Source organism: Nostoc sp. NOS(2021), from assembly GCF_017115025.1.
In the GTDB taxonomy this organism is placed as follows: Bacteria; Cyanobacteriota; Cyanobacteriia; order Cyanobacteriales; family Nostocaceae; genus Nostoc.
Genome location: NZ_JABXKM010000073.1, coordinates 1 through 46,636, shown reverse-complemented (window position 1 = coordinate 46,636; position 46,636 = coordinate 1). Strand labels below are relative to the sequence as shown.

General features: G+C 42.4%; 44 protein-coding genes and 1 pseudogene. 23 read left to right on the top strand and 22 right to left on the bottom strand.

Annotation, left to right across the window (positions count from 1 at the left end; genetic code table 11):
• Nucleotides 1-730: 730 nt before the first annotated feature.
• The 4 genes from nblS to purD form a co-directional block, all read right to left on the bottom strand.
• Nucleotides 731-2,677 (bottom strand): two-component system sensor histidine kinase NblS, encoded by a 1,947-nt coding sequence (gene nblS / locus HWQ41_RS08955; RefSeq protein ID WP_292761632.1) that lies wholly within the window; start codon nucleotides 2,675-2,677, stop codon nucleotides 731-733.
• Nucleotides 2,678-2,897: 220 nt separating this feature from the next.
• Nucleotides 2,898-3,242 carry a XisI protein gene (locus tag HWQ41_RS08950; RefSeq protein ID WP_292761631.1) on the bottom strand — a complete coding sequence of 115 codons (345 nt, stop codon included), beginning with the start codon at nucleotides 3,240-3,242 and terminating at the stop codon, nucleotides 2,898-2,900.
• Entirely contained in the window at nucleotides 3,230-3,436 is a 207-nt protein-coding gene (locus HWQ41_RS08945) for an element excision factor XisH family protein (protein WP_292761629.1), read from the bottom strand. Before HWQ41_RS08945 ends, HWQ41_RS08950 begins: the two co-directional genes overlap by 13 nt.
• Before the next feature lie 11 nt (nucleotides 3,437-3,447).
• The gene (purD, locus tag HWQ41_RS08940; RefSeq protein ID WP_292761638.1) at nucleotides 3,448-4,749 is read right to left on the bottom strand and encodes a phosphoribosylamine--glycine ligase; all 1,302 of its coding nucleotides are present in this window, start codon (nucleotides 4,747-4,749) and stop codon (nucleotides 3,448-3,450) included.
• Nucleotides 4,750-5,369: 620 nt separating this feature from the next.
• On the opposite strand from purD, the gene HWQ41_RS08935 reads away from it, so the two are divergent.
• The 5 genes from HWQ41_RS08935 to HWQ41_RS08915 all read left to right on the top strand — a co-directional run bounded on the left by HWQ41_RS08935 (nucleotide 5,370) and on the right by HWQ41_RS08915 (nucleotide 10,855).
• Entirely contained in the window at nucleotides 5,370-6,323 is a 954-nt protein-coding gene (locus tag HWQ41_RS08935) for an NAD-dependent epimerase/dehydratase family protein (protein WP_292761628.1), read from the top strand.
• A gap of 488 nt (nucleotides 6,324-6,811) precedes the next feature.
• On the top strand, nucleotides 6,812-8,242 hold the full coding sequence (gene lpdA, locus HWQ41_RS08930; RefSeq protein ID WP_292761626.1) for a dihydrolipoyl dehydrogenase: 1,431 nt from the start codon (nucleotides 6,812-6,814) through the stop codon (nucleotides 8,240-8,242).
• Between the two features lie 97 nt (nucleotides 8,243-8,339).
• A complete protein-coding gene (gene trpC, locus HWQ41_RS08925; protein WP_292761624.1) occupies nucleotides 8,340-9,230 on the top strand; it encodes an indole-3-glycerol phosphate synthase TrpC in 891 nt (296 codons plus the stop codon).
• 243 nt (nucleotides 9,231-9,473) lie between these two features.
• Nucleotides 9,474-9,725 carry a DUF5340 domain-containing protein gene (locus HWQ41_RS08920; RefSeq protein WP_292761636.1) on the top strand — a complete coding sequence of 84 codons (252 nt, stop codon included), beginning with the start codon at nucleotides 9,474-9,476 and terminating at the stop codon, nucleotides 9,723-9,725.
• Between the two features lie 461 nt (nucleotides 9,726-10,186).
• On the top strand, nucleotides 10,187-10,855 hold the full coding sequence (locus HWQ41_RS08915; protein ID WP_292761623.1) for a carbonic anhydrase: 669 nt from the start codon (nucleotides 10,187-10,189) through the stop codon (nucleotides 10,853-10,855).
• A gap of 739 nt (nucleotides 10,856-11,594) precedes the next feature.
• Here the strand turns inward: HWQ41_RS08915 and HWQ41_RS08910 are convergent.
• The 3 genes from HWQ41_RS08910 to HWQ41_RS08900 all read right to left on the bottom strand — a co-directional run bounded on the left by HWQ41_RS08910 (nucleotide 11,595) and on the right by HWQ41_RS08900 (nucleotide 12,436).
• A complete protein-coding gene (locus HWQ41_RS08910; protein WP_292761621.1) occupies nucleotides 11,595-11,753 on the bottom strand; it encodes a YqaE/Pmp3 family membrane protein in 159 nt (52 codons plus the stop codon).
• A gap of 141 nt (nucleotides 11,754-11,894) precedes the next feature.
• Nucleotides 11,895-12,242 carry a translation initiation factor gene (locus tag HWQ41_RS08905; RefSeq protein ID WP_292761619.1) on the bottom strand — a complete coding sequence of 116 codons (348 nt, stop codon included), beginning with the start codon at nucleotides 12,240-12,242 and terminating at the stop codon, nucleotides 11,895-11,897.
• A gap of 23 nt (nucleotides 12,243-12,265) precedes the next feature.
• Entirely contained in the window at nucleotides 12,266-12,436 is a 171-nt protein-coding gene (locus HWQ41_RS08900) for a hypothetical protein (RefSeq protein WP_292761618.1), read from the bottom strand.
• 402 nt (nucleotides 12,437-12,838) lie between these two features.
• Here HWQ41_RS08900 and trpB point away from each other — a divergent pair, with 402 nt between their 5' ends.
• The 4 genes from trpB (at nucleotide 12,839) to HWQ41_RS08880 (ending at nucleotide 17,196) form a co-directional block, all read left to right on the top strand.
• Nucleotides 12,839-14,074 carry a tryptophan synthase subunit beta gene (trpB, locus tag HWQ41_RS08895; RefSeq protein WP_292761616.1) on the top strand — a complete coding sequence of 412 codons (1,236 nt, stop codon included), beginning with the start codon at nucleotides 12,839-12,841 and terminating at the stop codon, nucleotides 14,072-14,074.
• 877 nt (nucleotides 14,075-14,951) lie between these two features.
• Nucleotides 14,952-15,479, top strand: a complete 528-nt coding sequence (locus tag HWQ41_RS08890; RefSeq protein ID WP_292761615.1) for a CAP domain-containing protein — start codon at nucleotides 14,952-14,954, stop codon at nucleotides 15,477-15,479.
• Nucleotides 15,480-15,928: 449 nt separating this feature from the next.
• Nucleotides 15,929-16,477 (top strand): CAP domain-containing protein, encoded by a 549-nt coding sequence (locus HWQ41_RS08885; RefSeq protein ID WP_292761614.1) that lies wholly within the window; start codon nucleotides 15,929-15,931, stop codon nucleotides 16,475-16,477.
• Between the two features lie 89 nt (nucleotides 16,478-16,566).
• Nucleotides 16,567-17,196 carry a ribonuclease H-like domain-containing protein gene (locus HWQ41_RS08880; protein WP_292761612.1) on the top strand — a complete coding sequence of 210 codons (630 nt, stop codon included), beginning with the start codon at nucleotides 16,567-16,569 and terminating at the stop codon, nucleotides 17,194-17,196.
• Nucleotides 17,197-17,710: 514 nt separating this feature from the next.
• Here the strand turns inward: HWQ41_RS08880 and HWQ41_RS08875 are convergent.
• The 4 genes from HWQ41_RS08875 to HWQ41_RS08860 are packed head-to-tail and all read right to left on the bottom strand — an operon-like array spanning nucleotide 17,711 to nucleotide 21,201.
• Nucleotides 17,711-18,115 (bottom strand): NIL domain-containing protein, encoded by a 405-nt coding sequence (locus HWQ41_RS08875; RefSeq protein WP_292761611.1) that lies wholly within the window; start codon nucleotides 18,113-18,115, stop codon nucleotides 17,711-17,713.
• Between the two features lie 60 nt (nucleotides 18,116-18,175).
• On the bottom strand, nucleotides 18,176-18,883 hold the full coding sequence (locus HWQ41_RS08870; protein WP_292761610.1) for an actin-binding WH2 domain-containing protein: 708 nt from the start codon (nucleotides 18,881-18,883) through the stop codon (nucleotides 18,176-18,178).
• 42 nt (nucleotides 18,884-18,925) lie between these two features.
• Nucleotides 18,926-19,630 (bottom strand): actin-binding WH2 domain-containing protein, encoded by a 705-nt coding sequence (locus HWQ41_RS08865; RefSeq protein ID WP_292761608.1) that lies wholly within the window; start codon nucleotides 19,628-19,630, stop codon nucleotides 18,926-18,928.
• 23 nt (nucleotides 19,631-19,653) lie between these two features.
• Entirely contained in the window at nucleotides 19,654-21,201 is a 1,548-nt protein-coding gene (locus HWQ41_RS08860; protein ID WP_292761606.1) for an FAD-binding oxidoreductase, read from the bottom strand.
• A gap of 86 nt (nucleotides 21,202-21,287) precedes the next feature.
• Between HWQ41_RS08860 and HWQ41_RS08855 the strand changes: the two genes are divergently transcribed.
• Complete coding sequence (locus tag HWQ41_RS08855) at nucleotides 21,288-21,857, top strand: Uma2 family endonuclease (protein ID WP_292761604.1); 570 nt, start codon at nucleotides 21,288-21,290, stop codon at nucleotides 21,855-21,857.
• Nucleotides 21,858-22,036: 179 nt separating this feature from the next.
• On the opposite strand, the gene HWQ41_RS08850 is transcribed toward HWQ41_RS08855, so the two are convergent.
• From HWQ41_RS08850 to HWQ41_RS08830, 5 genes are all read right to left on the bottom strand, one after another.
• Nucleotides 22,037-24,127: a pentapeptide repeat-containing protein gene (locus tag HWQ41_RS08850; RefSeq protein WP_292761601.1), complete on the bottom strand. Its 2,091-nt coding sequence runs from the start codon at nucleotides 24,125-24,127 to the stop codon at nucleotides 22,037-22,039.
• A gap of 75 nt (nucleotides 24,128-24,202) precedes the next feature.
• Nucleotides 24,203-24,469 carry a hypothetical protein gene (locus HWQ41_RS08845; protein ID WP_292761600.1) on the bottom strand — a complete coding sequence of 89 codons (267 nt, stop codon included), beginning with the start codon at nucleotides 24,467-24,469 and terminating at the stop codon, nucleotides 24,203-24,205.
• 431 nt (nucleotides 24,470-24,900) lie between these two features.
• On the bottom strand, nucleotides 24,901-25,125 hold the full coding sequence (locus HWQ41_RS08840) for a hypothetical protein (RefSeq protein WP_292761597.1): 225 nt from the start codon (nucleotides 25,123-25,125) through the stop codon (nucleotides 24,901-24,903).
• Nucleotides 25,126-25,430: 305 nt separating this feature from the next.
• Nucleotides 25,431-28,778, bottom strand: coding sequence for an efflux RND transporter permease subunit (locus HWQ41_RS08835; protein ID WP_292761595.1), 3,348 nt, complete (start codon nucleotides 28,776-28,778; stop codon nucleotides 25,431-25,433).
• Between the two features lie 248 nt (nucleotides 28,779-29,026).
• Complete coding sequence (locus tag HWQ41_RS08830; protein WP_292761593.1) at nucleotides 29,027-30,679, bottom strand: mechanosensitive ion channel family protein; 1,653 nt, start codon at nucleotides 30,677-30,679, stop codon at nucleotides 29,027-29,029.
• 492 nt (nucleotides 30,680-31,171) lie between these two features.
• On the opposite strand from HWQ41_RS08830, the gene ahcY reads away from it, so the two are divergent.
• The 5 genes and pseudogenes from ahcY (at nucleotide 31,172) to HWQ41_RS08805 (ending at nucleotide 34,063) form a co-directional block, all read left to right on the top strand.
• On the top strand, nucleotides 31,172-32,449 hold the full coding sequence (ahcY, locus tag HWQ41_RS08825) for an adenosylhomocysteinase (RefSeq protein ID WP_292761591.1): 1,278 nt from the start codon (nucleotides 31,172-31,174) through the stop codon (nucleotides 32,447-32,449).
• Between the two features lie 127 nt (nucleotides 32,450-32,576).
• Nucleotides 32,577-32,993 (top strand): annotated as a pseudogene (locus HWQ41_RS08820) (XisH family protein).
• Nucleotides 32,981-33,310: a XisI protein gene (locus tag HWQ41_RS08815; protein ID WP_292761589.1), complete on the top strand. Its 330-nt coding sequence runs from the start codon at nucleotides 32,981-32,983 to the stop codon at nucleotides 33,308-33,310. The pseudogene HWQ41_RS08820 and the gene HWQ41_RS08815 overlap by 13 nt, the downstream one beginning before the upstream one ends.
• 13 nt (nucleotides 33,311-33,323) lie before the next feature.
• Nucleotides 33,324-33,743: a XisH family protein gene (locus HWQ41_RS08810; RefSeq protein WP_292761588.1), complete on the top strand. Its 420-nt coding sequence runs from the start codon at nucleotides 33,324-33,326 to the stop codon at nucleotides 33,741-33,743.
• Nucleotides 33,731-34,063, top strand: a complete 333-nt coding sequence (locus tag HWQ41_RS08805; protein ID WP_292761586.1) for a XisI protein — start codon at nucleotides 33,731-33,733, stop codon at nucleotides 34,061-34,063. Before HWQ41_RS08810 ends, HWQ41_RS08805 begins: the two co-directional genes overlap by 13 nt.
• A 182-nt stretch (nucleotides 34,064-34,245) precedes the next feature.
• Here the strand turns inward: HWQ41_RS08805 and HWQ41_RS08800 are convergent, their stop codons facing one another.
• Nucleotides 34,246-35,241: a hypothetical protein gene (locus tag HWQ41_RS08800; RefSeq protein WP_292761584.1), complete on the bottom strand. Its 996-nt coding sequence runs from the start codon at nucleotides 35,239-35,241 to the stop codon at nucleotides 34,246-34,248.
• A gap of 140 nt (nucleotides 35,242-35,381) precedes the next feature.
• Here HWQ41_RS08800 and HWQ41_RS08795 point away from each other — a divergent pair, with 140 nt between their 5' ends.
• Nucleotides 35,382-35,717, top strand: a complete 336-nt coding sequence (locus HWQ41_RS08795; RefSeq protein ID WP_292761582.1) for a XisI protein — start codon at nucleotides 35,382-35,384, stop codon at nucleotides 35,715-35,717.
• 120 nt (nucleotides 35,718-35,837) lie between these two features.
• Here the strand turns inward: HWQ41_RS08795 and HWQ41_RS08790 are convergent, their stop codons facing one another.
• The 5 genes from HWQ41_RS08790 to HWQ41_RS08770 form a co-directional block, all read right to left on the bottom strand.
• A complete protein-coding gene (locus HWQ41_RS08790; RefSeq protein WP_292761580.1) occupies nucleotides 35,838-37,085 on the bottom strand; it encodes a bifunctional sterol desaturase/short chain dehydrogenase in 1,248 nt (415 codons plus the stop codon).
• A gap of 109 nt (nucleotides 37,086-37,194) precedes the next feature.
• Nucleotides 37,195-38,145, bottom strand: coding sequence for a fatty acid desaturase (locus tag HWQ41_RS08785; RefSeq protein ID WP_292761579.1), 951 nt, complete (start codon nucleotides 38,143-38,145; stop codon nucleotides 37,195-37,197).
• A gap of 122 nt (nucleotides 38,146-38,267) precedes the next feature.
• Complete coding sequence (locus tag HWQ41_RS08780; protein WP_292761578.1) at nucleotides 38,268-38,891, bottom strand: Uma2 family endonuclease; 624 nt, start codon at nucleotides 38,889-38,891, stop codon at nucleotides 38,268-38,270.
• A gap of 409 nt (nucleotides 38,892-39,300) precedes the next feature.
• A complete protein-coding gene (gene aroF, locus HWQ41_RS08775) occupies nucleotides 39,301-40,173 on the bottom strand; it encodes a 3-deoxy-7-phosphoheptulonate synthase (protein ID WP_292761577.1) in 873 nt (290 codons plus the stop codon).
• Between the two features lie 534 nt (nucleotides 40,174-40,707).
• Nucleotides 40,708-40,935: a hypothetical protein gene (locus HWQ41_RS08770; RefSeq protein WP_292761576.1), complete on the bottom strand. Its 228-nt coding sequence runs from the start codon at nucleotides 40,933-40,935 to the stop codon at nucleotides 40,708-40,710.
• Between the two features lie 299 nt (nucleotides 40,936-41,234).
• Between HWQ41_RS08770 and HWQ41_RS08765 the strand changes: the two genes are divergently transcribed.
• The 7 genes from HWQ41_RS08765 (at nucleotide 41,235) to HWQ41_RS08735 (ending at nucleotide 46,527) form a co-directional block, all read left to right on the top strand.
• Nucleotides 41,235-41,729: a hypothetical protein gene (locus HWQ41_RS08765; RefSeq protein ID WP_292761574.1), complete on the top strand. Its 495-nt coding sequence runs from the start codon at nucleotides 41,235-41,237 to the stop codon at nucleotides 41,727-41,729.
• Nucleotides 41,730-41,820: 91 nt separating this feature from the next.
• On the top strand, nucleotides 41,821-42,468 hold the full coding sequence (locus tag HWQ41_RS08760) for a pentapeptide repeat-containing protein (RefSeq protein WP_292761573.1): 648 nt from the start codon (nucleotides 41,821-41,823) through the stop codon (nucleotides 42,466-42,468).
• Between the two features lie 177 nt (nucleotides 42,469-42,645).
• A complete protein-coding gene (locus HWQ41_RS08755; RefSeq protein ID WP_292761571.1) occupies nucleotides 42,646-42,816 on the top strand; it encodes a hypothetical protein in 171 nt (56 codons plus the stop codon).
• Nucleotides 42,817-42,899: 83 nt separating this feature from the next.
• A complete protein-coding gene (locus tag HWQ41_RS08750) occupies nucleotides 42,900-43,754 on the top strand; it encodes a DUF72 domain-containing protein (protein ID WP_292761570.1) in 855 nt (284 codons plus the stop codon).
• 213 nt (nucleotides 43,755-43,967) lie between these two features.
• A complete protein-coding gene (locus tag HWQ41_RS08745; protein ID WP_292761634.1) occupies nucleotides 43,968-44,408 on the top strand; it encodes a hypothetical protein in 441 nt (146 codons plus the stop codon).
• Nucleotides 44,409-44,728: 320 nt separating this feature from the next.
• Nucleotides 44,729-45,691, top strand: coding sequence for a protochlorophyllide reductase (locus tag HWQ41_RS08740; protein ID WP_292761569.1), 963 nt, complete (start codon nucleotides 44,729-44,731; stop codon nucleotides 45,689-45,691).
• Between the two features lie 371 nt (nucleotides 45,692-46,062).
• Nucleotides 46,063-46,527, top strand: coding sequence for a DUF29 domain-containing protein (locus HWQ41_RS08735; protein ID WP_292761568.1), 465 nt, complete (start codon nucleotides 46,063-46,065; stop codon nucleotides 46,525-46,527).
• The last annotated feature ends 109 nt before the right edge of the window (nucleotides 46,528-46,636 follow it).

The window sequence follows — 46,636 nt, the reverse complement described above, 5'->3', positions numbered from 1 at the left end:
TCTCTAGCCTCCCTCTCCTTTATAAGGAGAGGGATTGAGGGTGAGGTAAGCCAGGAACATAAATTGTATGTTATTTAACTCTTATTCCTTAGTACAGAATTTCATAAGAGGTAGGTTGGGTGGAGCGGAGCGCAACCCAACATATATCAGGATGTTGGGTTACGCAAAGCCTCCACCCAACCTACAATTTTTTTGCAACATTTTAGCCTAGACGCTCCACTACAAGACTTAAATTATTTGAAAATTTCCGGTAGCAAATCAGTTTATAAGTTCGTTATAACAATTGTTGCAATGACTTAAACGTTTCTTATACATGGAGGAGTATTTGTTGCAAAGCATTAAGCCTTTGTGGCAATTGCTTATATGTTTGCAGGAAATACTTAAACGTTTCTTATATATGGAGGAGTATTTGTTGCAAAGCATTAAGCGTTTGTAGCAACGGCTTATATGTTTGCAGGAAATACTTAAACGTTTCTTATATATGGAGGAGCATTTGTTGCAAAGCATTAAACATTTGCTGCAACTGGTTATATATTTGCAAGAAATATTTAAGCGTTTCTGATGAATCAAGCAACGTTAGCTGCAAACGTTTAAATTGGAAATATAGACATAGAGTGGATTACGGCTTTAGCCTAACGCACCATGTGATACGTTAGGCGCTCCTATCAAATTTGTCGTGACAAATCATCTCAAAATTAGATTACAACGAGATATGCCCGATCGCTAACCTTCAAGTTGTGGTGATTTTGGATGCTTCTACAATAGGTTCAATTTGTATCGGTGGCGTTTTTTCCTCAAAGGCGGCTAAATCGAACCAAAAAGTGGTGCCAATGCTGACTTCACTCACCAGATGGACTTTACTACGATGTCTGTCGATGATATTTCTGACAATCGATAAACCTAAACCCGTGCCTTCTAGGGTGTGAACTCGGTTTTCTACGCGGAAGAAGCGTTCAAAAATTGAGTGTTGATCTTCTGTGGCGATGCCAATTCCAGTATCGGAGATTTCAATCCGCACTGGAGCAGATTGGGTGTGACTGGGTTTGAAATCTAGTTGGTAGGCGCGGATTGCAACTTTACCACCGGCTTTTGTGAATTTAAGGGCATTACCAATTAGGTTGCCAAAGACTTGTACTAACAGATCATAATTACCCATTACCAGGGGCAAATTAAGAGCAACTTCCTGAACAAGTTCAACACCTTTATCCTTCGCATTGAGTTGGTAAGTACGCAGGGTTTGCTCGATCGCTTGGGCTAAATCTACGCCATCGAAGCTGTAGTTACGACCAGATTCGAGTTTTGACAAATCCAAAACATCGTTAACTAGCCGGGTTAGGCGATCGGTTTCATTGTTGACAGTTTGCAGAAACTCTTGCCGTTCTTGTAAAGCTAAGTCTTCGCCGTAGTCGTGCAAGGTTTCAATATAGGTTTTAATGTTGAATAGAGGCGTTCGCAGTTCGTGAGAAACGTTGCTGATAAATTGGCTTTTTGCATCGTTTAATTCCACCTCACGGGTTATATCTTGGACAGTAATCGCAATACCTTTGATGCTTTCTCTTTGCAGGTTGAGTACTGTCGTCAAGAGAATGCGGATCGTCCGTGGGATAGGTTGGTTAATAAAAATTCGGAATTCGGCGCTTTCGCATTCGCCTGCTGCCATTTCGTACAAGGGACGGGTGATTTCCATTTGTACCGATGGGGGCAAGTGATGTAATACATTGCAGCCTACCACATCAGTAGTTTCCCAGCCAAAAATCCGCCGCGCTGTGGGGTTGACTAAAATCACCTGCATGTTGTTATCAATCAACACAGCACCATCGGCGATCGTTGAAACTAGGGTTTCTAGCTTGGCTTTTTCTGCGGTCAGTTCCTCAATATTCTGTTCTTCATAGCGCTCTAATCGCTCTGCCATTTCATTAAAGCTTAAAATTAACTCCCCCAGTTCGCCCCCCAAAGGTAAATCAATGCGCTGCTTGAAATTCCCGGTTGCAATTTGTTTCACCCCCACCAGCAATTCTTTAATCGGCTTAGTGATGGTCAAAGCGTTAATCACTCCTGCCAAAATCACCATTACCCAAATCGTGATAAAAACGGCAATGGTGACATCGCGGGTAAAATTGGTGGAGATAACAGCGGTCTGATTAGGGTTGATACCGATCGCTAATACACCTAAGTATTTTTTATTGACGATCAGGGGAATAAATACATCGGTGACTGTCCCATCTGGGGTCATGTGTTGCCGCACCATCGGCTTTTCCCCATCACCAGGGTAATCATCTGGCAGTTGTATCCGCCGTTTAATGGTGAGGGAGTTTTCTACCTCGGCTTCCCAAAAAGGAATGCCAAAAAAGATTTCCCCGGTTTCATCGGCGTAGAGCATATAACGCACACTAGAGGTGCTGCTATAGAAGCGTTGGGAAAATTGGGCCACCTCACTAAGATTATTATCAGCAACTAGGGGAGCAACGTTGGCAGCAAGCAGCAGTCCCAAGTCACGGCCGAAGCGGGTGTCATTCATCCGCGCATCCTGCTGAATTGTATTCACAGCCCAGAAAGTCAGACCACTCATCACCAACGAAACTACCATTGTGGCCACAGCCAGCAGTTTGGTCTGGAGGGTGAACTCCGACCACCAACTAGCGATCGCATCTCGAATTGTTTTTAACAGACTTAGCATCTTAAATAAAGTTGTTAGTAGTCTTTGTTATAAAGCCCAACAACTTAAAAATTAACAGTTAATTTGACAAATATGTTAGGGGCATTGAGAATGGAGGAATGCAGGGCTTTCAAATTTTGAGCTAGTTGTCCGGCTCAGGTTAGCGGCGGCTACTAAATTTGAACTCAGTACCAAGATATTCCTACCGTCCGCCGCACCGGATTGTCAGAAAACGCCAGAGCTACGATGCTACTGCAAAATCTGTGTACTGCCGCATCTTAGGCTCATGGAATGCCAACACTATATCTTCATTGGCAACACCTGCACGAACTAGGTCAGTTGCGATCCCATCTTCAGTCCAATCTTCCTCAATCCAGAATTTGCGATCTCGAATCCGAACGTAGACGGTCATACCAGTAATGCGTTCGCCATTTTGCCAACCAAGGTTCATCCAAATATAGTGACCCTTTGGCTCATCCATAATCAAGAATGTTTCGATGTCTCGGTTAGGACGATGGTTACATAGTTCTACATACTCTGTCAGGATACGCTTGATTATTTTAGGATACTCAGTTAATTTATCCATTGTGTGATCTCCTCTGTATCTGTATCGACGACAATGAGTGGAAGTTGATGTTTGTGCAGGATGAGTTGAATCACATCCTGGTTGAAAAAGCTTTGATAAGCGATCGCACCGACAGCAACGTAAAGTTTACGGTCTGTCGCTGTTTCCTCTAGAAGATAACGGTAGATGTCGTACTGACCGAGAGTCTCTTTCAAAACGCGATCGCTTATAGAGTTTGCTCCCCATGCTTCACACTCACCACTCGATGACCAATATCTCTCCGGTAATATATTCCCTCAAACCGAATATATTTGATACCTGCGTAGGCTTGGGCGATCGCTTGCTCAAAATTTTCTCCAATTCCAGTCACATTTAATACTCGACCCCCATCTGTCACTACTTCTTGTTGCTCGTTCAACTTCGTACCTGCATGAAATACAGTTGCTCCTGTTGCCTCTGCCTCGCCAATGCCAGTAATCACCTGGCCTTTCTCATATTCTCCTGGATAACCACCTGAAGCTGCAACGACAGTGGCAGATGCTCCCCCTTTCCAAGCAATGGGCGGCAATTGACTTAAGCGCTGCTGTACACAGGCTAGAAGCAACTCTTCTAGGGGTGTTGCTAACAGTGGCAAAATCACCTGGGTTTCTGGATCGCCGAAGCGACAGTTAAATTCTAAAACTTTGAAGTCGCCATCGGGTGCAATCATTAACCCAGCATACAGCACGCCTCGGTAGTCAATGCCTTTAGCTCGTAAAGTGGCGATCGCTCTTTCTAAGACTTCTGTTTGAATGCGTGCCATCAACTCTGGCGTAGCGATGGGTGCTGGGCTGTATGCTCCCATCCCACCAGTATTTTCCCCTGTATCGCCCTCACCAATCCGCTTATGGTCTTGAGCTGGCAGCAAGGGTCGAATTGTCAACCCATCCGTTAACGCTAAAACTGACACCTCTTGCCCAATTAAACATTCTTCAATGACGACAAATTCACCAGCACTGCCAAACTGCCCCTGAAAAATCGCATCAACGGCACTTTCTGCCTGTTCAACTGTTTCAGCCACCGTTACACCCTTACCAGCCGCCAAGCCATCAGCTTTGACAACAATTGGCGCTCCCTGTGATTTTACGTAAGATTTTGCTGCTACTGCCTCCGTAAATACCGCAGCCCGTGCCGTCGGAATCCCTGCTTCTTGCATCAGGGCTTTTGCCCAAGCTTTACTCGCCTCAATTTGCGCTCCCGCTCTGACTGGGCCAAATACCATCAATCCTTTGTCTTGGAGATAATCTGTGATTCCCTTCGCCAAGGGGACTTCTGGCCCAACTATCACCAGAGTTATGCCATGTTCTAAAGCATATCGGCTCATGCCCTCAAAATCATCTACTGCTAGAGCCAAGTTCTGGCAACGTTCCATACTTGCTGTACCCCCATTCCCTGGTACACAGATAACTTGCTCAATTTGCTTAGATTGCAACAGTTTCCATGCCAGAGCGTGTTCGCGCCCCCCATTACCTACAACTAAAACTTTCACTGATTTCCTCGTGCGTCCCTTGCGAAACGAGAATGCCCGATTCGGCTCTCGCGGATCAATTTTTTCATCAATTCTCACACTTTTGCAAGCCCCCTCATGACTAAAAAAGCTGATAAGCAGGGGGCAATAAGAAATATATAGGACTCCTATTTGATTTTTGAACAAGACTCAGTACCGATCTATCCCTTCTTTCCTGTTAATAGTTCCCTATTAAGAGTTTCCTGCCCACGCAAGTAAATTCAGGAATCAAACCGGATTTCTATAGCTATTGAATTTATACTGTATTTATTCTTAAAATCCAACTTAGTGAATTAGGCCAATTATAAATGTTATTAATAGGACTTACGCACTTACGACGAAAAAATAAGGCTTTGCGATTGCTTCCCTTCGGTCGCAATGACGAAATTACGTTATTGTTGCGTAAGTCCTGATTAATAGCAATAATTCAATAAATATACTGACCTTGTTCCAATATAGGTACAATGTTTAAGTATTTATGATGATTTTTGTCAGAATTGAAATAATTGACTAAAAAAATCATCTTCAGTAATGACGATCATTGATTACAAGTATTAACCTGTGAATATGCAGATTAATGAAAATATCAAACAATAGGGAACATGACTAAAATTATTGTTACTGGAGCCGCTGGCTTTATTGGTTCTCATCTTGCAGAAACATTGCTGCGACAAGGAGAAGAAGTGATCGGGATTGATGAATTCAATGATTACTACGATCCGATGTTAAAGCATAAGAATGTTGCACACTTACATCAGTCACCTGGCTTTACATTAATTGAAGGAGATATGCAGTTTTTAGATTGGCAGAAACTCCTAAAAGATGTTGATGTAGTTTACCATCAAGCGGCACAAGCAGGTGTGAGAGCAAGTTGGGGTAAAGCTTTCCGAGGTTATACAGAACGAAATATTAACGCTACACAAGTTTTGCTGGAAGCAGCTAAGGATGCTAAACACCTGAAAAGGTTAGTGTTTGCCTCTTCATCGAGTGTATATGGTGATGCAGAAACATTACCTACCCACGAGGGAATTTGTCCTCAACCAGTTTCTCCTTACGGCATTACGAAGCTAGCAGCGGAGTTTTTGTGTGAACTGTATCACAAAAACTTTGGCGTGCCCTGTGTGACATTGCGCTATTTCACAGTTTATGGCCCCAAACAGCGCCCAGATATGGCATTTAATAAGTTCTTTAGATCCATTTTGCAAGATGAGGCGATTCCTATTTACGGCGATGGCCAGCAAACGCGGGAGTTTACGTTTGTTAGTGATATCATCGCCGCCAATTTAGCCGCCGCCACCGCACCCCAAGCTGTGGGAGAAATCTTTAATATCGGTGGCGGTAGCAGAGTAGTTTTAGCAGAAGTCTTGGATACGATTGAAGAAATTGTCGGCAAACCAATCAAAAGAAACCACATAGAAAAGGCGATGGGAGATGCCCGCCACACTGCTGCTGATGTATCTAAAGCGCAGAAAATTCTGGGATATCAGCCGCAAGTCTCCCTGAGAGAGGGTTTGACACAGGAATGGCAGTGGATTAAGTCGTTGTATTCACTCTAGTGATTTTCGTAGTGATAAGCATTTGAGTAATGCTTAAGCTTGTCAGTTACTGGATTCTTGAAGGCTAGGGTTTTGAATAGCAAATGAGGAGCAGCCAGTTAAAATCTAGATAGATGAAAACTGGGAACATTAATGATATTGGTGGCGAATTAACAGCTCTCATGGGTAGGTTTTCAGATAATACCAATTTTTTGGGTTTTAGAACCAAAATGATTGTCTGAAACCTTTAAACTACGTTCAATAGTTGGGAATGTTCTCAATTATTTCTCGGAAACCTAAATACCTACCCCTGAAAGCACTCCCCACTCTCTCTTGGAAGTATAAAAAAAATAAGTATATAGATTTGACTATAATTACTGAAAACATCCATCTTTTCGCCAAAAGCGCATGAATCATAATTTGAGTTAGCAACACCGGAACCTTAAAGGGGTTGCGTTGATTGTCGGTCAAGTTGAGAATAAATAGGCGAAGCACACGGGGAAACTAACGTGAGTCAAGGATTTGATTACGATTTAGTAATTATCGGCGCTGGTGTAGGCGGACATGGCGCAGCCTTACACGCCGTAAGTTGCGGTCTGAAAACAGCGATTATTGAAGCGGCTGATATGGGAGGAACCTGTGTTAATCGGGGCTGTATTCCTTCTAAGGCGCTGCTGGCAGCATCTGGACGTGTGCGGGAGTTACGCAATGCCCACCATCTCAAGTCACTAGGAATTCAAATTGGTAGCGTGGAATTCGATCGCCAAGCGATCGCCAATCATGCTACCAATCTCGTATCGAAAATTCAAGGCGACTTAACCAACAGCCTCAAACGTCTAAAAGTCGATATCATTAGGGGTTGGGGAAAAATCGCTGGGGCGCAAAAAGTCTCTATTACCGGAGACGGTGGTGAAAAAACCATCACAGCCAAAGACATCATCCTTTCCCCTGGTTCAATTCCTTTTGTGCCTCCAGGCATTGAAGTAGACGGCAAAACTGTCTTTACTAGCGATCAAGGTGTGAAGTTGGAGTCGCTACCAGACTGGGTAGCGATTATTGGCAGTGGTTACATCGGCTTAGAATTTTCTGATATTTACTCAGCTTTGGGTTGTGAAATCACCATGATTGAAGCCCTAGATCAGCTAATGCCAGGATTTGACCGCGATATTGCCAAACTTGCCGAACGGGTACTGATTACTCCCCGCGATATTGAAACCAAAGTGGGGATATACGCCAAAAAAGTCATTCCCGGTTCACCTGTGGTGATTGAGTTAGCAGATTTCAAAACCAAAGAAGATGTAGATGTCATCGAAGTAGATGCTTGCTTGGTGGCTACGGGACGCATCCCGGCGACCAAAAATCTCGGTTTAGAGTCTGTGGGTGTGGAAGTTGATCGGCGGAATTTTATCCCAGTTGACGATCGCATGGCAGTGCTGTCAGCCGGTGAAGTAGTGCCACATTTGTGGGCAATTGGTGACGCTAATGGAAAGATGATGTTGGCACATGCGGCTTCTGCTCAAGGCATCATCGCCGTAGAAAATATAGTTGGGAGGGAAAGAATAGTAGACTATCGCAGCATCCCCGCAGCGGCGTTTACCCACCCAGAAATCAGCTATGTGGGCTTAACAGAAACAGCAGCCAAGGAGTTGGGACAAACCGAAGGGTTTGAAGTCGCCACCAGTAAGAGTTACTTCAAAGGGAATTCCAAAGCGTTGGCAGAAAATGAAGCCGACGGGATTGCCAAGGTGATATATCGCAAAGACACAGGAGAAGTCTTGGGCGTTCACATTTTCGGACTGCACGCCTCAGACTTAATTCATGAAGCGTCAGCCGCGATCGCAAACCGTCAATCTGTGCAAAGCTTGGCACATCTAGTTCACGCCCACCCGACACTTTCGGAAGTCTTGGACGAAGCTTATAAACGAGCGATCGCCATTTAGTCATTTGTCCTTAGTCATTTGTCCTTTGCTAATAAACAAGGACAAATGACTAATGACTAATGACTAATGACCAATGACCAATGACTAATCACTAATTATGCAAATCCGTCGTCGTTCACCTAACCCAGCTATTAATGTATCCATGTTACGTTATCAGGCTGCCGTGCCTGACGGGGCGCCAAACAACATCTTGGAGGAAATTGTCTGGCAGAAAGAAGCAGAATATGACCAAATGCGGGAAAAGGTTCCTTTGCAGGAATTGGTCAAGCAGGTACTAACTGCGCCGCCTACCCGTGATTTTGTCGCCGCTTTGCGCCAAGGTAAGACTAAGCCAGCGTTGATTGCCGAAGTTAAAAAAGCTTCACCCAGTAAAGGCGTTTTACGAGCAGATTTTGACCCAGTAGCGATCGCCCTATCTTATCAGCAAGCCAAAGCTAGTTGCCTTTCTGTGCTGACAGATGTCAAGTTCTTTCAAGGTAGTTTTGACAACTTAGCCAAGGTTCGGGCGGCGGTAGATTTGCCCCTACTATGCAAAGAGTTTATCATTTATGCTTACCAGATATACTTAGCGCGGGTTCAGGGTGCAGATGCTATTTTGTTGATTGCGGCTATCCTGGGCGATCAAGATTTGAGATACTTCCTGAAAATCGCTAACAAGCTGAAAATGGCAGCCTTGATTGAAGTCCATAGCTTGGCAGAACTTGACCGTGTGTTAGCCTTAGATGGGGTCTCCTTAGTAGGAATCAATAATCGCAATTTGGAAGATTTCTCAGTTGACCTGCAAACTACTTGCGAACTTTTAGCTGCAAGGGGTAGGCAATTGCAGGAGAAAAACATCCTTGTTGTCAGCGAGTCAGGACTACACAACCCAGATGATTTAAGTTTGGTACTTACAGCCGGTGCATCTGCTGTACTCATTGGAGAATCTTTGGTAAAAGAACCAGATCCCGGCGCAGCGATCGCCCGTATCTTGCCGGCGAATTTCTGAAATAAATACCTCCCCTGCGCCCCTTAGCGCAGGGTAACTACACAGAATTGTTGGGCGATCAGGCACACTATGCGTAGATACGCAGCACTTTGCCGTTAAGTATCATCAATATCTTTGCCAAATCTTCATTGCTAATCAAATCAAAGCCATAAGCAACTAGTTATTTATTATGTAACAATTCATTAACAAGAGATAAACTCTGACTAATACAAAATCCCAAATATGAAATCAAAATTAAACTTCATGGAGCAAATTCCTCTACCTTCACCTATTCACTATGAACTTATACTTCAACTTTTAGAAAGACAAACCATGTTAGCGGTAAATGATAATCCCGATTTACGGCATCAGGTGAATCAGCTAATTATTACTCTCCGTAAAGCTGCCGTGCAACAAAAACGACTAGAAGAAATTTGCGAGTTTTCCTCTGTAACTATTGATCACCGTTGGTCGATCAACCATCATCACGATAGCAAAGTTGTTGCCCCCGATTGAAGCTAATAACTTAATATCTCAACCTGAAATTTGGCATCTTTGTTAAGTTAGCTTACCACCATCAGAAAGTGTCTCTGTCTATTGAAGAGACCAGTACTCAAAACTTCCGCCGCACTTGCTTGACTCAAATGCACAGTTTAGGGTGTGATTTAAAGTAATTCGTAATTCGTCGTAATGACTTAACTTTTTACAATTTATATAGGACTCGTATTTGATTTTTGAAATAACTCGGTACACATCTATTCCCTTCTTTGCTGTTAAGAGTTCCCTATTCTCTGTTCCCTCCCTACGCAAGTAAGTTCAGGAATCAAATCGAATTCCTATACAATAATTATATTAATGCTGTAGAAAACAATTGTCATCTTGATAAAATTTTAGCTGTGAAAAAGTTCATATTGACTTAGAGGAAACTGTAGATCAGCTAAAATATTGATGAGATTCTCTCTCGAATTTGACGAAAGATGAAATATAACAGCATTGATGAACTATTCAGAAATAATCAGGCTTGGGTTGCCGAGAAACTAGCTATAGACCCAACTTACTTTCAAGAATTATCTAATGGACAAACACCACCTTTTCTATACATCGGGTGTTCTGATAGTCGTCTGGCATTAACAAGCTTTACCCGTACAGAACCAGGAGAGTTATTTGTACATCGTAATATTGCCAATCAAGTTTCTCTGACGGATATTAACTTTTTAGCCGTTTTAGAATACGCAATTTTACATCTTACGGTGGAACATATTATCGTTTGTGGTCACTACGATTGTGGAGGAATTAAGGCGGCTTTAGAAGGGAGAACCATCGGAATTCTTGATAACTGGGTAAATCCAATTCGAGAACTGTATTTACAGAAACAAGAAGAAATTGATGCCTTGCCAACAAGAGAAGAACGTCTGAATCGTTTGGCGGAAATCAATGTTGTGGCGCAAGTAAAAAATCTTTACCAAACTTCCATCATGCGTCAGGTACTCTATGAGCGAAAAGCGCCTATGGTTCATGGCTGGGTACTAGATATACGCACTGGGCTGATTAAAGATTTGAACGTTTCAACTGTGCAATGGCAATTGCATATCTGCCCGTTGCTTCTAGAGTTTCGACTCTACGCCATGTTAAAAAATGAGAGTTAATTCGCTATTTACCGCCACACAAAAATATACATTGGAGACGTGATAAATCGTATATTTACAACTTTTATTTTATAGCAGGGAACTCTTAATAGGGAACTCTTAACAGGCTTGAAAGTCTCTTGGTGTCAGTGTTTTCTGATTAGCTGATGTCAACCGCTACCTGGCAACTGCTATAAGTGAATTGAAGAAGAATTAAGAAGTCAGAATTAAGGAGTTAGAATCGAATGGCACTAACAAAAGCCCAAAGGCTTGTGTCACCTCGTTCCCAGTCTTAAGACTGGGAATGTATTCAAAAGAGGGCTGCTGCCTCTGGTCAAGAAAGAGGAGGCGGCAGCCCCCCAAGATGGATTCCCAGCCTGGAGACTCTTAACCAGTTAGGGCAAGGGCTGTATCTTAACTTAGTGCCATTCGAGTCAGAATCAATACTTCGGCAAGCTCACTAACCATTAGTGGGGGATTCAACCCGCTACTGATAGCGTAGCGTTAGCGAGTCCGCGAGCGTCTTGAAGACCACCAAATCTACGATTGGGTGGGGGTCTTAAACCCATTTATTCAGCCGCCAGTCGTAGAGAATCCATTCTGAATTCTGACTTCTGACTCCTGAATTCTGTTTCGATAATTTGCAGACATCCAATTTATAACCCTTTCCATAGAGGCAATTCATGAATTGCCTCTTTGCAAATATTACTCTGACTCAGTAACGCCGAGATTGGTACACTCAACCTACCCCTACAAAGAATTATTTCTTAGCAATTATCCACACTGCATGAATAATCCCAGGAATGTAACCAAAAAGCGTTAAAAGTATATTAATCCAAAAATCTATACCAAAACCTACTTGCAAAAAAACTCCCAAAGGCGGTAAGAAAATGGCACACAGAAGACGAACTAAATCCATTTGAACCTCCTGTTAATCTTACAAAAGACAGCTTGTCGGCGAAGTGACTCACCACTGCTCAAGTATATTTGTACCTCTCAAAGATAACATTACCACTCTCAATTTACGTCACAGTTAAGATGCGGTAAACCGCACTCCAGATTAACCACCGCTAATTTTGGCTTTATAACCTAGCTTGGTCAAAATCTCGACAATTTTCTGCTTGTGTTCGCCCTGAATTTCAATTTCGTTGTCTTTAATTGTCCCACCTGTCCCACACTGGCTTTTCAACTGCTTCACCAAATCTGCCAAGGTTTCGGGTTTGGCTTCAAAACCGCTAATCACTGTGACGGTTTTGCCTTTGCGTCCTTTGCGGGAAGCTTGTACTTTGAGATTTTGTTGTTGTGGGGGCAGTTCTGGAATTGGTCTTTCTGTGGCGGCGGAGTTGTCGTTGCCAAATTCGCGGTAGACAAAGGCTTTGTCGGAAGATTTGGGATTGGAAGAAGACATAAAATGAATGTTTAAGAAAAATTTCAAAGGCAGTGGAAACTTCTACGCAACCATTCTGCTGGGATATCAATTTCTAGGCTAACATCACAAATCCATAGCAAGGGATTCAAAGTAATTGGGCATTGGGGATTGGGCATTGGGCATGGGGCATGGGGCATGGGGCATTGAATATTAACGATGAATTTAGTTCCCATTCCCCATTCCCCAGATATACCCCAGACTTTCTATCAAATAATGCTGAGAACAAGAGAGCTTTTAGCCAGGGGATGAAAGCTAATTTCCTGCCAAAATCAGACAGTCTTTCATGATAAAATAAAAGTGCGTAAATACAGGATGAAAAACTCCATAACAAAAAAAAACATATTTACGCATTCAACAAAGTAGCCATACAGCTAGGATAACCTAGCCAAGGTGGGTAGGGCGTTTTGACAGTGCCACAACGAATTGATTTGTTTATAAGATTAAATAAATCAGCTCGTAAACGTTGCGGAGTCGGGCTTATAGCTCGCGTAGCAACATCCGTTTAGAATCCCTCGCGCTTCTAGCCGAGGGAGATGTCAAAATAATTAAATCATTCCCGTCATCGAAAACAGCCTGTGACTACCACTCCCCTCTCTCCAAGTTCAACTGCTCAGGTTCCCGATACGCTAGGTCGCTTTGGACGCTTTGGCGGTAAATATGTACCTGAAACGCTGATGCCTGCTCTTGCTGAACTAGAAACAGCTTATCAGCAATACCGCAATGACCCTGGTTTTCAAGCAGAACTACAGCAGTTATTACGGGACTATGTAGGACGCGCCACACCATTGTATTTCGCTGAACGCCTGACTGCTCATTATGCCCGACCCGATCGCACGGGGCCGCAAATTTACTTAAAGCGCGAGGATTTAAATCATACTGGCGCTCACAAAATTAATAATGCCCTCGGTCAGGTATTGTTGGCGAAACGCATGGGCAAGCAACGGATTATTGCCGAAACGGGTGCTGGACAACATGGAGTTGCCACAGCTACAGTTTGCGCTCGTTTTGGGCTGGAATGCGTGATTTACATGGGTGTTCATGACATGGAACGCCAAGCTTTGAATGTGTTCAGAATGCGGTTGATGGGGGCAGAAGTCCGTCCGGTGGAAGCGGGAACGGGAACTTTAAAGGATGCTACTTCTGAAGCAATCCGGGATTGGGTGACAAATGTGGAAACTACTCACTACATCCTGGGTTCGGTAGCAGGGCCCCATCCTTACCCGATGATGGTACGTGATTTCCATGCAGTAATCGGCGAAGAAACTCGCGCCCAAGCAATGGAAAAGTGGGGTGTATTACCTGATATTCTCTTGGCTTGTGTGGGTGGAGGTTCCAATGCGATGGGACTATTCTATGAGTTTATCAATGAGTCTTCTATACGGTTCATTGGGGTTGAGGCAGCAGGAGAAGGTGTCAATACCCAAAAACACGCAGCAACCTTGACAAAAGGACGAGTTGGTGTATTGCACGGAGCAATGAGCTATCTGCTGCAAGATGAGGATGGGCAAATCATTGAGGCACACTCAATTAGTGCAGGGTTAGATTATCCGGGTGTGGGCCCAGAACATAGCTATTTGAAGGATACTGGTCGCGCCGAATACTATAGTGTGACGGATGCAGAAGCTTTGGCGGCATTTCAACGATTGTCGAAATTGGAAGGGATTATCCCGGCATTGGAAACAGCCCATGCGATCGCCTACCTCGAAACCCTATGTCCCCAACTAACCGACAGTCCCCGGATTGTAATTAACTGCTCTGGACGCGGCGATAAGGATGTACAAACAGTAGCCAAGTTGTTAAATGATGCATGAAAGGGAACAGGGAACGGCAAACTCTTAACAGGGAAAATTAAGCCAGACACAAGGGGATTGGGTTTCAACCTACCTTGCGATACAAGGATTTTTTCGCCCACGAGGGGCGAAAGCGCGTAGCGGGACGAAGTACGGCTTAAAACCTTGCAACTCTACAAGACGCTACCGCGAACGGGGCTAATTCTGTCTTTTCTGTTAAGAGTTAAGAGTTCCCGCTCCGTTGGCGCAGCCTCTCGTAGAGAAGGGGATGCGTAAATATAGCAGTTCTCGTACCCTGCGCGAAGCCGCTACGCGTCTATGGATGCAATGCATGGTAGGGGCACAGAAAAAGCTTATGGGTGTCAACTTAAGGTAAAAGCAAGTCTAGAAGCAGCTTTTAGAGATTATCTCTGATCTCGCTCCCAGTCTGAGACTGGGAACGCGCCTCGTTGGGGCTGCCGCCTCCCTTGCTACCAGGAGGAGCATTTCCAGCCTCTGGCTGGAAACGAGGTTTTAAAGGAGTTTTAGCTTAAGTTGACACCAATGAGCTTTTTCTGTGCCCCTATGAGTAGTCTGTATTCCATGCACCAAGGTAATTAAGGAGCGTATATTGCGCGGGTGTTGCGCGTGGTACAGGAAGAGTTAGAAACCTTCTACCAAAGCTAGTCGCCCAGAGGTTTTAGTGGAGAAATTTCTGCCATTTATATAGAAATAATCATACTAACGGTAGATGTGAATTTTTCATAAACATGAGTAATTTTTCGTAAGATCGTGAATTTAAACGTTTGCTGGTAGTTTTTGAACATAAAACCCCATAAACAAAGGTATATAGACATATAACCAATTTGTCATATTGACATTAGTTTAGTTAGATTGTCCGCAACTTTACTTCCAGCAAATGATTAAAAGAACAATCTACGGACTTGGTTTAAGCACTATAATTCTCAGTAGTGGTGCGATCGCTACTCCTGTAACAAATCCAACTTTTACGCTGATATCTTCAAATGTATCAAATAATGCTGTTTATCTCGTAGCATCTAGCGTCAACACTGCTGGTCTAGAAGAGTCGGTTTTCAACCAAATTAATAACTACAGAGGTTCCCAAGGGCTAGCAAAGCTGACTCGTAATTCTGCTATCGATAATCAAGCCAGGATTCACAGTCAGGATATGGCTAATGGTAAAGTTCCCTTTGGACATACGGGATTTTCAGAACGGATTCAAGCAATCGGTATTTCCTACAGTGCAGCTGGTGAAAATGTTGCTTTTAACCAGGGATATAGTAACCCTGCCAAAACAGCTGTTCAAGGCTGGCTCAACAGTCCAGGGCATCTAGCCAATATCAGAGGTAATTATAATAAGACGGGGATTGGTGTCGCTAGCAACAGTGCAGGCGGAATCTACTTCACACAAATTTTCCTTCGCTGATAGATTTGGTAAAATTTAGGTTTTTTCTCAAATTCCCCAAACTTCAGCTTGTTAGCAAAGCTTTTGCTAAATGTAGAATAATGTAGTTTAAATGACATTTCTTTAGTGATTCATGAAAATCTTAAATTCTCAGCAAAAATAACCGTGATTTTCATGAAGCTGACCGAAACAGTGCTGTTAGCGGATAGCTAAGGTTTAGCTAGTGCTGAGTGAAAAGATTCATAAGTACTACTTTTTACTCATTACTTGTTACTCATTATTTCTTACTCAGGGTTCAGGACTCAGCACTCCTGAACTATTGACAATTGGAAATGATTGTTTGTACTTCCTATACAAGGATATAGCCAGATTGCCGAAATTCATCAATCCTTAACAGTATCGTGGTATATATCGTCGGAACAATAAGGTAGAGTAGAAGTCTTATATCCCTACACATTACGCAATTCTCCATGTTCCGACAAACTGCTTTTGGCATCGCTTTAAGTGCGCTTGTCCTTGCTAGTGGATTAACGACTGTTCCGATACCAAATTATCCTTCTACAAATACATCCACCCGTAATAAGCTGTTGTCGCTTTTTTCCAGTCAGGTTGCAATATCGACTCCTACTTTTAAAACTACGGAGCTAGAAAAATCAGTTTTTGACGAAATTAATCGATATCGGGCTTCTAAAGGACTGCCAAAGTTGACCCTAAATGCAAATATCACTCGACAGGCAAGAATTCATAGTCAAAATATGGCTAAAGGTAAAACTCCATTTAGCCATCAGGGATTTGAACGGCGAGTCAAAGCTATCCCTCTTCGCTACAACAGTGCGGCGGAAAATGTTGCTTTCAACCGGGGATATAGCAACCCTGTGGACGAAGCTGTTACTGGTTGGATCAACAGTCCCGGACATCTAAAGAATCTTAAAGGAAATTACAACCTGACTGGAATTGGCGTTGCTACTAATAATCAAGGCGAAGTCTACCTGACACAACTTTTCTTTCACACTAGGTAGATTTAATTTCTGATTTTTTTGCATAATAATAATGTAGTGTCTGACAAGACTTTTGTCTGCTGGACACTGCTATTATTTTTGAATAATTCATGACATTACAAGATTTTCAGGTGAGCGATCGCGACCTCAGTGATGCTGCTCTTTCTCAGTATTTAGAAGGGGTGGCGATCGCAGTTGATACAGAAACTATGGGATTATTGCCCCTGCGCGATCGCTTGTGTCTTGTCCAGCTGTGCAACCTCGAAGGGAAAGTGACTGCAATCCGCATAGCCAAAGGACAAGCTGACGCCCCAAACTTAAAAAAACTCTTGGAAGCGGCGAATGTCGTAAAAGTGTTTCACTTTGCTCGCTTTGACCTTGCCACTTTGCGAGCTAATTTGGGGATTCAGGTTGGCCCTGTTTTTTGCACCAAAATTGCTAGTAAGTTAGCCCGTACTTACACAAATCGCCACGGACTCAAAGATGTGGTGCAAGAGTTAGAACAAGTGGAACTGGATAAAAGCTCTCAAAGTTCTGATTGGGGTAACGCCGCTAGTTTAACTGAAGCTCAACTAAGTTATGCTGCCAATGATGTGCGCTACTTACTTAGTGTGCAGCAGAAGCTAATAGAAATGCTCAAACGAGAAGAACGTTGGGAAATTGCTCAAGAATGTTTTGAATTTCTGCCAACGATAGTTTCCTTAGATTTGTTGCAATTTAAAGATTTGTTTGAACATTGATCACACATCGGACTTACGCACTGTACAAAGTCATCGTGATGTGCATTAACGAAAATAGGTTGTTCCAGGTTTTGATTAATTATCCTTTGATAGTAAATAGACCAGGACTTACGCAAACAATAGCCGAAAAGAGTGATTTTCTGGTAGGGGCAATTCATGAATTGCCCCTACAGCGAGTGGTTTTGCGTAAGTCCTATAGACCATACTGTAGGGGCACAGAAAAAGCTCATTGGTGTCAGCTTAAGCCCAAACCCCTTTAAAACCTCGTTTCCAGCCTCTGGCTGGAAATGTACCTCATTGGGCTGCTGCCGCAAGTCAAGAGGCGGAGCCTCGTAGTAGGCATTCCCAGTCAGAGACTGGGAACGAGGCAATCTCTAAAAGCTTCTTTTAGACTGGCTTTTAGCTTAAGTTGACACGTATGAGCATTGCTGTGCCCTTACGAAAGATGTGGTTTTTAAACTTCTCCATATTTGGTATTTCTTGTCAATGCGTAAGTCCTAGACCTGACAGACTGCTAGATATTTGTAGAGATTGCCTGTACAGGACAGCTAGGGATACACTGTTCGCAGACTATACAGCGCGATCGCGTGAATGTCAACTTGTATGTCTCTGGGTGGAGGGTGAGGGCTTCGGTAGGACAAACCCCAGTACACAAGCCACAGTGGACACAGGCATCTGGGTCGATCGCAATTTCGCCTAATGTATAAGAAACGTTAACATGGCGCGATCGCATCCACTCAATCGCCGCATCTAATTGATCGATGTCTCCCGCTAGTTCCACTACCAGTTTGCCAATTTGATTTGGGGCAACTTGGGCGCGGATAATATTGGCGGCGACGTTGAACTCTTTGGCCAGTACGTAAGTCACTGGCATTTGCACAGCGCGTTTCGGGAAGGTGAGTGTTACTCGTTTTTTCACAGGTTTAGCATATCATAAAGAATTTATCGGACATGATATAAAACACGTATAAATCTTAGATTAACGCAAACCGAAAATTTCGGAAATCGCCTTGACAATATCCAGATAGAAGTTGCCTTTCACCGCCCGAAACAATTCAAATTTAGAGTCAGGGGCACCAAAAAACGGTCTGAGAAACCATCCTAACTGCATACCAACAAAGGCATAAAGCAATAACCAGGATCTTAAAATAGTGGTGCGGGTTTTTTTGCCAACTTCATCTTGTTGAGAAAGTAGTTGCATTCCTTCATACAGGAATTTCACGCCAAAGATGCCTGTAATGCCAAAAATTAACACATTCAACAGTTTAAAAAATTGATAAGAATCGGGTGTAGTGATTAGAAAAAATAGTGTCACTGGTGCCAAGCTAAATAAAAGCACGCTAATCACTGATACAGATGTGAGCAACACAACGAAATGTTGTTGAATACTGCTCCGGGAACCAAACAAAACATTAAAAAAGAACAAAGTTGGAAAACAAATGATCAGTGTTAATAAATAAAATACTGGAAGTTTAATAGCTCCAGATAATGCCTGTGCCCAACTATGGGATGCGCCGATAATTGCGCCATAGATGGCAAAGAAAATGGAACTAGTTACGAATAGAGAACTAATTTTATTTTGTAATCTTACTCCGTGACGAATTTCTTCTAAGAAAGACTGGCGATCGCGGAGTAAATTAACCAAAACACTAAGTTGTTGAATTCCGCGATTTTGTTTTCCCAGCATAATTTTATATGTTGTATATTTTATTGAATTACTAATGATTAATTAACGGATTCCCAAGAGATAGCTAATAGCTTGAATCACACTCAGATAAAAATTACCTTCTCTTTCGCGGAACAGTTGAAAGACAGAATCAGGTGTGCCAAAAAAGGGTCTGAGAGTCCAGCCTAACTGACTGCCTACGAAAGCGTAAAGAAATAGCCAAAATTGTAAAATTTTCTGGCGTGTCTTGCTACCTTCATTATCTTGTTCTAAAACTAAACTCGTGGCGTGATATAAAGACGAGACACCAATAAATCCAGTCAATGCAAAGATCAAGACATTTAACAAAATTAAAAATTGATAATTATTGGTGGTAATTAAGAAAAACAGTGTGATTGGTGCAAAGCTAAATAAAAGTACGCTCGTGACTGAAACCGCAGTTAATACTAATGCTAAATGCTGTGCAAAAGTCCGCTTTGAACCAAAAATAATGTTAGCAAAAAACAACGTCGGGATACAAATCAGGAGTGTGATTAAATAAAGGGCTGGGAGTTTAATGGCGGAAGACAAAGCTTGCATCCAACTATGATATGCACCAATGATTCCGCCATAAGCGGCAAGAAATAAGGAACTGCAAACCAGCAGAGAAATGATTTTAGTTGGTAATCTTGTACCTTGGCGAACTTCCTCTAGAAAACCTGGGCGATCGCGCAGGAATCCAATCAGCACCGCAAAGTATTTTATCCCTAAAGATTTCCGTTCAATCATGTTATTTTCACACAGGTAAAATTCTAAGTTTCATCTGAGTAATCAGCGCCGGAACCATACTTCCAGGCATCAATCAAACGATGCCAATAATATTGTTGTTCATTTGGTTGATTCTTAATCCATGTTTCTAGCATTGGACTTAGCCAAAACAAGGCAGTATATACACCTAAATTACTGTAATGTAACATCCAATCTAACAAACTTCCTAAACCTACTTGTGGAATTATCTTGGCAACTAATCCCGGATGAGATAAACCAGTTTTTAACAGGGTTTGCGTTAGTGCCGAAAACTGCACTATATCCTGTAAAAATGGTTTTAGCACTGGTGTACCCAACTGTTGCATTTCCTGAAATACCGCCGAGAGTAGTTGATTAATTTGATCTGGAGCAATTTTCTGATTTACACCAACACTCATCGCCCTTTGAAACAACCAAGTAACAGTCAAACTTGGCTGATAGGGTTGCAGTAGTGCAATCGCTTTTGCAGATAATTGTTCCGTTTCCAGCGCTTCGTAAATGCCATAAGTTAAACGCTTCAGGTGACGCACCATTGCCCCAAAACCACCAAAACTCAAGGGAGATTGACTACCACTGCTATCTCCCACTGGTAGAATGCGATTCCAAGGGGTTTTTAGGGGACTTTGGCGATAGGTGGGAAAGAAACCAAATAGCGATCGCTGAAATTTTAGCTTGCTCAATTCCACTCCCTGATATTCTGGTAAGAGACGCAGATATTCCTCAAATAGAGCTTCTAAACTCAAGCGTTGAGGATGTGCATCCATGTAGGTAAACAAGTAAGTGGTTCTGCCATCTCTGGCGGGGAAGGCTTCCCAAAAGTACTGACATTGATTCTGCAAAGGTGTGAATGATAATATTAAGTCGCCTGAGTTATTTTCGGGAAAACCTTGGGCGCAACTTCCGACAACTAAGCACAAAGCGTCTGGTTTTTTACCTTGGCGTGCTTGTTGGGTGATGGGTGAAAAATGTCCCATCGCGTCGATTAATAACCGAGTTTTGAATTGGTTATTTACCATCACCCCATCTGGATGAACCACAGCTTCAGTAAAGGGTGTATTTTCTAACAACTTTCCCCCAGTGGCGAGAAATCGGGTTTTCAAAGTAGCTAGTAGATAAACTGGATCTACGCCGATATTCAAAACATCCTCTACCCAAACTTCTGTACCGCCATCAAAACTAACTCGCGCTGGGTTATATTGAGTGGCGATCGCACTTGCTAATTCCTCCTCTGTTAGCAAGTTCAATTCCACAAATACATCTAATTCTTTGCGAGAAATATTCCACTCTTGTTCCCTCCCCCGGAGAATTCCCCCTTCCAGCAACGCCACCCGCAGCCCCTTCACCGCCAAAGCACAACCAATTAAAATGCCCAAGGTGCCACCGCAGATAATTACATCGAAGTCTGCGACACCTAAAGGCTGTTGACTTTCTTTAACTAACGTTGGGATAGGTGCGGAGTTTTCACGCAGAGATGTTAAGATGCGATCGCTTTGGCGCAACCCTGCTAATGCATCGCCGGGTAATTGGGAAAGAATTTCTTCAGTTAAAGACATTTTGGAAAAATTTAACTCTACATTCCAAAACTACCTGAGAATGAAGAAAGTAGATATGATTATGGACAATTACGAATTACAAGAGTATGTCCACGACAAAACCTGTAGAACGTCTGTATACTTTTGAGCAATATCTCACCTACGATGATGGCACTGACAAGCGCTATGAACTTGAAGATGGGGTACTGTTAGAAATGCCTCCAGCCTCAGATTTGCATGAAGCGATCATTACTTTTTTGTTAATCCGCTTCTATCTGGAAATCCAACGACTAGGGTTAAACTGGCAAGTTCGCCCTAGCGGTACTGGCGTTCGTACCTCTGTGAAAAAATCCCGCCTACCTGACTTAATTGTGATGACTGAAGAACAGCGACAATCTATTCAGGGTAAATCGGCTGTACTTGAGTTACCACCAATGTTGACAGTAGAAGTGGTTAGCGCTGAGTCTGTGAAGCGAGATTATCAAAGGAAACCACTTGAGTATGCAGCCTTTTCTATTCCTGAATACTGGATTGTTGATCCTCTTGAGGCAAAGCTGACAATCTGTTTGTTGAATGAAGGACGTTATAACCAAACAGTATTCACAGGAAACCAGCAGATATATTCTCCGAGTTTCCCTGAGTTAAAACTGACAGCGCAGCAGATATTAACGGCTTAGTCAAATTGAGCCAGTGCGAATGGAATTCGCGGCTACACAAACAAAGTCCGCCTGCGCGGACTAAGTAAGGAAAAATTGAGGGTTTGAAATCCACGGAGGTCGGTTTTGCCTGTGTAGATGCGGTTTCTAACCGCCGATTTAACTACGGTGTGTTGCATCTCAACGAGAACAGCGATAAATTATCCTAAACCGAATAATTTAGAAATCGCAGGCAATAATTTATTAGTCGCTTCAACCAGGGAAGCGATCGCAGGTAAACCAGAAAATAGCCCTTTTAACATGATGATTGCATTTTTTGCAGTCTTTTGCTTAGTGGATTCTTGAGGATTTTTAGCTGCTTCTGCTAAAGCTTCTACCTGTAATAAGGCATCAGCCTTATCTGTTTCAGGCAAATCTGAGGACTGTGAAATTGCCTCGTGCAACTGCGTCAATAATTCTTTAATGCCGGGTTTATCTGCTTCTGGTGAATCAGGTAACTCATTGAGGGCAATACTCACATTACCGCTGATGGTTCCCAGATTAGCAACAGAACCACCGCCAGCGATACCGCTGACATTACTGCTGTCTTGAATATTGATGCCGCTGATATCAGACATGATGGTATTTCCTTGTGTATAAGATTTAGGCTGCCTAAGTGCAGTTGTGATCATATTTTTTAAATCACTAATATAACTATCTTTTTCTACCAGCAATAATTGCTGACTCTGCGATAAAGCTTTGAGTTGATTATAGTCATCAAAATATTCGGCACTCAGTTGAGATTTATCGCTACCTGCTGCGGTTTTGGCTCTGAGTAAGATTTTATCATCGCCGCGTTTCTCCATTGCCACGATTTCTAACTCAGCTTCAGGATGGTTTTCAGCAAGGTTTTTGAAGGCGATCGCGATCGCGCGAGGATCAACGCCTTGATTATGATAAAGGTCGAGGGTGTCAAAAATTGGCTTGATAAAGTCGGCAAAATCCCCGTCTGCAAATGTCTCTTGTTTATTATCAGGTTTGCGGAGGGGGTCGGGGTCTTTTTTTGTGCCGACGCGCATGAAGACATATTCACACCTCACCCCATGCAATTTAGTTGTATTTGTAATCCCCCAATCTTCAATGTAAGCTCCAGTAAGGGTTGCACCTGTTAAATCTGTGCCGTCTAGTTGCGTTTGCTTCAGCTTTGCTCTTGACAAATCGGCATCTTGCAAATTAGCTTCACTGAGATCAGCCCCAATAAAGCTGGCATCTGCTAGGTTAGCTGATTGTAAGTTGATACCTCGCAGGTTTTTACCGTCAAAGTTTTTGTCCTGTCCCTGTCCTGTAACCAACAGTTGACGTACTTGTGAGTTTTGCAGATAAGTCGAGCCAGGACGAACACGGTCAAGCATTTTGGCTTGATGCCAACGGCTACATATAAGGATAGTGTTTCGCAAATCTGTACTTTTGAGCGTAGCTTGGGTGAAATTAGCACCTGTTAAGTCAGCGCCATAAAAACTTGTACCTCCTGTTGCAGCAAAGATAACAGCAATATTACGAACCAAGGAGTGCTTTTCGTCTCCTTTCATGGCTCGCCAACTGATGTAGATGCTAAGTAACGTTCCAGCTACGGCGAAGGCGACGGCTAAGGCGACGGCTAAGGCTCCAGCTACGGCGAAGGCATCAGCTAAGACGCAGGCTCCAGCTAAGGCTCCGGCGAAGGCTCCAGCTAAGGCTCCAGCGAAAGTTAAGGCTCTAGTTAAGGCTCCGGCGAAGGCGAAGGTTATGGCGAAGGTTACGGCTCCAGCTAAGGCTCCGCCGAAGGCGAAGGGTCCGGCGAAGGCGAAGGCTACGGCTAAGGCTCCGGCGAAGGCGACGGCTAAGGCTTTAGTTACGGCTAAGGCTACAGCAAAGGCGAAGGCTACGGCAAAGGCGAAGGCTATGGCTCCTAAACCAGCTGCTAGTCCTTGGCGAATTGTGAAGAAGAAAAAGGCAATTAATACGATTAGAACAGTCCAGCCGCCAATCTGATGGATTAAGGAGGAAGTATTAAATATTGGTGACACAAAATAACCGTTGACAATCCATAAAAATCCTGAAAGTCCCGACAATAGCCATGAGACAAGGACTAGGGAAATTACCCAACGTCGTTGCAGTCCAGCTTTGGCATGACTGAAGTTTGCACCTGTTAAATTAGCATTGGTGAAATTTGCCCCTCGGATGTCGGCATAGCTAAAGTTTGCACCCGCAAGGTCTTTCCTACCTTTGAAGTTGCGTCCTCGGAGATTTTGACCGGAAAAATCTTTAGCCATGTTCCACTTTACAGAGGTGAGCAAATTTTACTACACGCTGACCCCTGTAAATTCAGGAATGGTTAGATATATTTGTTAGTTGAGCTTCAAACCCGCAACTTCGAGGCTCAAAGGTGCAACATCGAGCCTCAGAAGGTCAACTTTGAGCCTCAGAAGGTCAACTTTGAGCCTCAGAAGGTCAACATCGTGCCTCAGAAGGTCAACATCGTGCCTCAGAAGGTCAACATTGAGCCTCAGAAGGTCAACATTGAGCCTCAGAAGGTCAACTTCGAGCCTCAAAAGGTCAACGTCGAGCCTCAGAAGGTCAACGTTGAGCCTCAGAAGGTCAACTTCGAGGTTCAAAGGCTCATTTTTGCACTTTTATATTAAAACGCGATGTGCGACTTAATATTTTGACCTCTCTCCAAACCTCTCTCCTAAAAGGAGAGAGGCTTTGAATCTTACTCCCCTTCCCTTGTAGGCTATGCGTTACCCACATCTTTCTTTACAATCTTGAAACCCATGTTCTATAACCGTCTTAGACACTGAGAATTTAGGCATACTTGACAAATTCGCTTTTAATCTTCTCGCTAAAACTGCGTTTTTATTGAGAATGAACAACGAACGAATCTGGGTTATAAAAACCTGAGTCAATACTCTCGCAAATGTTAAGAAAGATCCGGGTAATGGATAGCCTTGTAGGGAAGGGGTTGGGGGTTAGGTTTGAGAGAAAGTTGCACATCGCTTATTAATAGCGTTCACTTCTGTCATGAAGCGTCAGCCAGCCCCATGTATCAATAAAAAGTTGAACCCTCATAAAGTTCGTCGTCTAAGTTAGCAGCCAGGGAGCCGTTAGATACTGCACCGATAAAGTCTGCAAGAGGATCGCTGCTTTGGGTGGGTGGGTTAGATGTTGGTGATTTTAGAGTAAGTGCAAGCTTTTGAACATACTGCAACACGTCTTTTAGGTGCTGTGGCAGTTGTTCAATTGCGTCAAAGATGGCTTGTTTAGTTGTCATAGCAATAGCTCAACAATAATTCGTAATGACGCTCGATGACTCGCTACCGCTTCGCTAACGTAATTCGTAATTCGTAATTAAACCGATAGCGCCACGGAGAGCGAGTCTGGCATACGGTTTTACAATCTAATTCTTACTCAAAATTCTATAACGGTTTACAAGTGCAATTTCTGTCATTTTAGCGATCGCATCCTATTCTTGAGAGTGCCGTTTATCTCGTTCCCAGTCGGAGACTGGGAATGCCTAATAAGAGGCTCTGCCGCTTAACTTGCGGCAGAGCCAAAATAGAAACTTAACAGCAAAAGTCAGCCGATCCCATCCTCCTGAGACCTAAGTTGTGTCTCTGGCTGAGTTGAGCTAGCAGGCAAAACCCGATGTTCAGATCCCAAAGTTCCATTAGGAGAATCTGGAGGCTTTGAGCCACCCGATCCCTTCCGAGGTGATATAGCCTGAGCCGCACTCTTGACTAAGATGTAAAGAATTGGCACTAAAAACAAACTCAAGAACGTCGCCAGCATCAGCCCCCCAAAGAGCGCTGTTCCTAAAGACCAACGGCTGCTGGCTCCAGCCCCTTGAGAGATCACCAAGGGCAAAAATCCTAACAGCGCTGCAAAGGAAGTCATTAAGATCGGTCGCAGACGTTCTTGCCCCGCTTTCACCGCCGCCCGTGTGTAACTCATGCCTTGCTCATGCAGCTGATTGGCAAATTCTACAACTAAAATTGCGTTCTTGGCGGCTAGACCTATCAAAGTCACCAAACCTACCTGGCAATAGATATCATCCACCACTTTCGGGAAGAGGCTACCTGCCATGAAAATATTGGAACGTAGCCAAATCGCCGTCATCGCTCCCAAAACTGCCAGGGGAACTGTCAGCAAAATAATGATCGGGTCAACGTAGCTTTCATACTGAGCCGCCAGCACCAGAAAGACAATAACGAACGCGAAGGCAAAAATCAAGCCCGTAGATCCCCCAGATGTCTTTTCCTGGAGATAAGTCCCTGTCCACTCATAACCAAACCCTTGAGGTAAGACCTCGGCTGCTAGTTTCTCCATCGCTTGAATCGCCTGTCCAGAACTAGCACCAGGAGCAGGAGCGCCCTGGACTTTGATTGACCTGTACAAGTTATAATGCGAAATGGTTTTCGGCCCCACAAAGGGAGTAACTTTCACCAAATTGCTCAACGGAATCATCGCCCCACTTGCAGAACGAACATACAGCTTGCCAATATCATCTGGATTAGAGCGGAAAATCCCATCTGCTTGGACATATACTCGATACTGTCGCTGTCCCTGCACAAAGTCATTCACATATTGCGACCCCAAGTAACTTTGCAACGCCCCAAAGATGTCGTTGAGTTCGACGTTGAGAGCTTTGGCTTGGTTGCGGTTCACTTGGATGTCAAATTGGGGAGTGTCTGCGGTGAACTGAGTGAAGACTCTTTGGAGAACAGGATTTTTATTTGCCGCCCCAATGAACTTTTGAGCAGTATCAAGCAGGGTTTGAATCGGCGCATTTCCGGTTTTGTCTTGAATGATAAACTCAAAACCACCCGTAGAACTTAAGCCTCTAACTGGAGGAGCATTTACAGCGATCGCTCTCGCATCTGTAATTGTAGAGAGCTTTTTGTTCATCCTCTGAAGTATTCCATAGACAGACTGAGATTCTAGAGTTCTCTCTTTCCAGGGTTTCAGGTTAGCAAAGGCAATGCCTAAATTAGAAGCATTGCCATCGAAACCAAAGCCACTAATCATAAAACTAGCTTGAACTTCGGGAAGCGATGTTACTTCTTTAACAACCCGATTCATCACAGATTCGGTGTATTTTAAAGAAACCCCATCAGGCCCCTGGACAACTACAAAGAAGTAACCCTGATCTTCCTCTGGAATAAATCCAGTAGGCACTACTTTGTACATCAAAACCGTTGCTACTAAACCACTGATAAAAACCCCAATTACAATCGGCTTGACATGGGTAAGGTAGCTAACAAACCCGACATAGCGACGCGTAAACCAGCTAAATCCCCGATTAAACTGCGTAAAAAACCACCCCAAAGGGCCCCGTGGAGTCTGAGCAGGGCGCATCAGGATGGCTGCCATACTCGGAGAGAAAGTTAAAGCATTGAAGGTGGAAATGGCAATAGAGCAAGCAACGGTTAACCCAAATTGTTTGTAGACAATCCCAGTAGTGCCCGGAATGAATGTAACTGGAAGGAATACCGCCATGAGTACAAGTGAAGTGGCAATGACTGCCCCAGTCAACTCTTTCATGGCTTCCATAGCTGCATCAAGGGGCTTCAAGCCCTGCTCCAGTTTGACTGCAACTGCCTCCACCACAATAATCGCATCATCGACAACAAGACCGATCGCGAGGACGAAACCAAATAAGGTCAGTGTATTAATCTGAAATCCTAAAACCAACAGAGCCGCACACGTCCCAATCAGAGAAACAGGGATCGCCACAGTGGGAATGATCGTGGTACGCCAGTCTTGCAAAAAGACAAAAATTACCAAGACTACCAAGATAATCGCTTCAACCAGAGTGTGCAGAACTTCTTCGAGGGAAATTTCTACAAATGGAGTGGTATCAAATGCCACCTGTCCTTTTAGTCCAGGTGGAAAACTCTTCTCTAGTATTTTGATTTGGTCTTCAACAGCATGGGCAACATTCAGGGCATTACTACCCGGAAGTTGATATATCCCCAAACCCACGGCTGGCTTGGGATCATTTCCTGGTAAGGTGAATTTGGCATCAGCGAGATAGCTCTCTGCTCCCAGTTCAACTCGACCGATATCTCTGACCTTAACTAGGGTGCTATTAGTGCTGGTATTAGTGGTGCTGGTACTATTAGTGGTGTTATTAGTAGTGCCATTAGTGCCACCTTGACTCACCTTCAGTACCATATCCTCAAATTCAGCCGCATCTTTAAATCGACTAGTTGCCCGTAAAGCAAATTCAAAACTTTGATTATCTGGTGCTGGTTCCTTACCAATTGACCCTGCACCCACCTGAATATTTTGTTCTTGCAGGGCAGTTGTCACATCTTGAGGAGTTAGTTGATGTTGGGCAAGCTTGTTGGGATCAAGCCAAAGACGCATGGCATATTTGCGTTCCCCAAAAATGGTGGCTTGTCCCACACCAGGAAGCCGTTTGATCTGATCGAGAATAAACAGATCGACATAGTTACTGATAAAAAGGTTGTCATACTCATTATTTTCTGAGTAAAACCCATAGACGAGAAGGAGACTGCTTGATGCCGTTTGAACGGTCACACCTGTTCGTTGAACGGTATCTGGCAATTGAGGTGAAGCAAGTCCTTCTTTATTTTGAACGTTTACTTGAGCAATATCGCTATTGACTTGAGTTGGGAAGGAGACAGTTATGTTGCTGGAACCATCATTACCCGTATTAGAAGATATATAAGATACATCTTTAACACCATTAATTTGTCGCTCAATAATGTTGGTGACAGTGCTTTCTGTTGTTTGAGCATCTGCACCAATATTGGTGGAGCTAACGGTGATTTGCACGGGGGCGAGGTCTGGTAGTTGAGAAATCGGCAGGATCGGAATACAGATGCTTCCCAGCAGCAAAATGATGAACGTGCAGACCGTCGTCAGGACTGGCCGTCTGATGAAGGTATTGACAAACATAAAATCAGGGAAAAGTTCAAGACTGGTTAGTGAGGTAGTAGCTTTTTATTAATAATAAGTATTTATTCGGGCTTAGTGTTGGCGATCGCGCAAGATTGGGCATTGGGCATTGGGCATTGGGAAGAGACAAGGAAGAAACAAACTTGTTCAATATTCTCCCTCGTCCCCCTCATCCCCCTGCTCTCCTGGGATGAGAGAGGTCAGGATTTGGTCTAATCAACTGAAAAATGCGGTAATCAATCCAAATTCTAATTAGCTTTGCCATTCTCCTGAAAATTTAACAAATGATCATCATTGACCCAAATTGCTTGTTGAGGTACAGAGATGGAAATTCCAGCTTCGTCTAGGGCAACTTTCAGGCGGCGGCGAAGCTCTCGTGCTACATCCCATTGTTTGAGGGGCTGTGTTTTAATCCAGACGCGAATAATCAAACCGCGATCGCCAAATTGATCTATTCCCAAAACTTGCGGCGGTTCCAAAATTTGACGCTGCCATTGCATTTCTTGATTCATTTTCTCGGCAACAGTTTCAATCAACTTCAAAGCCTGTTCTGTATCGGCTTGGTACGCGATCGGGATCGTTAAATCGGCTCGTGACCAACGACTAGAAAGATTGGCAACAACTTTAATTTCACCATTGGGAATCGTGATCAAGCGCCCTTCGGAATCCCGCACTTGGGTCATCCGCAAATTCAGATTTTCTACTAAGCCTCCCACGTCTCCCACAGTAATCACATCGCCTAAAGCGTACTGGTCTTCTAGAATGATCAAAAAACCGTTAATCGCATCTTTAATTAAGTTTTGCGAGGCCAGAGACAATGCAACACCAACTAAACTGACACCCGCTAGCAAGGGAACGATATCTATCCCCAAGGATACCAGCGCTAGTAAGATACCAACTCCCACGCAGATACCAGTAGCGATGCTTTTAGTCACACCAGAAAATGTGGAAACTCGCAGTTGCAGCCGTTCAGAACTTTCTGGGGTTAGGAAAGCACCACTGCTGATTAGAGTGGTGGTGAAGCGGTCAATTAGGGCGTAGGTAAAACGAATCACTACATAGGTTCCCAGGAACACGATACCTAATCGCAAAGGAAATTGGGCGGCAGTGATAATTCCTAGCTGAAACCCTCGTGTATAGGGAAATAGTCCCAAAATAAAGAAGCTTCCACTTCCCCAAATTCCGGCTTGACTTAGCTGAAACAATCGTCTTTTGACTTCTTGGAGATGCTGCTTTTGCTGTTGATTCAGTTGTGTTGTAATTGGTTGAGCTGCTGCTGTTGAAATTGGGGAGTTTTGGGGCCCTCTGGGGGGTTGGGAGGCAATGGGGTATAATAAATTCTTTTTGTCACGCTGCTCCCAGCTATATACCCCCCAACTCATGACAATCATTGCTAGTCCGATGCCCGCAGCAATTTTACCTTGGCCGATTAAAAATTGAGTTTGTCTTTCTTGCTTTGCTTCTTGCAAGTCTTCTTCTAACGCTTCGGCCACTTGATTTGCCGATGTCGATATATCTACCTGTCGCAGTCCAGCATCTTCAGAAGTGACGGTCATCAGATATTGACCGTTCACATAAATTACTGGTAATTCGTTTACTTTGCGAACTTCTACCTTGACTGCTGTTTTTGCTGGTGATTGAAAGTAATTTTGGCCAATTTTCTGCAACTTCTTTTGAATATCTTCTGAACGCTCAGGAAAGTTGGCTTTTGATGCTGCTATCTGAAATAACCGACGACCATCTAAATAAATCCAGCCCGAAACAACTCGATCATTTGAATCATTACTCACACTGCTGGGAGCTTGCAGCTGCGGTAAAAAAGGAATCTGGGCTGTGGCTTTGGGCACAGATACAACGGCTATGGCCATTGAACTAGCGATCGCCAAAAATTGAAAGCGCACTCAAACACCTCCTTGATTAAAATCAACTAATGACTACTTCTCTAACCATCCTCCGCAATTACTTTGGGTAAATGTACTTATCTAAAGTTGAGGTTTTCCTTTAGATGATGTTTTTGCAATTTATCTATCTTTAGACAGATGACAATGTACTTAGAATCAGCAGGTAAGCCTTGGAAGAGTCTTACTCTTACCAAACATAAAACAAAAACGAAGAACCTGGGGATGAAGTTGACATTCGGCTTATCAAACGTCAAGCTAGTTTTGAGGACTATTGACCGTGCCAATTTGAGATTTTGGATTTTGGATTTTGGATTAAAAATGGGTTCAAGCCCCACCCCTTGTAGGTGTAGTCAATCCAAAATTGCAAATCTAAAATCCAAAATTGTTTGACTAGTGATTTGCTAAATACAAGCAAAAATCGCCAGTAGTAGAATAACCTAGTAGAGTGCGTAAATTTTACGTAGCTTTTTTAATTTTTTGAGGAAACTTTTGATGACCGCAACTTCTCCCCGATTAAAGCACGAGGTTAAAGACCTCGGCCTAGCTGCCTTGGGAAGACAGCGCATTGAATGGGCTGGACGCGAAATGCCAGTTTTGCGGCAAATTCGCGATCGCTTCGCCATCGAAAAACCCTTCGCTGGTTTACGCCTTGTAGCTTGCGCCCACATTACAACAGAAACAGCACATTTGGCGATCGCTCTGAAAGCCGGTGGTGCAGATGCGCTTTTAATTGCTAGCAATCCCTTATCAACCCAAGATGACGTAGCCGCTAGCCTCGTCCTCGATCATGAAATTCCCGTCTTTGCTCAAAAAGGCGAAGATAACGAAACTTATAACCGCCACGTCCAAATAGCTTTAGATCATCGCCCCAACATTATTGTTGATGACGGTAGCGATGTAGTTGCGGCTTTAATCCAACACCGCCAACACCAAATTGCTGATTTGATTGGTAGCACCGAAGAAACCACCACTGGTATTGTGCGGTTACGTGCCATGTTTAGAGAAGGCGTTCTCACCTTCCCCGCAGTCAACGTCAACGATGCCGACACCAAGCACTTCTTTGATAATCGCTATGGTACTGGGCAATCAACCCTAGATGGCATTATTCGCGCCACAAATATTTTGTTGGCTGGTAAAAACATTGTTGTCGTCGGTTATGGCTGGTGTGGTAAAGGTACAGCCCTCCGCGCCCGTGGGATGGGTGCTAACGTCATCGTCACCGAAATCGACCCCATCAAGGCAATTGAAGCCGTAATGGATGGCTTCCGCGTCCTGCCAATGGCTGAAGCTGCACACCAAGGTGATATTTTTATCACTGTGACTGGTAACAAGCACGTCGTTCGCGGTGAACACTTCGATGTGATGAAAGATGGTGCGATCGTTTGTAACTCCGGTCACTTTGACTTGGAACTTGATTTGAAATACTTGGCTGCAAATGCTAAGGAAATCAAAGAAGTTCGTCCTTTCACTGAAGAGTACAAATTGAAAAATGGTAAATCAGTTGTCGTTCTCGGACAAGGACGCTTGATTAACCTAGCTGCGGCTGAAGGACACCCCAGCGCAGTTATGGATATGAGTTTTGCGAACCAAGCTTTGGCTTGTGAATACCTGGTGAAGAATAAAGGTAAGTTGCAACCTGGTTTGCACTCAATTCCTGTTGAAGTTGATCAAGAAATTGCTCGGTTGAAGTTGGAGGCTATTGGCATTAAGATTGATAGCTTGACAGCAGATCAAATTGAGTACATCAATTCTTGGACAAGTGGAACTTGATACATTGATTAGTTGATTTTTTTGGGGATAGGCGTTTTGCTTATCCCTTTTTTTGTGTTTCTCTCGCAGAGATGTAGAGCCATAGAGAGAGGATATAATAGGATGGAGGGTGTTATTGTAAGTTTGTATGTCAGCAAAAGATTTTTTTCATAATGCTGTTAAGTAAGCTTTAGAGAAAGATGGTTGGTTAATTACTGATCATCCTTTAATATTTATAGTAGATACTATAGAATTTCGTCTTGATTTAGGTGCAGAAAGACTTTTAGGAGCAGAAAAAGAAGGACACAAAATAGCAGTTGAAATAAAATCTTTTTTGGGAAAATCAGCGATTAGTGAATTTCATACAGCTTTAGGACAAACACTTAATTACCGTTCTCTTTTAAGAAAAGAAGAACCTGATCGTATTTTATATTTAGCAATTAGTTATGAAATATATACAGCTTTTTTCCTGATACCTGTGATTCAAGAAATAATTGCTGAACATAAATTAAAATTATTGATATTTGAAAGTAGCAAGCAGGAGGTTATCTTATGGAAGGAATGAATTATCCTGAATTAGTACAGACAGTATTAGCAAGACATACAGAAAGTCATTTAGCCAAGGGAACGGAAATACAATTAATATTTGACAATCAAAAAAATCACTATTTAGTAATTCATCTAGGTTGGGAAGGTGAAAAACGGACTTATGGTTCGGTGATTCATATAGATATTATCAATGGAAAAATCTGGATTCAGTGCGATTTGACAGAGGAAGGTGTAGCTAATGAATTAGTAGAATTGGGAGTACCAAAAACAGATATAGTTTTAGGTTTTAGATCACCTCATGTGAGACAGTTTACTGGTTTTGCATCTGTTTAAGGTTTTGCATATCATGTCAGCAAAAGATATTTTTCATAATACTGTGAAAGTAGCCTTAGAAAAAGATGGCTGGAAAATTACACATGATCCATTGTTTTTTAAACTCTCTGAACAAATTAGAATTAAAATAGACTTAGGAGCGCAAAAGTTAATTTCGGCTGAAAAAAATGAACTAAAAATAGCAGTAGAGGTAAAAAGTTTTATTGGGGTGTCAGCAATCTCAGAGTTTCATACAGCTATAGGCCAATTTTTGAACTACAGGGTAGCATTAGAACAAAAGGACTCTGAACGAGTATTATATTTAGCAATATCTCAAGATATCTACCAAGAGTTTTTTATAGATTCTTTTATTCAAAGTGTATTAGAACGGTATGAAATCAAATTATTTGTTTTTCATGTTCAGAAACAGGAGATAGTATTATGGAAAAATTAGATTATCAGGAATTAGTGAAAAGGATCATTTCTAAATATGCAAATGAGCAACCCAAAGAAGATTTAGAAAATACCGAAATTGTCTTTGATACAGAACGCGATCGCTACTTATTAATATATGTAGGATGGAATGATGAAGAAAGAGTGTATGGATGCCCAATTCATATTAGTATCAAGGATGATAAAATTTGGATTCAGCGCGATTTTACTGAAGAAGGAATAGCTAATCAATTAGTAGAATTAGGTGTGCCGACAACAGATATTGTTTTAGGTTTTAGATCGCCTTATGTCCGGCAGTTTACTGGTTTTGCATCTGTTTAATTTTTTCGTATTCTATACCGACTGAAGTTGAAGGTTGAGTATATTAATTCTTGGGAATCGTGAACCTGATGATTGATTAGTTGGTTTTTTGTGGATAAGCCAAAGCTTATCTCTTTTTTCTTGTGCGGCGTTATGGATTGATTGAATGAGCCATAAAAGCACGAAGCAAGAAGAGTAAAACATCAAGAAAAGACTATTATTTGTTGTAAATCAATCATAGCTTTATCAAGTAATTCTTTTTGTTTTATTTCCCAATTACTAAATCTAATTACAAACCATCCTTCTTTCATCAATTTTCTAGCTTGTTGTATATTTTGAGAATATTCTTCTTCACTAGCTAACCAGGTTTCCTGATTGTGCTTACGAGTTGCATAATGACTAATATCGTCAATAAAAATAGCAAATTTTTTATTCTTCCAGAAAGCTACAAAGTCAACCCTATAAATATCGTTGATATTCAGAGATGAGGTAGGATTTAAATATTTTTTTGATTGTGAATGCCACTGTATCCAAGCTTGAGGTATGAGTATAGGTATATTTTGATTAGCCATATTAAATGTTTTAGCATAATGGAGAAAAAAATTTGTTTCGTATTCAGTTTGATTCATGTCTCTCAAGGCTCTTCTTAAACTTGTATCTGTTGTTCCTAAATGTAAATTAAAATTTTGTGCTAATTTTTGATAAGTTAAATCAGGATAAACATTAAAGTCTATAATTCCAATACCATTTTTCCATTCAAATTTTAACTTTTGGCTACCTTGATCAATTTGAACAGCAAACTCTGGTTTAGGTTTGCCAAATGGCAATCCCACAGGAAATTGTGATATAAATAAACTATTATTAGGTATAATTGGCTGATAAATTACTCTATTTCCATCAAATTTAAAGCCAATGTCTGATAGTGTTTTACGAAAATTATTTTTTGCATCATCAGATAAATAAGTAGAATACAATATTGTTTCTATAACTTGATTCAATTTGGGTATTATTACTGGACTTTCCCAATCGACTGATTTATAGTATTGATTTATTAAATCACGTTTATACTCAAAATTTATTGATTCATCTCTGGTAAAGCCTCCACCTGAAAAAATAGTGTCTATTTGCCTCTTACTGAAAAAATCACAGCAAGATTGTTCAAGATAAATTTTTAAACTTATTAGAATTGGATTTGACATAGTAATTATTTATATTTCCAGAAACATTACTAATTTAAAATATTACTATATTTTTGTATTCTTACTTTTTGCCTTTGCGTATTTGCTTGAGATAAAATTTGTTTCCTTGTCTTTGACTCAAAACGAGAGGTGGTACTGCAATGGATATCTTAGATAATTATCGCCAAATCATTCAAAAAATATTAAACGAATACGCCCAACTCCCCTACGCTTATGGAGAACTAGAAAGACAACTAATTATAGACCAAACTGCCAACCATTACCTACTACTAACATTAGGCTGGGAAAATAATCAACGGGTGCATGGTTGCTTAGTCCATATTGACATCATCAACGATAAAATCTGGATTCAAAGAGACGGTACAGAATACGGTATAGCCACTGAACTTGTTAACGCTGGTATTCCTAAAAATCAAATTGTTCTCGCATTCCAACCAGTCGATATCAGACAGTACACTGAATTTGCAGTTACTTAATTAAGTGTAATTTAGTAGGTGCGTTAGCGACAGCGTAACGCACCCTACGAAAGTTGTAGGTTCTCAAGTCTGAGATCCTAAACTATTTGAAATAGTCACTGGCTTATAATCTGGCAATTATTAACTTTTCGCTGTTCGGCTGAAGATTCGATAGTATAGCGATGTACTAGTTTCTTTTAAGGGAAACAGCAGATAGGTGAGAGGATTTATTGCCACGATAATATTTCGGAAGTCGCGCCGTGCCAAAAATAAGATCGCACGAGCAACTTGCTGTGCTGACATCACTCCATAAGGATTCAGTTGACTCTTAAATGGGCCAAGAATTAACTTGCGAATTACACAATCCCCGTCCAATCGCTTGAGGGTAACAATATCTCCTAGCGATCGCTTGCTGAGTTCATAAAGCGGACTCAGCGCTGGAGAAACCTCAGCCTCAGAAGTGTTTACCCAGATTTCCTTAGTTGCTTTTGCTTGTGGCCCTGTTACAGTTGTCGAAAATATATCCATCAACCGCAATGCTGAAAAGGTATTCACCTCGTATGAGGAGTTGATGGCCTCTGGTGTGCGGCTGGTGTAGACATTGACTCCGTGGTTGATAATTAAAATATCTACTTTCTCTAAACTATCCCTCAAATTGGCTTCATTGCCCAACTGCCAGGGAATCACCTTCACCCCAACTTGCTCTACTAATTTTTCTGGATTAGTGGTTAATGCGACGACTTTAGCATTATTTTTTACAAGTTCACCCACTAACGCTTGCCCCAACGCTCCTGAGGCTCCGGTTAAAGCGACGGTTTTCCCCTTGAGAGACAGTCCTGTGCCAAGAATTTTATCCACTAAGGGAAAGACACCACTGTAGTAAGCGTTGACATCATCAAAATGATGCCGCCAATGGTAAGACCGATTCACCCACCAAATGGATGGAATTGTCTCTAAAGGGCCGGGTAAGTGGTTGAAGTCTGTATCAATTTTTCCCTGAAAATACCGCATAGACGCGCCATATAAGAAGGTGCAAGCATAAGCTACTCCCAGCCATAACCCCATTTGTTGGACAATTAAGGCAATGACTACCAAGACCACTAGCAGTAGACTCGACTCTAAAATGTCGTGATAGAGCTGGGATTCTTGATAAACTTTCAGGGAAACTATCGATAAATCACGGCGATAGGCCATGTGGTGCTTGTTGTGCCATTTCGCAAGCCAATTGACTTGGTGACACAAAGCATGGTATGTGTCTCTCAAGACCTCAGCAAGTAAAAGTGAAATAAGTCCCCAACTAGCAAACTGTAAGCTGGCATTTAGCCAAACCCAATTAATTTGTAATCTTGACTCAATTCCCATCAAGTTTTCAGCTAGCATTTTTATCATGTTTGTCTATACTCGTTTTTCTTAATCATTCTTCATGATCTGATAAAGGTGCATTAAGGTCGAGTCTAGAACAAATAAAAATCAAATAGACTTATTGTTATCCTACCAATTACCAGAATTTAGCCACAATATTCCAGTTGACTTTCAGATAGCCAGGTTCAATGTGGGTAAAGTATTTGCTCAATTGCTGATGTGCTTTTGGTAGGGCATGGAACGGAATTGATGCGTACAAATGATGCTCTGCATGAAATGGCATATTCCACATGAAAAATCGCACAGGCCAGAGGGTCAGCGTTGTGCGGGTATTCGTGAGCAGATTTGCGTCCAGAGTGCAACCTGTATGTTCTGCCAGCAGAATAAACCGGAGAATTGGCTGACCGACAAACAGGGGCAGCAGCCAATACAGGAAAAACCAAGGCTGATTAACTAGAATTGAAACAGCGATCGCACCTGCATAAATACCTAATTGCCAACGTGTAGAACGAATAACTTCGGCTCGTGCTGCTTCTGGCACAAATGGAAAATCGTCAAATTGACCAGTTGCAACCTGAAAATGCCCCCGTATTTTACCCCACCACCACAGTAAACCGCTAATTATCAACAAGTATTTGCCCAGGTTGCTCGGTTTGAGATCGGTTAGTTCTGGATCTTTGTCAGGAACGCGAGTGTAACGGTGATGCCACTTATGATAACGACGAAAAAACGTACTGTTGTAAAATGAGAGCAAGCCGGAAAACCAAGCTACAGCATCATTCAAACGATTGTTAGCCAAAGCCGTTCTGTGAACGCATTCATGCATCGGTGCAAACATCGAAGCCAGACTGAAGCCGTAGATTACCAGTGGTGGTATAGCCACCAACCAATTGCCAAAATTCGTTGCCCACAGGTAGCCACTGCAACCCACAACAGTGAGATGAAAAGCCAGTTTAACTAGCCCTTTGCTGTTGGAGCGATCGTTTAGAAGACTTAATTCTTGTACAGTGAGAATCTGACAGAAGTTTTGCTCGTTATCAGCTTTGTATTCCAATAATTCAGATTGAATAATTGCGTCATTAGACATAATTTTAAGTAGGTCGGCGTGAACGATTGCGCGTGGGTTCCTTTTTAACTCCTGAATTCTAACTCCTGAATTCTAACTCCTGAATTCTGACTCCTGATCTAATTTTAATAGACCCCGTGAATTTAGCTGACCACACCAGCGCGAAAAATTTGTTCTGCGGTTAAATTCAACTCTGGGAAAGTTGGTGATTGGATACGGTCATTACCTCGAAATTTACTAATAAGATACTCACCTTCTTCTAAACAGCAAACCAAGATAGTAGGTTCTTTTGGCTTGCCAATGAATTCCCTACCGCCCAATGCAGCATAGTCCACAATCCAGTATTCAGGAATTCCCATTTGTTCATAGTCAGCGTATTTTTTGTGGTAATCATCACGCCAATTAGTACTCACTACCTCCACTATTAAAGGAATAGATACGGCAAGGCTTACAGTAGATGCTTTTTTCCATAGAGATTCGTTTGCTAAATTAGGCTGATTTAGTATCAGGACATCTGGTGAATAAGCTGATTCGTTTTCAAGTGGTTTGACGAATGCTGCTTTTGGGATGAAATAAGGAAGATTTAAGCGACTATATTCTAAAGTGATTTTTGTAGCTAAAAATCCAACGACCTCTTCATGGTCGCCTGTTGGTTGTGTCATCTCAACAATTACTCCATCATGCAGTTCATAACGTTGTTGTGGGTTGTCTGGGTATTGAGCAACAAATTCATCAAATGTAATTAGTTTGCGTAAGACTTGAGTCATGGCTTTATTCCTCAAAGCAAAACTGATATGAGCGTGAAGAAGGCAGGAGGTAAGGAGAGCGGGGCGAGAAAAATGACTTATTCTAAGCGTATTGCAATTTTAATGCTTGTTCATCCTTTGAACTCCGTTAATGAGTCTTTGAACTGGATGAATCCACCTTTGATACTCGTTAACGAGTCTTTGAACTGGATGAATCCACCTTTGATACTCGTTAACGAGTCTTTGAACTGGATGAATCCACCTTTGATACTCGTTAACGAGTCTTTGAACTGGATGAATCCACCTTTGATACTCGTTAACGAGTCTTTGAACTGGATGAATCCACCTTTGATACTCGTTAACGAGTCTTTGAACTGGATGACGAGCCTTTTAACTCCATTAATATACAGAGTACATTCTCAACTGAAATTTAAGCAGCACAAAAAATCGGGGCAGGTTCCAAACCCGCCCCGATCGCTTCTGATATACTGCGCCCAACGGCTGTGGCTACAGGCTTTAAACTATTAACTAAATGCACCATATCTTCTAAAGAAAGTGCTTGACGGGCATCAGAAACAGATTTTTCTGGTTCTGGGTGACATTCAATAATTAATCCATCTGCACCGCAAGCGATCGCAGCCCTAGCCAGAGGTGCCACCAGTTCCCGTTTACCGACGGCATGGGAAGGATCTACAATCACAGGCAGGTGAGTTATTTGCTTGAGTGCTGCCACTGCCCCTAAATCTAGGACGTTGCGGGTGTAATCATCGAAACTGCGGATACCTCTTTCGCACAACACCACATCAGGATTACCGTAACTGAGGATATATTCAGCAGCCATGACGAATTCTTCAATTGTCGCTGCTAAACCACGCTTGAGCAGTATTGGTTTACCAGCTTGTCCCAAAGCTTTGAGCAAGTCAAAGTTTTGCATATTGCGGCTACCAACTTGAAGCATATCAGCATGAGCGGCGACTACTTCAATTTGGGAAATTGACATCACCTCCGTAACAACTGGCATATTGTAATGCGATCGCACCCTTGCCAAAATCTTCAATCCTGACTCTCCCATACCCTGGAAAGCGTAGGGAGAGGTGCGGGGTTTGTAGACACCGCCACGCAACCCCTGCACGGATGCAGTAGATAGCTTTTGGGCGACTATCTCCATTTGTTCTAAGCTTTCAACGGTGCAGGGGCCGCCGATAATTACCAGTTCTTCGCCCCCGAAAGCGACTTTTTCTGAGATTTTAACGATTGTCTGGTGGTTCGGATGAGATTGTGCGGCAAGTTTGGCATTAATCATGGTTTCATTCTCCTAAAAAATTAAGTATTGGGAAATTCCATTTTGGATTTTGGATTTTGGATTTTAGATTTTGGATTAAATTTCAATTCTTTAATCTAAAATTCTTACTCCCACTCCCCAGTAACAACAAAAAAGCCCGAAACCTTTAAGAGTTCCGGGCGCGTTCTGATTCATTGGCATGACGCTATTTACCCGGAACTTACTCTGGGCCAAAAGTAAAAGCCATAAAACCAGCTACTGAAATAAGTCATGACGATGAAATTCTCCTTAAAAAAACAAAAACCGCAGAGTTCACTCTGCGGTTCACCGGGCGGTTTCCGTTAGGAAACTCGATTCACCCCCGGTGAACCACCTTAAACCAAAAATAAAAGTAGGAATTTGTGTTAAGCATTTGCTTGACTTTTGCTGGAAAACTTAATAACTATACCTATCTTAGGTAAGATTAACAGGAAGAGTAGGCGGTGTCAAGACCCCCACAAACCATCAAAAAGCGATAGACTCAGTACAACTGTGGGAGTCAAGACTAGTACTCTGTCAAGTTGAAATTGATGGGTAAGCAAGTTGGTAGTAAGAACTAAAGTCTTTACTACAAACCTTCAAAACTAGCTTGACAAAGTAGTAGTAACGCTTGGCATAATTCAAAATCACGCCCTGTTTTGATTGTGTGGTGAAGTACTTGTTGGTTGTTTGCCTAGACGAAGAAAGTGGCTTGTCATTAGATATCACCAAAGTTATATAAGTTAACAAATATTGTTGTGTCATGACTAATGGGTAGTGTAAATGATCAAAAATCAATTGTGAAAAATCTAAAAATTCAAAATATGGCCATTCTTTAATGAATAGAATACAGCTAACTCAAGGTAATCACAGAGAACTCTAAGCGGTGACTTCCGTCCCTCATAAGTTCAAAGAGCCAGGATTGAGAAGTTAAAATATATAATTATCCTGACTTGTCACCTCACCTTGCGAAAGCTTATTGCAGACAATTCATGATCGCCATACATTATTCTTACCCCAGTCCTCATTGAGCAGATCAACTTTTTAGGATCATCAGTTTCATTATGCCTAGTTCCAAAATCTTAGCCCAATCTTTCGACTATCATGGAGTTTACCCCTGCCCAGTCTGTCGGATAGGTAAGATTTATCATATGCCATTGATGGAAGCTATGGCTTGTGACTTTTGTCACGAGATTTTTACAGTCAACCTAGAACTACAGCAAATCAAAATGCCTTCTAGGCAACCACCCTTAACTTGGCGTTGGAATGGGTTTAGTTGGACAGAAGCCCAGTTGGAAGGTGTGGAATTAGGTTGGGGTTATGGACTAGCAGCAGCAGTTTTTGTAATTCTTCCCACGACTCTAATTGGCATAGTAGCTTACTATTTTCCTCCTACACTAAAGGAACCTATTACCTGGATGCCATATATTTGGACAATATTAACTTTCTTATCACATTTATCAATTATTGTTTGGATTTTTATTGAAGTCTATCAGATTCCAGTTACAGCATATTTGAGAGCGATCGCTCGATGGAGAAATGGCGAGATGGGGAGATGAGGGAGCAGGGGAGTAGAGGAAGTGACAAAAGATGCAGCGGATAGACGGCTCCATCACTGATAATTAAGTTGATTGTCCACCAAAATATCGTATGAGCGATCTGGAGCAGTACTATAGAGTTTTGGAATTAGAGCCTGGGGCAACACTTGAAGAAGTGAACCAGGCTTACAAAGATTTAGTCTTTGTTTGGCATCCCGATCGCATTCCCAAAGACAATCTCCGTTTACAGCAGAAAGCACAAGACAAGCTGAAAGCCATAAATGAAGCTCGTGAAAAGTTGCGCTCTCTAAAAACCAAACATCAAACCACACATAACTCACCGTCACCTCAAAAAGAAAAACCATCTCAAACAACCCAGAAACCACCAAAGCAAAACTCAGACTTGAGTGGCAAAGACTACAGTCGGGCAAATTTGAGCAATAAAGACTTATCTGGCAGAAATCTGAGTTATGCCAATTTGAGTGGTGCTAATCTCAGTGATACTTTTATGCACAAAGTCAACCTCAGAGGTGCAAATTTATCTGAAGCAAATTTATTTCGGGCAAACCTACTTTTAGCCGATCTCAGGGAAGCGAATTTACGCGCTGCTAATTTGATTGGCGCGGATCTCAGTGGGGCCGACTTGCGAGGAGCCGACTTGACGGGAGCGCGGATTCGTTCTGGTGAGCGTCTTCTGGTTAAACTAGTTGGTACTAACTTAGCAGGGGCAATTATGCCTGATGGTTCAATTTATCAATAGACCTCTTGCAAAAGTCAAAAAATCAGGAATGTCATTCTGTTCGCGCAACGTTCCCGCAGGGTACGGAACCCAGTGGAGAGAAGAATCTTACAGATGTTTCGCTCCACTTAACATGACAATTACTTATATGCCTCTTTGCTTGCCCAAAACACCAAAATGAATAGGCCATCTACTGAAATGAGTAAGCAATATGCCTTTTTACTTGCTAAATCTACTGAAATGAGTAAGCAAACAGGCATTTTGAGAAAGCAATATGCCTTTTTGCTTGCTGAATCTACCGAAATCAGAAAGCAATCAAGCATTTTGAGAAAAAAATCTGCGATTTTAATGATCAGCAGTATCCTTTAACAAGTCGGGAATCTGACCTAACTTCATCCATCCCTACAACCAACCTGTAAAATTAAATATATACCTCAAGACTTTTAGGCACTGTGAACTTTTTTATCGGTTGTGCTGTTTGGGCATATAAAGGTTGGGTAGGCGAACTCTATCCCCAAGGTACTCGCACTGCCGATTTTCTCCATTTCTACAGTCGTCGCTTCACCACTGTAGAAGGTAACACCACCTTTTATGCCGTGCCTAACCAAGAAACTGTAACCCGTTGGGCTGCTGAAACACCAGTAGGTTTTGAATTTTGTCTGAAATTACCGCGAGATATTACCCATCAAGGATTGCTACAACCTTATATTCCGGCTGCTTTAAAATTTCTGGAGGGGATGCGCCCTTTAGGTAAGCATCTCGGCCCAATCTTTGCCCAGTTACCACCCAGCTATGCACCTGCATTACTTGATGATTTGACCAACTTTCTGGAAGCTTGGCCGCGTACAGACGCACCTCTAGCGGTGGAAGTTCGGCATCCCGACTGGTTCAAGGAACCCCATGCTAGTAATTTGACGGCGCTTTTAGAAAAGTTAGGTGTCGGACGGGTACTGTTAGACTCACGCCCCATTTACACTGGAGATGATGATCCCCAGTTGCGATCGGAACGACGCAAACCTAAATTACCGTTGCAATTGAGTGTGACAGCACCTTTTACTCTGATTCGGTTTATTTCTCATCCGAATTTATCAGTGAATCAGCCATTTATGGAAGAGTGGGTGAGACAGGTTCAGCAATGGTTACAGATGGGAGTGCGTATTTATTTCTTTGTCCATTGTCCCATAGAAGCGCGATCGCCTAGCACAGCCCGTCACTTCCAACAGCTATTGGAACAGAGTGGTACACCAGTTCCACCCCTACCTTGGAATAACCTTGAGCATCCCCCCAATCAACTCAGTTTATGGTGAGCATATTTAGTAGATAATTGGTGTTGTAATACTTTTCTGTTAAAGCTTGATACTTCCCCATTCCATAAAAATGGGGGTGATAGCCCTCTTTGCTAAATTGTGATCAAGGTATATGTGATGCCTGAGAATATAACTAACAGAAATGTATTAACTTTTAGTGTGTATGTGATTTCAGCAAATTTTTTAAGAGCAGTTACACCAAAGGAGGTTGAGATGAGTCGTCTTCTTTATGAAAAATCAGTCTCATATAAAGGATATCTCATCATTCCATTTGTTTTTGGCAAGGCGGATAATTACGAGATTTATTCGTATAAATTGCTAGCTGAAATTGGGCACAGAAGCCAATTTCATAAAGCAGAAAACCCAGCAGGTATTTATGGAAGTGACGTTAGTAATATGGTTGATATTGCTAAAGAACATATTGATCAATATTCAGAGTTTGTTCATAGAGGGGATAGTTTTAAGTCTCGCTACATTTATCGCAACAATTTGATTATCATCTTCCAAGAAGAAGACAAATGTTTTTATGACCATTACCCACCAGAGTTATTGAATAATATTGCAGCTCCAAAATTATTCAAATCCGAATATGAATGTCTGAGTTGGATTAAGCAAGGGCTTGATGGGCGACATGTGTGGCAAAGAGCTATTTGAAGAAGACAGGAGTTAGGAGTTAGAAGTTAAAGGAATTTTTATTCCACAAGACTGCTATCTAAAGATAACTCCGTTTACTCAAACGGTTCTAAGCATTGCTGAAAAGTCTGATACTAACAAATTGGTTAAGCAAATGAGCTGTTATTAAGCCGGGATATTAAGGGGATATGAAAAAGAAATTCATATTTCTGCAAAATATTAGCTGGAAACCTCGATTTACATGGTTATTTCTTACCAAGTCTTAAACTAAAGTTGACAAAAATAGTTGGTAAAACTCACTGGTGTGAGATCCTAGAGACAGTCAATAAAAGCTAAACAGAATGGAACAACATCAGAAGCCAACGGTTGTAATTACGGGTGCCTCTTCAGGGGTGGGTTTGTATGCTGCAAAAGCTCTTGCTGAAAGGGGATGGTATGTGGTATTGGCCTGTCGGGATTTAGCGAAGGCACAAAAAGCTGCTCAAGCTGTGGAAATCCCCTACAACAGTTATACCAGCATACATATCGACCTTGGCTCCTTGGAAAGCGTTCGACAGTTTGTGAAGAACTTCCGAGCAAGTGGCAAGTCCCTAGATGCTTTGGTGTGCAACGCCGCAATTTATATGCCCTTAATAAAAGAGCCGTTGCGAAGCCCAGAAGGTTACGAGTTAAGCGTCGCCACAAATCACCTTGGTCATTTCCTATTGTGCAACCTGATGCTAGAGGATCTAAAGAAGTCATCATCTTCAGAGCCAAGGCTCGTCATTTTAGGAACCGTTACGCACAATCCAGACGAACTGGGTGGGAAGATTCCACCACGTCCCGACTTGGGCGATTTGCAGGGCTTCGCAGAAGGGTTTAAAGAGCCGATCACGATGATTGATGGCAAGAAATTTGAACCAGTCAAAGCTTACAAAGACAGCAAGGTTTGCAATGTGCTAACTATGCGGGAACTGCATGAACGCTATCACAAGTCAACTGGTATCATCTTCAATTCTCTCTATCCGGGATGTGTTGCAGAAACGCCGCTATTCCGAAACCACTATCCCCTGTTTCAAAAAATCTTCCCATTATTCCAGAAGTACATCACTGGGGGATACGTGTCTCAGGAATTGGCGGGAGAACGGGTTGCAGCGGTGGTTGCCGATCCTGAGTACAATCAATCCGGTGTCTATTGGAGTTGGGGAAATCGCCAGAAAAAAGATGGCAAATCCTTTGTTCAAAAAGTCTCTCCTCAAGCCCGTGATGACGACAAAGGCGATCGCATGTGGGAACTAAGCGCAAAGTTGGTTGGAATTGCGTAATCATAGAGGAGGTGGCATTACCCTTGTGCATGATTCATGGATTCATCAATCCACTTTTTTGAATGAACCAGTATTATACGCAGGTAAGCAATGATTGAGGTGATTATTAAGTCACCTCTGACTTTATTGATAGTTTATTTATGATATAAAAAATCTGACTATCCAAACTGACAAAAGTATTAAAACAGCTTCAGAACTATTGCTTAAAACCCGTTATTATCAAAATTGGTCGCCAGAAAATCTAAAATATGTTGGTTTTCCTAGAAAGTAGGTAATATCGCATTCTTCCAGAGTCAGTAGGGTGCGTTATACTGAGTTAACGCACCGATCTTAATTGTAAAGATATGCGAGATATTATCTAAACATTTCTGATGGAAACTGCCATGTCTTCTCTAAAGGCACATTCCCAAACCCTATATGAGACTGATTACTTGCAATGGATAGAAACGACTGTAGAAAAATTGCAAAGTCAGGATTATGCAAACGTGGACTGGGAGAACCTAATTGAAGAAATTGCCAATATGGGAAGGAGTGAGCGCCGGAGTCTCAAGAGTAATCTGATTGTAATTCTGATGCATTTGCTCAAATGGCAGTTTCAGCCGGACAAAAAAAGTGGTAGCTGGGAAGGAAGCATCATTGAACATCGTAGACATGTCAAAGAAGCTCTAAATGATTCGCCTAGTCTCAAATCCTATCTTGAGAGCGTCTTTGCGGAGTGTTATGCACAAGCGGTTAAGCAGGCAAAAGCTGAAACTGGTTTGTCAGTCGAATCCTTTCCTGTGATGTGTCCATACCAACTACCAGAAGTCATAAATGATGAGTTTTTACCTCAGTAAGCACTGAATCGGTCTGTATAGCAAAAGTTGCTGCCCAGATCCCCGACTTCTTGAAGGATACTGCTGGCGAATTGAGGGTAAGACCCCTCAAGGTAACCAGTTTTAGAAT

Coding starts and splice junctions, on each gene's coding strand:
- HWQ41_RS08745 (WP_292761634.1), top strand. CDS start 43,968: ATGAGTCGTCTTCTTTATGAAAAATCAGTCTCATATAAAGGATATCTC.
- HWQ41_RS08735 (WP_292761568.1), top strand. CDS start 46,063: ATGGAAACTGCCATGTCTTCTCTAAAGGCACATTCCCAAACCCTATAT.
- ahcY (WP_292761591.1), top strand. CDS start 31,172: ATGACCGCAACTTCTCCCCGATTAAAGCACGAGGTTAAAGACCTCGGC.
- HWQ41_RS08835 (WP_292761595.1), bottom strand. CDS start 28,778: ATGTTTGTCAATACCTTCATCAGACGGCCAGTCCTGACGACGGTCTGC.
- HWQ41_RS08770 (WP_292761576.1), bottom strand. CDS start 40,935: ATGACACAACAATATTTGTTAACTTATATAACTTTGGTGATATCTAAT.
- HWQ41_RS08805 (WP_292761586.1), top strand. CDS start 33,731: ATGGAAAAATTAGATTATCAGGAATTAGTGAAAAGGATCATTTCTAAA.
- HWQ41_RS08755 (WP_292761571.1), top strand. CDS start 42,646: ATGAGTAAGCAATATGCCTTTTTACTTGCTAAATCTACTGAAATGAGT.
- HWQ41_RS08885 (WP_292761614.1), top strand. CDS start 15,929: ATGTTCCGACAAACTGCTTTTGGCATCGCTTTAAGTGCGCTTGTCCTT.
- HWQ41_RS08840 (WP_292761597.1), bottom strand. CDS start 25,125: ATGACAACTAAACAAGCCATCTTTGACGCAATTGAACAACTGCCACAG.
- HWQ41_RS08900 (WP_292761618.1), bottom strand. CDS start 12,436: ATGGGAACTAAATTCATCGTTAATATTCAATGCCCCATGCCCCATGCC.
- HWQ41_RS08800 (WP_292761584.1), bottom strand. CDS start 35,241: ATGTCAAATCCAATTCTAATAAGTTTAAAAATTTATCTTGAACAATCT.
- HWQ41_RS08890 (WP_292761615.1), top strand. CDS start 14,952: ATGATTAAAAGAACAATCTACGGACTTGGTTTAAGCACTATAATTCTC.
- HWQ41_RS08810 (WP_292761588.1), top strand. CDS start 33,324: ATGTCAGCAAAAGATATTTTTCATAATACTGTGAAAGTAGCCTTAGAA.
- HWQ41_RS08935 (WP_292761628.1), top strand. CDS start 5,370: ATGACTAAAATTATTGTTACTGGAGCCGCTGGCTTTATTGGTTCTCAT.
- HWQ41_RS08870 (WP_292761610.1), bottom strand. CDS start 18,883: ATGCTGGGAAAACAAAATCGCGGAATTCAACAACTTAGTGTTTTGGTT.
- HWQ41_RS08760 (WP_292761573.1), top strand. CDS start 41,821: ATGAGCGATCTGGAGCAGTACTATAGAGTTTTGGAATTAGAGCCTGGG.
- HWQ41_RS08910 (WP_292761621.1), bottom strand. CDS start 11,753: ATGGATTTAGTTCGTCTTCTGTGTGCCATTTTCTTACCGCCTTTGGGA.
- HWQ41_RS08855 (WP_292761604.1), top strand. CDS start 21,288: ATGTCCACGACAAAACCTGTAGAACGTCTGTATACTTTTGAGCAATAT.
- HWQ41_RS08795 (WP_292761582.1), top strand. CDS start 35,382: ATGGATATCTTAGATAATTATCGCCAAATCATTCAAAAAATATTAAAC.
- HWQ41_RS08950 (WP_292761631.1), bottom strand. CDS start 3,242: ATGGATAAATTAACTGAGTATCCTAAAATAATCAAGCGTATCCTGACA.
- trpC (WP_292761624.1), top strand. CDS start 8,340: ATGCAAATCCGTCGTCGTTCACCTAACCCAGCTATTAATGTATCCATG.
- HWQ41_RS08920 (WP_292761636.1), top strand. CDS start 9,474: ATGGAGCAAATTCCTCTACCTTCACCTATTCACTATGAACTTATACTT.
- HWQ41_RS08905 (WP_292761619.1), bottom strand. CDS start 12,242: ATGTCTTCTTCCAATCCCAAATCTTCCGACAAAGCCTTTGTCTACCGC.
- HWQ41_RS08865 (WP_292761608.1), bottom strand. CDS start 19,630: ATGATTGAACGGAAATCTTTAGGGATAAAATACTTTGCGGTGCTGATT.
- HWQ41_RS08850 (WP_292761601.1), bottom strand. CDS start 24,127: ATGGCTAAAGATTTTTCCGGTCAAAATCTCCGAGGACGCAACTTCAAA.
- HWQ41_RS08915 (WP_292761623.1), top strand. CDS start 10,187: ATGAAATATAACAGCATTGATGAACTATTCAGAAATAATCAGGCTTGG.
- HWQ41_RS08765 (WP_292761574.1), top strand. CDS start 41,235: ATGCCTAGTTCCAAAATCTTAGCCCAATCTTTCGACTATCATGGAGTT.
- nblS (WP_292761632.1), bottom strand. CDS start 2,677: ATGCTAAGTCTGTTAAAAACAATTCGAGATGCGATCGCTAGTTGGTGG.
- HWQ41_RS08785 (WP_292761579.1), bottom strand. CDS start 38,145: ATGTCTAATGACGCAATTATTCAATCTGAATTATTGGAATACAAAGCT.
- HWQ41_RS08880 (WP_292761612.1), top strand. CDS start 16,567: ATGACATTACAAGATTTTCAGGTGAGCGATCGCGACCTCAGTGATGCT.
- HWQ41_RS08780 (WP_292761578.1), bottom strand. CDS start 38,891: ATGACTCAAGTCTTACGCAAACTAATTACATTTGATGAATTTGTTGCT.
- HWQ41_RS08790 (WP_292761580.1), bottom strand. CDS start 37,085: ATGATAAAAATGCTAGCTGAAAACTTGATGGGAATTGAGTCAAGATTA.
- HWQ41_RS08860 (WP_292761606.1), bottom strand. CDS start 21,201: ATGTCTTTAACTGAAGAAATTCTTTCCCAATTACCCGGCGATGCATTA.
- aroF (WP_292761577.1), bottom strand. CDS start 40,173: ATGATTAATGCCAAACTTGCCGCACAATCTCATCCGAACCACCAGACA.
- HWQ41_RS08740 (WP_292761569.1), top strand. CDS start 44,729: ATGGAACAACATCAGAAGCCAACGGTTGTAATTACGGGTGCCTCTTCA.
- HWQ41_RS08815 (WP_292761589.1), top strand. CDS start 32,981: ATGGAAGGAATGAATTATCCTGAATTAGTACAGACAGTATTAGCAAGA.